Below are 57,671 nucleotides of genomic sequence, written 5' to 3' on the forward strand. Positions count from 1 at the left end.
GGATGACGAGCGCGGTCGGTAGCAGCCCCAGTGCCATCCAGGCCAGCACCGCCGGAACGATGACCGCCACGCGTGCCCGCGCCCGCCACAGATACCAGAGATGGGCAAGGCCGAAGAATGCCCCTTCGACCAGCGGCGTATATTTGATCTGGATCGCGATGCCCGCCAGCAGGCAGGCGATGGCTCCGCTGGCGACGATCGCCGCGACCGCCCGCCGCTCGGCCAGGCGGGGCAGCTCCAGCGTCAGCACGGCTGCGGCGGTCATGACGAGGTTGTAGAAGACCGGCGACTGGCCGCTCCCGCCACTGAGCAGCGGCAACCACAGGATATAGGCAGCCCCCGCCGCCAGCCCGGCCGGAAAGCCCAGGCCCATGCGCCGCGCCGCCAGCCAGACCAGCCAGCCGGTCGCGGCGGTGCAGATCGCCCCCACCAGCTGATACGCGAGGAACCCGTCACCCGGCAGTAGGCGAAATCCCGCGAACAGAAGGAACAGCCCCGGCGGCTTGCGATCCCACAGATCGATATAGAGACGCGCGCCGTGCAGGATGCGGTCGCCGACCAGCAGATAATATTGCTCGTCGACATGCGCGACCGGATTGCCGAAGTCGCGCATCCGGGTCAGCACCGCAAAGGCCAGCAGCACCAGCGCCGCGCCGAGCGGGCGGTTCAGGAACGACCGGAACCCGTTCGGTATCGGGGCGGCGGGGCGGGCGGGCGTCATTTCCGTCATCACGAACCGTTCTGAATGATGGGCGACGGGCGGAGTGCCTGATGCGCATCATGCGCCGTGCGGGCCCGCCCATGTCATCGACCCAGGGCTTTCCGCAAAGGAAATCGACATGGTTCCCGGCGCGTTAAAAAAATTCCATATGTCATGTGCGGTTGGGGGCGGGCCGCACCGTCCTACCCATGAAACACCCCGGTTGTGGCGTTCGCGCCGCCGGGCGGGGGGCTTCGGCAACGGGGTTGTTTTACGATTTTGTGGGCGGGGTAGGGTAATGCTGCTCGATGCGGAAGGCGCGGCCTGGCGGAATGCCAGAGCATGGGCCCAGGCTGGAATGACGGATCGGGCGGCGGCCTATGTCGCGCCGTGCTGGACCGTGGTCGTGCCGTTCTTCAACGAGGAGCGCGATCTGGCGGCAACGCTGGAAAGCCTGGCGGCGCAGACGGTGCGCTTCCGGCTGGTGCTGGTCGACAATGGTTCGCTCGACGCCAGTGTACGGGTGGCGACCGAGACCTGCGAGCGTCTGGGCCTCGACCATATCCTGTTGCACCAGGGTCTGCCGGGCAAGATCAACGCGCTGCATCTGGGCCTCGACCATGTCCACACCCGGTTCGTCGCGACCTGCGACGCGGACACCTATTATCCGACCGACTATCTGGCGCAGGCGCAAGGCTTGCTCGAAAAGCCCGGCTGCGTCGTGGCGGGGGCCTATTTCATCGGTCCGCGTGACGGCGAGGCGCAGCGTCGCCGCGAGTCCGCGGCGATCCGGCTGGCGGGGCGTGTCCTGCCGCGCCAATGCCATGCGGGCGGCGCGGGCCAGGCCTTCCGCACCGAGGCGCTGAAGGCGGCGGGCGGGTTCGATTCGCGCCGCTGGAACTATGTGCTGGAGGATCATGAGGTCATCCACCGCGTGATGCGGCATGGCACCATGGCCTATGCCGATGGCTTATGGTGCGTCCCCTCCGACCGGGAGCGCGACCGGGAGTCGATCCGCTGGACGCTGACCGAGCGGCTGGTCTACAGCGTCGCCGCGCCGTTTGCCGGGGACTGGTTCTTCTACGACTTCCTGGCCAAGCGGTTGCGCGCCCGGCGGCTCACCACCGAGCGGATGCGCGAAAAGGCTTATCAGCATCTGGCGGGAGTGGTGGGTGAACCGGCTTATTCTGTGCGCTGACGATTTCGCCTTTTCGACCCAAGACAGTCTGGTCATCGCCGAGCTGCTGCGCGCCGGGAAATTGAACGCGACCAGTTGCATGACCCTTCGTCCCAACTGGATGGAGGACAGCGTGATGCTGCGCGGGCTGCCCGACACCGCGCTGATCGGGCTGCACCTGACCCTGACCGAGGAAGCGCCGATCCATCCCAACGGCTTTACCCGCGACGGGGTGATGCCGGGAATCGATCCGCTGACAAGGCTGGCGGCGCGCGGGCAACTCGACCCGGCCGAGATCACCCGCGAGGTGGAGGCGCAATTCGACCGGTTCGAGGCGGCGATGGGCCGCCCGCCCGCTTTCGTCGATGGGCACCAGCATTCGCATGCGCTGCCCGGCGTTCGTCCGATCGTGCTGGCGATCACGCGGCGGCGTGCGCCGGGCGCCTGGGTCCGCACCTGCGAGGACCGGGTGAGCGCGCTGCTGGGCCGCCCCTGGCGCGGCAAGGCGATCGGCAGCGCCTATCATTCGCGCGGGCTGACCCGCGCGGCGCAGGCGGTGGGCCTGCATTGCAACCGGGGCTTTGCCGGGCATTATGGTTTTGACGGCCGCTTTGCTGCGGCGCTGCCGCGCTTCCTTGATCATGGCGGTGCGCATCATCTGGTGATGTGCCATCCGGGTGCTGGCCAGCGCGACGGCGACGTCATTGCGGCAGCGCGGCGCGACGAAGCCGATGTCTTGCGCGCGGTTTCGGTTTCGGACATGGCGGCGCAACGCGGGCTGGCCTTCGCCGCCTGATACGAGGGCGGCCTTTTGGGTGATATGGGTCTGGAAGGCCGGTTCATGGAGGCGCGGCCGCTGCTGCGTCGCCTGCTGGCGGCCCGGCTCGGTTCCCCCGAGGAGGCGGAGGATGCGCTTCAGGACCTGTGGCTGCGTGTCGCGGGGCTGGACGCCGCCCAGATCGACCAGCCCATTCCCTTTCTCTGCCGCATGGCGACCAATCTGGCGACGGACCGCCGGATCGCCGCCGCCCGGCGCGGCGCGCGCGATGGAGCATGGGATGCGGTGCAGCCGCAATCGGGCGAATATGCCGATCCCGAACGCATCGTGGCGGGCCGCAGCGAACTCGCTTGGGCCCATGCGCTGATCGTCCGGATGCCCGACCGGATGCGCGAGGCCTTCACCCTGTTCCGCTTCGAGGAGCAGCCGCAACGCGCCATCGCCGAGCGGATGGGGATCACCGTCAGCGCAGTCGAAAAGCTGTTGCGCCGCGCATATCAATTTTTGCACGAAAATCGCGATGCCCAAGGTGCGGATCGGATGCGTTCGTGTCGTCCTGACAGTGGAAGGAGCGGGGACGAGTGACGCGGGAGGAGCAGGCGATCGACTGGCACGTCCGGCAGCGCGATATGAGCGCGGCCGAATGGGATGCCTTTGCGACGTGGCTGGAAGACAGCCCGGCGAATGCACGCGCCTATGATGCGGTTGCCATTGCCGATGCGCTGCTGACCGCGCCGGATGCCGAACCGGCGCTCAATGCGGCGGAGGCGCCGGTCGCCGCCAACGACAATAGGGGGTGGGGTCGTTGGTGGCTGATGACCGGCGTGGCGGCCGCCGTCGCGCTGGTCGCGGGGCCGGTGCTGATGCATGGACGCCCCGACATCCGGATCGAGCAGACCCGGCCGGGCGAGATGCGGGCGATTGCGCTGAATGACGGCACGCGGGTCGAGCTGGCGGGGGGATCGCGGCTGCGGCTGGATCGCAACGACCCGCGTGTCGCGACGCTGGAATCCGGGCAGGCGCTGTTCCATGTCCGCCACGATCCGTCCGCGCCGTTCGAATTGCGCTCCGGCGATGTCGCCATTCGCGACATGGGCACCGTCTTCAACGTCCGGCGCGAAGGGGCGCGGCTGGATGTGGCGGTGGCCGAGGGATCGGTCGCGCTGGCGCCGCAGGGGCAGGACATCCGGTTGACCGCCGGTCAGGGCGCCAAGCTGGACGAGACCCAACGCACGCTGCGCCGGGTGAGCGTCGATCCGGCGATGGTCGGCGGCTGGCGCGAAGGATTGCTCGATCTGGACGGCGAGACGGTCGGGGTGATTGCTGCACGATTGCAATCCGCCTATGGCGTGCGGATCGCAGTGGAGGGGCCGCTGGCGAAACGCAGCGTCACCGGCCTGGTCCGGATGACGGGCGACGCCGGTCGGGACGTTCCGCGTCTTGCGAAGCTGATCGGAGCGGAGTGGCGCCAGAGCGGTGGGGACTGGATTTTGCGGGCGTCGGACTAAGCTATCCGCACGCGGCCTGTCGGCCGTGGCCGCCCTTGCCATGCCCGCGATCGGGCTGGCCCGGATACCCGCATCGTCCCATGCCCGCCGCATCGCCCTGGCGCCTGCGACGTTGGACTTCGCCTTGCGCGAACTGGCGCGGCAGGCGGGCATTACCGTCGTGGCGACCGATGCCCGGTTGCGGACGGTCCGCACCCCTGCGCTGAACAGCGATGCGCCGCCCACGCGCGCATTGGGGCAGTTGCTGCGCGGCACCGGTTACCGTGCGATCATGATCGATGCGACGAGCTTCCGCATCGTCGGCGCGCCGCGTCGCCCAGAACGCGATCGGCTGCCTCCCCGACCCTTTGCCACACCCCCGCCCGGCGAGGGCCCCGACGTCATCGTCACCGCCAGCAAACAGGGCACCGAGCTCGCCCGCTATCCGGGCAGCGTGTCGGTCATCGGTCGCGGCGTCGCCCTGCCCAATGGATCGACCGACCTCAGCGATGTCGCGAGCCAGACGCCGATCCTGCAGACCACCGCGCTGGGGCCGGGGCGCAACAAGCTGTTCATTCGCGGCATCGCCGACAGCAGCTTCAACGGCGCGACCGAGTCGACCGCCAGCCTCTATCTGGACGAGGTGCAGATCGCCTTTGCCGGACCCGATCCCGGCCTGAAGCTCTACGATATCGGTCAGGTCGAGATTGCCGAGGGGCCGCAGGGCGCGCTGCACGGGTCGGGGGCGATCGGGGGGATCATCCGGCTGACCTCCAACCCTGTCTCACTGGAACGCGATGGCGGGCGGCTGGAATGGGGCGGCGCGCTGGCGGGTAGCGGCGCGCCGAGCACGGACATGGCGGCGGTCGCCAATATGGTGCTGTTGCCGGGTACGCTGGGTCTGCGGCTGGTCGGCTATCACGCGGTCGATGGCGGCTATATCGACAATATCCGCACCCATCAGGACAATATCAACCGCGTGCTGACCAGCGGGCTGCGCGGCACCTTGCGTTGGGATGTCGGCGATGGCTGGCGCGCCGAGCTGGGCGGCGGCACCCAGTCGATCGTCGCACGCGATGCGCAATATGTGATGCGCGAGGATGTGCTGACCAGCCGCGCCGCCATCCCGCAGCCGTCCTGGAGCGATATGGCGTTCGGGCGGCTGATCCTGTCCAAGAGCTGGGCGAGCGGCCTGCAATTCGTCTCGGCCACCGGGTTGGTCGAGGGGGCATCGTTCGAACAGTTCGATGCCAGCGTCCTGGGCCCCCTGCAATCCTATCAGCTGGACGGCACCAAGAACTTGTTCTCGCACGAAAGCCGTTTGTCGCGGCGCTTGCCGGGCGGTGGGTCCTGGGTGGTCGGTGCCAATCTGGTGTCGGATCAATCCGTGATGGGCCGCTCGCTGACCGTTCGGCAGGGCGTTCGGCCGGTGATCGGCGTGACCAACGTCACGCGCAGTGGCGCGATCTTCGGCGAGGCGACCCATCCGCTGACCCATCGGCTGTGGCTGACGCTCGGCGGGCGCCTGACCGCCGCGCGGGTCGACGGCGAACCCTCAATCACGCCGCGCGCGTCGCATTTCGTGCGCGGCCGCTCGACGACCCGGATCGATCCGACGCTTGGCTTTTCCTGGATGCTGGGCGGCGCGTGGACGGCGTTCGGCCGCTATCAGTCGGGTTTCCGGACAGGCGGCCTGGCGGTGGCAGCAGGGGTCGGGCGGGTCGCGAACTTCGAATCCGACTCGATCCAGATGGTCGAGCTGGGCCTGCGGCGGGTGCGGCGGGGCGAGACCGGTCTGTCCGCGTCGATCAGCCTGTCGCATGCGCATTGGAGCGCGATCCAGGCGGATCTGCTCAACCGGGCGGGCCAGCCGGTGACGAGCAACATCGGCGACGCACGGGTCGACGCGCTGGAGGGCTGGATCGAGTGGGTGCCGCAGCGCGACTGGCACCTGACCAGCGCGGTCTTTGCCACCGACAATGAGGTCACCGGCTCGACCGCCGCGCTGAGCCGGGCACGCAACCGTCGTCTGCCCGAGACGCCCAGCATCTCGGCGCGGCTGGGGTTGGTGCGCGATATCCGGGTGACGCCCGACCTGACCCTGTCGGCGCGGGGCGAAGCGGCCTTTGTCGGCCCCTCGGTGCTGGGCGTCGGCGACATGTTCGACGTGCGGCAGGGCGGCTATGGCCTCGTCAATCTGGGGCTGGCGGCGCGGCGGGGGCGCTATACGCTGGGCCTGACGCTCGACAATCTGCTCGACGAGCGGGGCAATCGCTTCGCCTATGGCAATCCCTTCCTGCTGACCCGGCGTAACGTGTCCACCCCGCTGCGGCCGCGCACGGTCGGCCTCAGGTTGAGTGCGGACTTCTGAGGGCGGCGCGGGCATAGGCGGCAAAGCCCGCCAGCACATGGCGCAGGCGAAAGGCATGGAAATGCCGGATCGCGGGGACCGGGCCGACAAAGCGGTTGCCCAGATTGCGCAGATCGGTCGCCAGCCAGCGGGCGACGCGACGATCTCCGAGGACATGTTTGGCGTACAGCGCCCCGTCGCCAAAGCCATAGCCCGCCAGCAATGCGAGGGCGTCTTGTTCGCGGCGGCGGCCATGATGATGATCGACGATAAAGCCGGGATCGTAAAGGATCGGGATGCCCAGCGCTTGGGCGCGCAGCAGGAAGTCGGTGTCCTCCGCCGCTCGGAACGGCGCGCCTGCCCCGAACCGGGTGTCGAACGGCCCGACCAGCCTGCGGACATCGGCGGTGAAGGCCAGGTTCGCGCCCATGACGAACCCGCCCGGAAAGGCGGTCGCCGCTGCGACCATCGGATGGTCCTCCAGCTTGACGGTCAGCGTCAGGTCGGCCGGGTCGCCCAACAGGATGCGGCCGCCGATGATGACGGGGGCGGCGCGATCGGCGAAGGCCCGCGCGAGGCGGATGAAATAATCGGGGTGCAGTACACAGTCGTCATCGGTCATCGCGATGACCTGCCCACGTGCGGCACGCAGCGCGGTGTTGCGGGCACGGGACAGGCCGCGGCGCGGCTCGGCCAGCAGGCGCACGGTAAAGGGGCGGTCGGTCGCCCAATGGCGGATGACGGCGGAGGTGGCGTCGGTCGAGCCATTGTCGACCAGGATCAACTCGATCCGGCCGCCCGACCATTGCCGTGCGGCGGTCTCGATCGACGCAAGTGTGGCGGACAGGCTGCGGCTGCGATTGCGGGTGCAGATCAGCAGGCTGACGTCGATCATCCTGCCACCATCGCCGCCGCCTCCACCGGGGACGCGGCCTGTCGGACGAGCGGGCCGTCGCCGGTCCAGGCGGCGATATAGGCCGCGACTTTCCCATAATCATTGTCGAGCACGACATGCGGGATGCCCAGCAACAGGCTGAGGATATGACCATGCAGCCGGTCGGTGACGACCTGCTCACCACGCGCCAACAGCCGCAATCCGCGTTCGACGCGGGCCTGAGCGCGGGCTTGAGGGGAGGTGGCGCTCACCAGCGCTTCGTCCAGCCAGTCGAGCGCCACCGCACCCGGCAAGCCTGTCAGCGGCGCATCGTCGCGCATCACCCGTTCGGCGTCCGAACGGAGCAGCATCAGATAGCGGCAATCCGCCGCCACCGGCCGCGCCAGGCTGCCCAGCCCGAAGGCGGAATCCGGGGCGAGCATGGTCGGGCCGTCGAAATGCCTGCTCGCTATCTCCAGGCTGCGTTCGTCGCGGACGAGGAGGTGAAAATCGGGATGGTCGCCTGTGATGCGCGCAAATTGGTCGCGGTTCGCGGCATCGCGGAAATGGATCGACTGGGGGAGTTGCACGATCCGGCGATCGCGAAAACGGGTCAGTAGCTGCTCGCGGAAATGCTGATGATGCGGCCAGATATCGCCCAGATTGCCGCCACCATGGATCAGGATCGGGCCGCTCGGGCAGGCCGCGCGGAAGGCGGCCTCGTCGAAATCGTCCCAGCGCGCGATATAGGCCGGATCGCCCGCCCCGATGTCGCGCAGCAGCGCGATCTCACCCAGCCAGATGGCGCTGTCGCCGACATTGGCATGGTCGGGGAAATCGACCAGCGCATAGGGCTGTCCGGGCGTGACGTGGCGGCGGTACAGGTCGAGAAGGGCCGTTCGCTGCCCAGCGATAACGTCGCTGCTCACGCCGCGATGGCACTCGGCACGGCCGCGCGCACCCTGGCATAAAGCGCCTCGCAGCGGTCGAGCCACAGGTCGCGCGCGAAATGCGTCTCCACGCGGCGCCGGGCCAGCGCGCGGGGGATATGCATGGCGCGCCCGATCGCCTCGGCCAGTGCGTCGACATCGGCGGCAGGCGCGATACACCCGGCCTCGCCCACCACTTCGCGTGCGGCACCGGCATCGAAGGCGGCGACGGGCAGGCCGCACGCCATCGCCTCGATCGCCACCAAGCCGAAGGGTTCGTCCCAACAGGGGGTGAACAGGAAGACCGAGGCGCGCCCCAATTCGCGTGCGAGCGCCGCGCCGTCCAGATGCCCGCCATAACGGACGCCGCCGCCCAGCCGGGACTCGACCTCGGCCGCGAAATAGTCGGGGTCCTCGACCGCGCCGAACAGGGTCAGCGCCACCCCCGCCGCTTGTGCCGCCTGGACAGCGAGGTGGGGACCCTTGTTCGGAGTGATCCGGCCGCACCACACCGCCTCGCCATTGCCGTGTTCGACGAACGGCCAGGCGGCGGGATCGATCGCATTGTGCAGCACAGAGGCCTCGGGTGGTGCGCCGCTGGGCCACCATGCCTTCATCTGGCTGGCCGAGGTGACGGTCAGGCGATGGGTCGGGCCGGGGCTGACCGTCACGAAATGGTGGAGTGCATCATAGGGCGGCACGTGCAGCGAGGTGACGGTGGGCACCTGGGCGGTCCGGCGCGGCTCCAGTGGGAAGCGGTGCAGGCTGTTATTGTGCACCACGTCGAACCCGCCCCGCGCGATCCGGTCGCAGGCGGCGGCATAGCCCGCATCGACATGCGCGATCAGCGCGGGCTTGCCGCGATGCTCGGCCCAGGGAAAGACGGCTTCGTAGTGCACCGGCAGGACCGGATCGATGGTGAAGCGCGGGTCGCTGTCGCCACTGGCGAACAGCACCACGTCATGCCCCCGCGCGGCCAGCCCCTCGGCCAGATACCAGCCATGCGCCTCCATGCCGCCGAGAAAGGGCTGGCGGATGGGTTGGCGGACATGGGCGAGCAGCGCGATCCTCATGCCGCGACGCGGGCCCCGGCCGCGCGTTCCTCCAGCAGGCGGATGACGCTGGCGGTGTTGGCATAGGGCTGGTGGCTCTGCTGTCCGGTCAGCGCCAGGTCGTCTTCGTCGGGGCGGCGCAGGATGCGGATCGGGCGACCGGGCGTGTCGTCGATCAGGCCCATCAGGCGAAAGGCGTGCAGCCAGTGCCCCATGGTGCGGTATCCCCATTTCGCTTCGAACAGCTCGGCATTGCGCACCACGCTGTCGATATGATGGACCGGCGGCATGTGGTGCGGATGATATTGGTGATAGGCGAGCCCGCCCTTGATCCAGGCGATCGGCACGCCCGCCTTGTCCACCACCTTGCCGAAATCGGTGTCCTCGCCGCCATAGCCCGCATAGCGCTCGTCGAACCCGCCGGTCGCCAGAAAGGTCGCGCGGCGCATCGCGAAATTGAGTGACCAGAAGCAGCGATAATCCGCGCACCGCTCGATCCCCTCCGACGGCGGGCCACGCCGGTCGGAGTGGCGGACGGCGACCTCGGCAAAGTCCTGATACCGCCAGTCGCCCGCCGTCGCGCCGCCGGGCAGATACATGACTTCGCCCATCAACAGCCCGTCTTCCTGATCCAGAAAGCGGTCGTAATCGGCCAGCAGTTCGGGCGTCGGGATGCAGTCCATGTCGAGAAAGACCAGCTTGTCGCCGATCGCCGCCTGTGCCGCCGCATTGCGCGCGGTGGCGAGCGGTAGGCGCGGGCCCGACACCATCATCTGGCGGATGGGGAAGGGCGCCTCCGGCAGGTCATAGGGCTTGTCCTGCATGACCGCGACGATCAGCTCGGCGGGCAACATCGTCTGGCGGCTGAGGCCCAGCACGACATTGCGCAGGTGATCGGGGCGGCCCCCGGCGAGCGTGACGACCGAGATCATGAATGGGCTCCGGTGGGATGGGAAACAGGGGACAGTTCGAGGTCGATCGGCCAGAGCCGCGCCGACAGCGCCTCCAGCCAGTCGGCGGCGGTCTGGGCGGGGGCGTCGGCGATCATCGCACGCTGTATGGCGGGGCGATGCTGGCTGCGGGTTTCGGCCAGCGCCTCGTTCCAGGCTTGTGCCGAGGAGGGCAGATGCGGGCGGACACAGGCGACCCCAGCGGCGGCCAGCGCCTCGGCCTTGCGGTGCTGCTCGTCGAAATAGCGCCATTCGGGGATGGCAAGCCAGGGGCGGGCAGCGGCCAATATCTGCTGGCAGGTGGTGTTGCCGGTCGAGGCGATGACGAGATCGGCCGCGGCGACATGGTCGGCCGGATTGTCGACCCAGCCGCGATGCTCGATATTGCCGGGCTCGGTCGCATGCCAGTCGCGCGCGACCGGGCCGATGGTGATCCAGCGGGCACCGGGGCGGCTGCGCGCACCGACGCCCAGCGGGGCCTGGGCAAAGCCGCCACCGCCGCCGCCCGACAGGACGAGGATCAGTTCCTCGTCGGCGCCTACGCCGATGCGCTGGCGCGCCAGTTCGCGCTCGGGGATGCGGGTGTCGACGCCCAGCCCGCCGACGAAACAGGTTTTCGCGCGCATGGGGGCGTCCCATTCGGGCTGGGCCAGTGCCTCGTCGAAGGCGGCGAGCAGCCCGGCGGCGCCGTCATAGGCGGCGCGGTGTCCGGCATCGCTGCGGTCGCCATGTTGCAGGATCTTCACATGCGGGACCGAGCAGATGCGCGCCAGCTGCGCGATTTCGGCCGACACGTCGCAGATCATCAGCGCGGGGTCGGCGCGATCGAACCAACCCGCGATCACCGCCATGGCGTGACGGATGCCGGGCCAGCCGAGCGGCGCGCAGTGCAGTGTCTCGGGCGTCGGCACCGCGTCCATCGTCCCTGCTTCCAACCCGGTCGGTTCGAAGAGCGAGGGGATGGTGACGATCTCGACCTGCGGCGGCAGGGCTGGGAAGATGTCGTCGCGCGCGCAGAAGATGGTAACGGGCCGCTCGGGCGGCAGCGCGTTCAGGATCGCGGCGCAGCGTTCGGCATGGCCGCGCCCGTGATGATGGACGAAATAACCGAAGGGGCGTTTCATGCCGCCGTTGCCTGGGACGGCATCGGCGTAGTCAGGCCAAGCCGCTCCAGCCCCTCCAGCACGCCATTGGCATGGTGGGCGGTGACGCGCATCAGCCCGTCACGCTCGGATAGGTCGGCCAGTTCCTGCCCGGCATTGCCGACGACGATCGCATGGCCGCAGGCATCCAGCATGTCGACATCATTGCCGCTGTCGCCTGCCGCGATGCACGCACCCATCGGCAGGTCGAGCCGCCGGGCATAGGCGGCCACCGCCGCCGCCTTGCCGCCCAGCGGGGCCAGCACGTCGATCAGCCGCCCGTGCGAGAAGACGGTCTTGGCGGAAAGCCCCTGCTCGGCTAGCGTTTCGCGGACGCGCGCGGCGTCCTCGGCGGTGCCGAAATAGCTGACCTTATGTGGGCCCGCCGTATCGCGTGGTTGGGGGCGCAGGCGAAGGGGTTTGAGTGCGGCAACTACCGCCTTGCGGTCCCATCCTTCATTCAGTCGCGCGGCGAAGTCGGGACATTCCTGCCAGCCGCGCTGGCTCTTCAGCATGATGCGCGTGCCGACATCGGTGATGAAGGCGTCGGGTTCGGGCAGGCCCCATTGCGACAGGATGATCCGCGCCATTGCGAAGGACCGGCCGGTCGCGACGACGAAAGGCAGATCGCTGGCCTGACGCCACTGGGCGAAGTCATGCGCGCCGACGCGACACCCGGTCAGCGTATGATCGATATCGCTGGCAAGAAGGCTGGGGCTGCGCGGCAGGCGGGCATAAAGCGCGGTCGATTCCATGGCGTAGCGGTCCCAGGCATAAAGGGTGGAGCCCGAACGACCATTGGCGCTCATCCGCGCATGGGTTTCGGGGGCGGATAGAAGGGTGAGGCAGGCTTGGGCGATCGCCGTCTCGTCGCGCGGCTCGACCAGCAGGCCGTGGTCCAGCGCGGCGACGATCTCGCTGGGGCCGCCATGCCGGGTCGCGACGACGGGAACGCCCGCCGCCGCCGCCTCGATCAGGGTCAGGCCGAAGGGTTCGTGGAGCGCGGGGTTGACGAAGACACCGCCCTGCGCCGCCAGGTCATAGAGGGATGCGACGTCATGCCCGTCATGGCGCGGGGGCAGCGCGAAACGGCCCCGAAGGTCGGGGCTGTCGGCCAACCCCTGAAGTTCGGTCAGGACGGCGCGTTCCTCGGGCGATCCGGGGCCGTCATGCTGCCCTGCCAGGATGACCAGATTGGCGGCATCGCGTAGCGAGGGCGACGCGGCATAGGCGCGGGCGAGCGCCCCCAAATTCTTCTTGGCGACCGGGCGCGCGATGGCGAGCAGGATCGGCTTGGCCGGGTCGGCGAGGAACGCACCGAGGCGATCGGCAAGCGTCGCGCCGCGCCGCGCCCCGGCATCACGGCTGGGCACGCCGGGAGCGATGCGGTGAACACGGCCGCCAGCGGGTACGCCATAGGCCTGGACCTGCCGCTCGGCCTCGTCCTGGGTCGACACGATCAGCGCATCGGCGGCGGCGATGGCGGCACGTTCGGCGGCGATCCGGCCGTCGAGCGCAGGCGAGGGGCCATTATGACGGCGCTTGTCGATCCCCAGCGCATGGGGCGTATAGACGAAGGGAATGGCAAAACGACGCCGCGCCTCGGCCGCGACGGCGGCGGCGTCGGAGAAATGCGCGTGGATCACATCGGGGCGGCGCGGTAACCGGGCGAGGTGCGCGCAGAACGCCTCGGTAAAGGCGGCAAGATCGTCGGCCAGCGCTTCCTTTTCCAGATAGCGGCGGTCGCCGGTGGCGATCCGGTCGATGGTCAGCTTGGGCGAAAGCCGCTCGGTCGGCCGGGCATGGTCCAGCGACAAGCCGGGTTCTTCGAAGAGCCGGGTGACAATCGAAACTTGATCCGTGTCAATATTCTTCGCCTGCGCGGTGGCAGCGTCCAGGATATAGGCGATGTGACCGCCGGTGTCGGCGGTGATGCCATAATGGACAGGCGGCGATTTCAGGCAACCACCAAGTGCCAGATGCAGGATGAACAATCGCGCCCCTTTCGTTATGGAACGACAACGTTAAAAATATTGATTGGCTCCCAAGCAGATGGCCGAAATATTTCAGAAGACGTATCGGTGTCTGTTGGCAGGATGCGTACATATTGATGCGCATCAATATGGTCGTCGCAGCGGCTGAAAGGCGACGGGCCGCATCACAAAGCGGATGTCAGTCGCGTCTCGCCTCTTCGGGCAATCCCTCGAACGAGGAATCACGGCCCAGCACATCGTGATGGGTCGACAACCAATGTTCGGCCTGTGCCCGACCCGTCTGGCGAAGGTCCTGAAGCACCGACCAGCGGGTGTCGACCTTGCTCGTTCCCGACCGCCCCGCCAGTTCGTCCGGCGGCGATAGCAGGTGCAGGTTGACCCGCGCGATCGCCCGCATCCGCACATCGCGCGAGCGTTCGGCGCGGGCGATGTCCTGAACCTCGGACAAGGCGCGCAGGTCGCGGCGCAGACAGGCGTTGAAGCTGATGTCGCTGACCCGCCGCATGACGTCGCCCACCGACCCGCCGACATTCTCGACGGTAAAGGGGGTGATCTGGACGACGATCATGTCGGTCGCGCCGATCGCCTCGGACAGCAACGGCTCGAGGGCGGGGTTGGCGGTGAAGCCGCCGTCCCAATATTGTTCGCCGTCGATTTCCACCGCCGCGAACAGTTCGGGCAGGCAGGCCGAAGCCATCAGCGCGTCGAGCGTCACGGCCTCGCCGGTGAACAGCCGTGCCGATCCGCTCGCGATATGCGTGGCGGCGACGAACAGCGGCACCCGCGTCTGGCGAGTGAGCAGGTCCAGGTCGACGCTCCCCTCGACCGCGCGGCGCAGTGCGCTCATATCGCGGACATTGGGCAGGAACGGCGCGACATAGCGGCTGGAGAGTTTGGCCATATCCAGCGACCGGCGCAGCAGCGTTTCGTAAAATGGCCCGCCCAGCGCCCCGACATCGAGCGGGGCGAGCGGCGAGGCATCGGCGACATGATGCCACAGCCGCTCCAGAACGGTTCGCGCACCGTCTGCGCCATCGGCGGCATAGCCCGAGACGAGCGCCGCGCCGTTGATCGCCCCGGCGCTGGCCCCGCTGACACCGACCAGGTCGATATCCTCCTCCAGCAACCGCTCGATGACGCCCCAGCCATAGGCGCCGTGCGCGCCGCCGCCCTGTAAGGCCAGTGCGACGCGGGGACGGCGCGGGGGCTTGCGCGACGTCGACGTCGGATCGTGACGGTCGGTCATGCCACCCTCCTTATGCGTTGATCCATGTTGCAACGCACAAGAAAGGGATTCCACCCCATCGCGGCAGCTTTTCCACCGCGACGGGGTGGATGGATCAGCGCTTGGTGAAGCCGCCGATCCCGGCGATCGCCAGCTTCTGCGCGGGCTTGGACATTTCCGCGAAGGTCAGCCGCAGATAGCGGACCGGCCGGACGCTGGTGAAGGGCAGGCGCTGAGTCGACAACGCATAGGCGATGTTGGAGAATTCGCCCGCGCCCGCCGGGGTCCAGCTCTTGCCGTCGAGGCTCGTCTCCGCGACATAGCCGCGCGGCGGGGCGGCATCGATCATCACCTGGCGCGAAGGGGTCAGGCTGAAGCCCGCGACATCCTGGGTCTTGCCCATGTCGATCGTCACGCTGGCCGGCTTGCCGGGCGTGGGGGCGGGCTGGACCCAGATGGTCTTGGCGTCATTGTCGAGCAGCTTGTCCGCGCCCGGCGCGGTGGCCGAGACGATGGTCCAGCCGCGCGTGTCCATCACCGTCGGGTCGCTCGACACGATGGCGGGGACGGGCACCGGCGCGACGCTCTGGAACAGCGCGACCTCACTGATTGCCGGGCATACGGGGGCCTCGATGATGCGCAGGCGAACGCGCCGCGCGGTGATGGGCGCGGGCAGCCGGATGATCCGCTGCGCGCTGATGCACTCATGCTCGGCAAGCTGGCTCCACTGACCATTTGATTCCGCATCGACCGCAAAGCGCGTGACGCGCACGCCGAGCGGCAGATATTCGCGAATGCGGATCAGGTCGAAGCTGCGTCCCGGCGGCAGGTCGAGCGTCAGGCTGGGCGTCGTCACGCCGTCCGGCGCGGACCAATAGGTGTCACGTTGGCCGTCGAGCACCTTGGCGGCCTCAAACCCCTTGCCGCGCACATGGCTGGCGCTCGCCACTGCGCCCTGCGCCAGGTCGGTCGCGAAGCTGGCGCGGATCGCGTCGCCGAAGCTCTTTAGGATCTTCACGTCCTGATCGGGAATGCGCCCGCGCCGGTCGGGCGGCAGGTTGAGGTTCATATTGGTGCCGCGCGCGACCGAGGTGTCGAAATAGCCGACGAGGTTTTCGGGGCTGCGGACCTTGGAGTCCTCGTCGGCGTGATAGAACCAGCCGGGCCGGATCGAGGTGTTGGTCTCGGCGGGCCACCACAACGCGCCTCCGCGCACGCCCGAATTGCCCTCCGACTGGACATACGGATGGTCGGGCATGGTCGGCCAGCAGGGATCGCCGGCAATGCCGTCCTCATTGCCGACCCAGCGAATGTCCGCGCCCAGCGGATCGAAGGTGCAGGCCATGGGCTGATACTGATGAACCAGCGCGATGATCGAGGGCCAGTTATAATATTTGGGCGCATCGATCTGCCGCGTCTCGCGCGCGCCGCCATAATAGCCGTCGCCGCCATTGGCACCGTCGAACCAGAATTCGAACAGCTCGCCATAGCCGGTGCACAGCTCGACCACCTGCTTGCGATAATAGTCGACATAGGAGGGGTGGCCGTAATCGGCGCGGTTGCGATCCCAGGGCGACAGATAGATGCCGAACGCGATCCCGCCCCGCTTGCAGGCGTCCGACATCTCGCGGACGATATCGCCCTTGCCGTCCTTATAGGGCGAGTTGCGGATGCAGTGTTCGGTCAGCTTGGTCGGCCATAGGCAGAAGCCGTCATGATGCTTCGCCGTCAGGATGATGCCCTTGAGGTTTCCCGCCTTGGCCGCCGCGACGATCTGATCCGCGCTGAAGTCGCTGGGATTGAACATCTTGGGGTCTTCGTCGCCATATCCCCATTCCTTGTCGGTGAAGGTGTTCATGGCGAAGTGGACAAAGGCATATTGCTCGCGCTGATGCCAGCGCCACTGCCGCGCTGAGGGCACCGCACCATAGGGCGCGGGCGCACCCGCCCCCTTTTGCGCGAAGGCGGGCGCGGCGGAGGCGACGAGCCCGGAGGCAAGGACGGCGCGGCGGGAGAAATCGGTCATCTGCAATGCGGCTCCGGGAGGGATCAGGCGGGCTGGTGGTCGAAGGAGGGCGGGCGGTCCTTGGGATCGCGTCCAAAGGCGGGATTGGGCCTGGCCCCCATGGTGAAGGACAGGGTGCCGCCCTTCGACAGGGTGGCATGGTCGATCCAGCTCTTCGTCCAGGGGCGACCGTTCCAGGTCACCGACTGGACGTACGGCGCGTCCGGGCCGTTGCCCTTGGCCTCGACGACCAGGGTCTTGCCACCGCCCATCGCCACCTGCGCGCGGTCGAACAGCGGGCCGCCGAAGACATAGGCTCCGCTGACCGGATCGACCGGATAGAAGCCGAGCGACGAGAACAGGAACCACGCGCTCATCTGGCCGCAATCGTCATTGCCGATGATGCCGTCGGGCGCGTTCTTGTACATCTCGGTCAGCAGGCGGCGGACCATGGCTTGGGTTTTCCAGGGTGCGCCGACATAGGCGTACATATAGGCCGCATGCTGGTCCGGCTCGTTGCCATGGGCATATTGGCCGACCAGACCCGAAATGTCGGGCGGCGCATTCTTGGGCAGGGTCGAGGGCGCACTGAACAGCTCGTCCAGCTTGGCCTCGAACTTCGTATCGCCGCCCATGTGGCGGATCAGGCCGTAAATGTCGTGCTGGTTCAGGAAGGTCGCCTGCCAGCCATTCGCCTCGGTATAGTCGCGCCACCAGGGCTTGGGCATATGGCCGAGCTGGACGGGGTCGTAATCCTTCCACCAGCTGCCGTCGTTGAAGCGGGGGCGGGCGAAGCCGATCGAGCCATCGATAACGTTGCGCCAGTTGCCCGAACGCTTGAGCAGGCGATCGGCCTGCGCCGTCTGGCCGACGCGACGCGCGATGTGTGACGCGGCCCAATCGTCATAGGCATATTCCTGCGTCCGACTGACGCTTTCCCACCAGATATCGGCGGGGACATAGCCCTTGGCGTCGTACAGGTCGCGGCCCTTGCTATTGTCCAGATCGGGCGCGGAGAAGTCGAAGCTGCGCTTGGCGATGCCGGGCCAGGCGGCGGCGTAATCGGCGGGAATGCCCTTCACCATCGCCTCGGCCATGATCGGCGTGCCGTGCCAGCCGATCATGATGCCCGTCTCCTTGCCCTGCAGCGTCCAGACCGGCGGGCCATAGGCGCTTTGCTGGGTCTGGCGGATCATGTCGTCGATCAGCTTCTTGGCCTGGGCGGGCTGGGTCAGGATCAGCCAGGGATGCAGCGCCCGGTACGTGTCCCAGGTGGAGAAGGTGCTGTAGGCGAACTGCCCGGCGGGCGCCTTGTGCACCTGTCCGTCCAGCCCGGCATAACGCCCGTCCACGTCCGAGAAGAGCGTGGGCGCGATCAGCGTGTGGTAATTGGCCGAGGCCAGGATCGTGCGCTGATCCTCGGTCCCGCCCTCGACCCGGACGCCGCCCAGCGTCTCGGCCCAGCGGGTCATCGCGGCGCGGCGGGTACGGTCGAAGTCCCAGTGCTTCGCTTCGGCGGCAAGGTTCGCCTTGGCCCCCGCCACATCGACCGCCGAGATGCCGCAGCGGATCAGCAATGGGGCATCGCCCAGTTCGTCGAAGAATAAGGCAGCCTTCAGCCGGTTGCCCTTGACGGCGGTGCCGTTCGCAGGCGCATCGCCGTCGCCATAAAGCTGGATGCGGCTGGGCTTTTTCGACAGCTGCATCGCAAAGAAGATGCGTCGCCCCTTGGCCCAGCGGAACACGCGGCGGGTGCCGGTGATCGTGCCGTCCGGCTCAACCGTGATTTCGGCATCGGTGATGAGCGGCTTGGCGTCGCTCTTGTCGAGGACGAGGTGCGACAGGTCGACCAGCACATGGCCCGGCCCCTTGGGATAGGTGTAGCGATGCCAGCCGGTCCGCTCGGTCACGGTGAGTTCGGCCAGCACACCGGATTCCAGCTTCACCCGGTAGTAACCTGGCTCTGCCTGCTCGTCGGAGTAACGCTGGCGATAGCCTTCATCGGGGTTGGAGAGGGGCCCCGCGACCAGCTTCAACGCACCGCGCGTCGGCACGACCAGTACGTCCAGCATGTCGCCGATGCCGGTGCCCGACAAATGGGTATGGCTGAACCCCATGATCGAGCTGTCACCGTGATGATAGCCCGAGCAGGTGTCCCAGCGCTCGACATCGGTATCGGGGCTCAACTGCACCATGCCGAAGGGCAGGACGGCGCCCGGATAGGTATGCCCGTCACCGCCGGTGCCGACGAACAGGTTCGGCCTAGCGGGCAGCGGCGGCAGCGTGGCCATCACGCCGCGAATGGGAAGGGCGGCAAGCGCGGTCCCGGCGAGGAGCGAGCGGCGGGTCAAAATCATGCAAATGTCTCCCGCAGAACCTGCGGCCGGGTGGCTGCGATATGCACGATCAGCTCGCCGAACAGGCCATTGGCCCAGGCGAACCAGTCGCGCGTGAACTTGGTGGGATCGTTGATATCGACCCCTTCGTGAATGAAGCCCGTACCGCCCTGCGATCCGCGCAGCATCGATAGGCTGGCGCGGAGCAGCGCCGGGTCGGTCGAGGTCAGCGCGCGGACGATCACCGACATCGGCCAGACCTGGCCCGGCCCGGTGTGCGGGCCGCCGATGCCGCTGATCGCCTTGCCCTCGAAATACCAGGGATTGTCTTTGCCCCAGCACGCCGCGAGCGTCCGCTGCCACAGCGGATCGGCCGGATCGACGCACCCCAGATAGGCCATGCCCGACAGCGACGGCACATTGGCGTCGTCCATGAAGACGGCATTGCCATAGCCGTCGACCTCGAACGCCCAGACCCGCTCGCCGTTCGGCAGCGTCATCGTGCCATGCTGCTTGAGCGCGGCCTCGACCTCGGCGGCGAGCGCAGTCGCCTCCTGCGCCAGCGCCGGTTCGCTGACCGCGTTCGACAGCGCGGCGAGTTCGCGCAACGTCGTCATTGCGAACAGGTTGGCGGGCACGAACTGGCTGTAGAGGCAGGCATCGTCCGAGGGGCGGAAGCCCGAATGGATCATGCCGTTGGGTCGCGTGGGCAGGCCGATGCCGCGATAGAGCGTTTCGGTCGGCTCGGGCGCGGAGCGGCGGAAGCGGTAAGGGCCGGGGCCTTCTTTGCGCTGCTGTTCGCGGAAGGTCTTCACGATCAGGCGCGCCGAGGCTTTCCATTCCGCGTCGAACGGCGTGGTGTCGCCCGTCTCTCGCCAATAGCCGTAGGCCAGCCGGATCGCGTAGCAGAGAGAGTCGATCTCCCACTTCCGCTCGGCGACGCCCGGTTTCATCTCGGTATCGTCGTGCAGCGCCCAGCTCAGGTTGGTCTTGGCGGTCGGGTCCTGCATGAAGGCGTTGGCGTACGGATCGATCAGGATTGACCGCGCCTGCCGCCCGATCAGCCCGCGGAACAGCCGCCCCAGCGCCGGGTCGCGCTTTACCAGATGCAGATAGGGCCGCAGCTGCGCCGCCGAATCCCGCAGCCACAGGCATGGAATGTCGCCGGTGATGACGAAGGCGTCCGGCTTGCCGTTCACCTCGCCCAGCGACAGGACAGTGGTGTCGAGGGTGTTGGGATAGCAGTTGCCGAACATCCAGCGCAGCGTCGGATCGGCGATCAGCTTGGAGACACGCGTGATCTCCGCCTCGACCGCCTTGGACACGAAACGGCGGTCGGCGACCGGCGGACGCTTGCTGACCAGCGAGGGCGTGGCGGCAAAGGCCGGGGTGGCGGCGAATGCAGCCGCCCCGGCGATCAGTTCACGACGGTTCGGCGTCACTTGGGCAAGTCCTGCGCCTGGCCGGTCACGGTGAACTGGGTCCACTGGCCCGCGCCGTCACCCGGCTGGCCACCGCCGATATAGAGCTTGTAGGTGCCCGGCAGGATGCGGCGGGTGCCGTCGCGCCAGACCTGGCTCATCATGCGCGGGTCGATGGTGAAGCGCGCCGTGCCCGCCTGACCCGGCTTGAGCGCGACACGGGTGAAGCCGACCAGCTGGCGTTGCAGCACGGGGTCGGTCAGTACCAGCTTCTCGTCGGTCGCGGGCGGGACCAGATAGGCTTGCGTCACTTCTTCGCCCGCACGCTGGCCGATATTGCGCAGCTGCACCGCGACATCGACCGGCTGGCCGACCGCGACGCTGGTGGTGACGGTCGGCTGGCCATAGTCGAACTTGGTATAGCTCAGGCCGTGCCCAAAGCCCCAGGCGGGCTTGCCGGTGAAGTAGCGATAAGTCCGCTCCTTCATCCCATAATCGGCAAAGGCGGGCAGGTCGGCGGTCGAGTGATAGATGGTGACGGGCAGGCGGCCCGACGGGTTCACGTCACCGGCCAAGATCTCGGCCAGCGCGGTGCCGCCCTCGGTGCCTGGATAGAAGGCCGCCAGCGTCGCGGCGGGCTTGAAGTCGCCCAGGGAGACGGCCGAGCCCGACATGACGACCGCGACCACTGGCTTGCCGGTCGCCTGAAGCGCGGCGAGCAGATTGCGCTGCGGCTCGGGCAGGACGACTTCGGTTCTGTCGCCTCCTGCGAAACCGGGGACCGAGACACCCAGCGCCTCTCCCTCCAGATCGGGGGACAGGCCGACGACCGCGATCAGCACGTCGGCGGTCCCGGCGACCTTCAACGCTTCGGCGGTCAGCGCCTCGGCGGGCGGCAGCCATTGTAGGCGCAGGCCCTCGTCACCGCCCTTGTGATCGATCTCGACCCGGATGCGGCGCGGCGCGGAGCCGTCAATCGTGGTTTCCAGCTTCTTGCCGCCGATCACATCGTCCACGACCAGCTGGTCGTCGATATAGAGCTTCACCGTGTCATGCGCGGGGCAGGCATGCCAGCAGGCGGGGCCGTCGAGCCGCAGCTTGTATTGGCCCGGACCCGGCGGGGTCAGCGTGCCGGTCCAGCGACGCTGGAAGGGCGCGGTCTTGGTATAGTTGAAGTCGATGCGGCGATCCCGACCGGCGGCGGTCCACTGGCCGTTCGCGCCCATCGTCTCGACCGTCAGGCCGGGCTTGCCGTCCGCCGACAGCGCGGTTTCGGGCACGCCGACGAACGCGCTCTCGGCCAGCACCGAGCCTTGCGCATAGTGGACATCGCGGCCGAACTTGGCACGGATGCCGTCGAGCGGGGTGACGGGGTTGATCGCGGTGCCGTGGTAATTGCCCTCCAGCACGCCCAGGTCATCGGCATCCGCGCCGAACACCGCGAGTTTCTTGCCCTTGAGCGGCAACAGGTCGCTGGGATTGTCCAGCAGGATGATGCCCTTGCGCGCCGTCTCCAGCGCCAGCGCGCGGTGGGCGGCGGTGCCGACCTCGCTCGGCTTGATCCGGTTCCACGGGGAATCCACGGTCAGCATCCGCCGCACCGCCAGCGCGCGAGCAAGCGCGGTGTCGATCTCGCCCTCGGTAATCAGGCCGCGCTTCAGAGCCTCCGGCAGCGAACGATAGGTGTTGCCGCAGTTGAGGTCGGTTCCGGCGCGCAAAGCTGCCGCTGCTGCTGCGGGTGCATCGGGCTGCGCATGATGGAACATCCAGATATTGCCGACCGCATCGCAATCCGACACGACGAGCCCGTTAAAGCCCCAGTCGGTGCGCAGCCGCTGGGTCAGCATCGTCGGATTGGCGCATAGCGGCGTGCCGTGGATGGCGTTGTATGCGCACATCAGCGACAGCGCCTTGCCCTCGGTCACCGTCGCGCGGAAGGCGGGGAGGTAGGTCGCCTCCAGATCGCGCGGGGATACCATCACGTCGAAGCTGTCGCGCCCGCCCTCGGGGCCGGAATGGACTGCCATATGCTTGACGGTGGCGATGACCTTGGGGTGCTTCAGGTCCGGGCCTTGCAGGCCGCGCACGAAGGCGATGCCGATGCGGCTGGTGAGGAAGGGGTCTTCGCCATAGGTTTCCTGACCCCGGCCCCAGCGCGGATCGCGGAAGATGTTGATGTTGGGCGACCAGATGGTCAGCCCCTGATAGAGGCCGCGATCGGCGTTCAGCGGCTTGGAATTGAACTTCGCGCGTGCCTCGACCGCGACGACATCGCCGACCTTCTGGATCAGATCGGTGTCCCAGGTCGCGGCCATGCCCATCGCCTGCGGGAACACGGTCGAAGGCCCGTTGCGCGCGATGCCGTGCAGTCCCTCGCTCCACCAGTCATAGGCGGGCAGGTTCAGCGCGGGCTCGGCGGGCGCTTCGTTGACCAGCTGTGCCGCCTTCTGTTCGACGGTCAGCTTCTGCGCCTCAGGCGGCAGGGCGGGGGTGGCGGCCTGACCGGCGGCGGCGAGGAGGAGGAAGGGGATCACTGGGCGTCCTTCGGACCGAGGGTGTAGATGGCAAGCGTGCGCGCCAGCGTGGCGGCGTCGGCGTCGCTTTGAATGGTGAGCGTGATGCTCTCGCCGGGCAACAGGTCGAACCCGTCGTCGGAGGGCTCGGCGGGAATAATGCCGAAGCTGACCTGCACCTGCCGCGCGAGATTGCGCGCGGTCAACGTCAGCTGCTTGCCCGCCCAGCGGGCGGTGATACCGGGCGCGGGGTAGAGCATGTCGCGCGGCACCTTCCGCTCGACGATCTGACGTGCGATGACCGTGTCGCCGTCGAACAGTTCGGCAACGGCATAGCTGCTCTCCGGTGCGGCGTCGGTGAACAGGGTGGCGTCGGGGATCATCGCGACATCGCTGGCAGAGGCGGCGGCCATGGTCACGCTACCCGATTGGGCGCCCAGCTTGCGGCCGTCCATCGTATAGCCGGTGACGCGCCAGCCGAGCGGCTTGGGTGTCGTCGCATCAGAGACGAGCGCGATCCGGGTCGCGCCGGGCCTGGTTTCCGCCACGATGGTCTGCGGCGCGAAGAAGCGGCGGACCTCATGCTGGAGCATCTTGTCATGCCCGGTCCAGTCGATGCTCGACCAACTGATCGCGGGCCAGCTGTCGTTGAGCTGCCAGTAGAGCGAACCCAGCGTCACCGGGCGACAGGCGCGGTGATGGCGTGCGGCGAGGCCGATGGCGCGCGCCTGCATCGCCTGGGACAGATAGACCAGATCGGCGAAGTCGCGCGGGGTCCGGTAATATTGCTTCAGATAGAAGGTGATGCGCTCATTGCCTTCTCCGCTGAGGAACTTCTGGTGCGCCTTCATGACCGGGCTGTCGATGCGGAAGTCCGCCGGATCGGCGAAGGTCGCGATGGTCGACAGGTCGGGAAAGGCCTGGAAGCCATATTCGGACATGAAGCGCGGGCAGCTGTCGGTATAGCGCTCGATCGGCTTGGAGCCCGACCAGACATCCCAGAAATGGCGGTCGCCATCCTTGTCGGTGTCGGTCGGCCCTTCATAATCGGTCGAGGGTGAGCCGGGCCAATAGGGGATGCCGGGCGAGTATTTGATGACGGCATCGCGCAGCACGCGATCGAACAGCACGGCCATGCCGGTGCCGATCCGCTCCTGCTCGTCCGGGCCGACCGCCTTCTTGAACGCCTTGCGATCCGACCAGTTTTCCCAGCCCGACAATACTTCGTTATTGCCCGCCCAGATGACCAGCGACGGATGCGATTGCAGGCGCGCGACCTGTTCCTCGGCCTCGATACGGACATTCTCGCGGAACTTCGCATCGGGGGGCGTCACCGCGCCCCCGAACATGAAGTCCTGCCAGACCATCAGGCCCAGTTCGTCGGCGGCATTGTAGAAGCTGTCTTCGGGATAATAGCCGCCACCCCAGATGCGGACCATGTTCATGTTCGCAGCGGCCGCCTTTTCGAGCAGCGCGCGTTCGGTCGCGGCGTGGACGCGGGCGGGGAAGGCGTCGAACGGGATGACGTTGGTGCCCTTGGCGAAGATCACATTGCCGTTGATCTTCAGCCCGAAGCTGCCGTCCTTGCGGACCAGTTCGACCGTGCGCAGGCCGGTGCGTTTCTGCGTCGAGTCCGCCCCCGCCAGCGTGGCGTCGACCGTATAGAGCGGATGCGCGCCGAAACCGATCGGCTGCCAGCGCTGTGGGCGGGTGATCGAAACGGGGACGACCACGTCATTCTCGCCCGCCTGCAATGCCACATCGCGCTTTACCCGGATGCGGCGGCCGTCGGGGCCGGTGACGGTCACGTCCATGCGCCCGGTCTGCGCGCGGTCGGCGACCACCGAGGCTCGGGCGAGGATGCGCGCCTCGGCATCGGTCAGCGCTTCCTGCTCGATGCGGAGGTTGTCGATGCGCGCGGCGTCCCAGGCCTCCAGCCGGGCGGGGCGCCAGATGCCGATATCGACGATGCGCGGCGCCCAGTCCCACCCGTACTGGTACTTCGGCTTGCGGATATAGGGCGAGGTCTGCTTGCCCTTCGGCTCGTCGCCATAGGGCGAGTCATATTCGCCAGGCAGCGGGTTCTTCTCGGCCAGCACCATGGGCTGGAGCGTCTTGATCGGCGAGGCGAAGGTGACGACGATCTCGTTCGCCCCGGCCTTGAGCAGCGGCTTGGCATCCGCGCGCCAGCGGCGATGGGCATTGTCGGCGGAGAGCAGGGGCTGGCCGTTCACCGTGACGGTGGCAAAAGTGTCCAGCCCGTCGAACACCAGGTCCAGGTGATCGCGACGCAGCATCTCCGGCGTCACGTCCAGATTGGTGCGATACTGCCAGCCGGTCAGACCCGCCCATTGGATCGCGGCCTCGTTGGCGCCCTTATAGGGGTCGGGGACGATGTTGGCGGCGATCAGGTCCTGCTGCACACTGCCCGGCACGGTGGCGGCCAGCCAGTTCGCCGCCTGGGGATGCGCGCGTGCGGCGGCGGCGTCCTTCGGGTCGATCCGCACCTGCCAGCGGTCCAGCGTCGCCACCGTTTTGGGCGCGGCCAGCGCGGGCATGGGAAGGGCGAGCGCGGCCAGGAGCAGGCCGAGGCGATGTTTCACAGCGATTTCCCCGAAAGCGGCATCGCTGCGCCGGGCCGGAGCGGCCGCGCGCAGGATGCCAGACTATGGCTTTGATCAGAACGGGGCATACGGCGCGGACGCGCGATGATAGCGGGACATGCCCCCGATCGCGCCAGGCTCTTTCTCGCCATCCGTCACCCCCGTCATCCACCGGCTTGTCGTGCGCCGGTATTCTCATGGTATGTTTTGGTATCATGACGGGGTGAAACGGGGGCGTCCACCCATTTTCTGGGGCGATCGACTATCGCGGCGCGACTGCAATGGATTGGCGCGTCAATGCGCCATGCCAAGCGCGAGCAAGCCGATGATCCAGATCAACAATACCACCGCCGCCATGACGCCGACGACCAGCGTCATCAGCAGCGCGGACAGCCAACCCAGACCATAGGCGCCCCGAATCTGAAGGAAGAGATGCACCGGAAAGGCGAGCATCAGCAGCCCCAGGCCGGGTAGATGCGCCAGCTTCGTCCACAGGATCATCACGACCATCAGCAGGCTGACGAAGCTCAGCGAATAGGTGACGAACACCGCATGGTCGAACATGGCCAGCCCGCGCTTCCACAGGAAGAACAATCGCATGAACGGCATCGACAACAGGATCAGCGCCCAGGAGAATTTGTAACCGTTCGCCTCCATCTTGAAGAGGAGGAACTCGGGGTCGCGAATGGCATGGACGATCTTGGCGTCGAGCGATTTCCAGCCGGTGATGACCCGTTCCTGATGCGCACCATGGCCGGAGTCCGTTTCCTCGCCGCCCCCCAGCGCCATGGCGGTGGCGGTGAAGTCCATGCCCCGCTTTTGCTCGATCAGATCCGCCCGCTCTGCATCCAGCTTGGTGGTATCGCTTTTGGCAGCGACGGCGGCGGCACGCTGGCGGTCGATCGCCGCGATACGCTGGTCGACCTTGGCGACTTCGGCGCGCAGTTCGACCGCGGCGTCCTGCGTGCCGGCGGGACGGAAGGTGCCGAAGCCGCCCAGCACCGAATAGGCGACGTAGAGCAGGAAGACGCTGAACAGATACAGCGCCAGCGGCGACAGGAATCGCCGCCGCTCGCCCGCGATGTAACGGCGGGTCAGCGCACCGGGCTTGGTGACGAGCATCGCCATGGTTCGCCACACCTGCCCCTCGATATGCAGGACGCCGTGGCTGAAATCATGCCACCATGCGCCCAGCGTGCGGTGGATATGCGTCGACTGGCCACAGGCATGGCAATAGGGCCCGACGAGCGACGTGCCGCAATTCAGGCAATGTTGTCCGACGTCTTCGTGCATCCCACCCCCTTGATGCCGCCCCGTTCGCCTTCAGAAGACACGATATTCCTGGCCCCGCGCAAGGCCAAAAACAGGGCGGCGTTACTTCAGTCCGGCGGACAGGCGGGTGTCGACCAGGTCAAGCTCGCGGCCCAGCCGTTGCGCCGTGTCCGATCCGATGGTGCGCGCGTTGAGCAGGTCGAACACCACCCGCCGCTCGGCCCGGATCGCCGCCAGTCGCATGGTCCGCTCGATCTCCTCGAACCGCCGGGCATCGGAGTCGATATCCCCCTCCAGCGTGTCGATCCGGCTGCGATAGCCGTCCATCAGGCGCGAGGCGATCTCGACATATTGGTCGGCATCGTCGCGCCCCTCGGCCATTTCGTGCTGAAGCCGCTCCAGTTCGGCGATGGCGGCCTTGGCGGCGGCGACGCGGGTACGGTCGAGCTCGCTGACAGCATCCTCGGCAGGCAAGGCCAGCCCGCGCAGTAGCAGCGGCAGGGTCAGGCTGGCGATGACCAGCGAGGACAGGATGACGCCGCACGCCAGGAAGATCACCAGATCGCGCGCCGGAAAGGGCGTGCCGTCGCCCAGCGTCAGCGGCAGGGTGAGCGCACCGGCCAGCGTGATCGCGCCGCGTGCACCCGCCACCGACATGGCGGTGATGACCCGGCGTGGCGGGCTGGTCCGCTGTGGGCTATGGCGCTGGCGGAACAGGGTCAGACGCAGCGCGACCCAGGTCCAGGCGAAGCGCAATGCTCCCAGTCCGGCCACGATCGCCACGATATAAAGGCCCAGCCACCACAGGCTGTCATGCCCGGTCAGCATCACCGTGTCGCGCGCGCCCGCGAACACCTGCGGCAGTTGCTCGCCCAGCAGCACGAAGATGATGCCGTTCAGCGTGAATTGCAGCATGTCCCACACTGCCTGGCGCCGGATGCGGGTGGCGGCCTTCACCCCCGACGAGACATTGGTGAAGGACATGGCGATGCCCGCCGCCGCTGCCGCCAATACGCCCGAGCTTTCGACATGCTCGGCGACCATATAGGCGGCAAAGGGGATCAGCAGGCTGACCAGGATGTTCGATCCGCTATCGTCGCCGAAGCGGCGGGCAAATATGCTCTTGGCGGTGATCGTGCCCCAGGCGATGGCGACGCCCAGGCCGACGCCCGACACCGCCATCCATGCAAAGGTCAGCCCGGCCTCGGCCAGCGAGAAGGTGCCGGTCAGCGCCGCCGCCACCGCAAAGCGCAGGCAGACCAGGCCCGACGCGTCGTTGAGCAGCGACTCCCCCTCCAGGATATGCATCATCCGCTTGGGGATCGGCACCTTCTGCGCGATGGCGGACACCGCGATCGGGTCGGTCGGCGACACCACGGCGGCCAGCGCGAAGGCGACCGCATAGGGCATGGCCGGGATCATCCAGTGGATGAACAGCCCCATGCCCAGCACCGTCAGGAACACCAGCCCCAGCGCGAGCCCCAGGATCGCCCCCGCGTCGCGGAACAGCTCGTCCTTCGGAATGCGCCAGCCGTCGAGGAAGAGCAGCGGCGGCACGAACAGGAGGAAGAAGATTTCGGGCTCCAGTTCGACGCGGATTTGCGCGATCCCGCCGATCACCGCACCCAGGGCGATCTGCACCAGCGGACGCGGCAGGGCGGAGGGCAGTAGGCGCGAGACGAGCCCGCTCAACACCACCGACAGGAGGAGGATAAGGCTGAGCGTGATGACGTCCAATCGGGGACCTTTCGGGTGCAGCGGTTGGAGTGGCCATGGCGACGGGCGGCACGACCGGCAGACCAGCGACAGGGCAGCGGCACCGCCACGAATCGCGCGAACCCCTGCATGACATGCCGGGCATGGGGCGTTCAACCCGTTAAACGTGTTTCATGGGTTGATCTGGGTGAACATCTAAATCCTCCCCGGTATGGGGAGGAGCCGCCGCGCAGCGGTGGTGGAGGGGGCGTGCCGCAAGGGTATCCCGTGGGGAAGCCCCCCTCCGTCAGGCCTTTCGCCTGCCACCTCTCCGTGCCGGAGAGGATTTTATGCCGCCGCTCTCAGGGGCCGGTCGATCGGGGCGAGCGCGGCCAGGAACTGCTCTGCGCTGGCCCGCCAGGAAAAACCCTGCCCATAAGCGGCGCATGTCTGGCGATCGCGCGTCAGGGCGGCCGCGATCGCTTGGTCCAGCGCGTCGTCCATCACCCCGACCTCGGGGACCAGCACGTCGAGCGGGCCCTGCACCGGCAGGGCGGCGACCGGCGTGCCGCAGGCGAGCGCCTCGATCATCACCAGCCCGAAGGTGTCGGTGCGGCTGGGGAAGACGAAGACATCGGCCGCGCGGTAGATGGCGGCCAGGTCCTCGCCGAACTTCGCGCCCAGGAAGTGGACCTCGGGATAATGTTCGGCCAGCGCTGCACGGGCGGGGCCATCGCCGACCACGACCTTGGTGCCGGGCGTCCGGGTTTCCAGAAAGGCGGCGATATTCTTCTCGACCGCGACACGGCCCGCATAGAGCTGTACCGGGCCGGGCAGCGCCGCGACTGTCGCATCGCGCAGGCCATCGGGGCGGAACAGCATGGTATCGACGCCGCGTCCCCAATGCCGGTTCTGCGGCAGGCCATGCGCGGCCAGCGTCGCCGCCACGCTGGGCGTCGAGGCCAGGATCGCGGCGGAGGGCGCATGGAACCAGCGGACATAGCGCCAGACGAATTCGGGGCTGACCGCTTTCACCCGCGCCGCGACATAGTCGGGGAATTGCGTGTGATAGGCGGTGGTGAAGGGCAGGCCCCGGCTCAGGCACCAGCGACGCGCGAGCAGGCCCAGCGGCCCCTCTGTGGCGATATGCACGGCATCGGGCCCGAACCCGCTCAGCGCCCGCCCGATCGCACCGGGGCCCGGCAAGGCGAGGCGGATTTCGGGATAGGTGGGGCAGGGGACCGACGCGAACAGATCGGGCGACAGGACGCTGACCGCATGGCCCATCGCACGGAGTTCGGCGGTCACCGATTGCAGGGTGCGGACCACGCCGTTGACCTGCGGGGACCAGGCATCGGTGACGATCGCGATCCGCATCCAGCCTACTCCTTTCCTGTCAAGCGGCGATGGCGGCGACGACTGGCTTGCTTCGCCGGGCCTCCATCTCGTCGCCCCAGTTCAGGATTTCCATCGTGCCGTCGAAATGCTCGACCAGCGCGGTGCAGCCCTCCACCCAGTCGCCGTCATTATAATAGGTGACGCCGTTGATGTCGCGGATTTCGGCGGTGTGGATATGGCCGCATACCACCCCGTCGACGCCGCGCGCGCCCGCCGCATGGGCGACGACTTCCTCGAAATGCGAGATGAAGGCGACGGCGTTCTTCACCTTGGCCTTGGCGTGCTTGGACAGCGACCAATAGGGGCGCTTCATCCACCGCCGGACGATATTGACCCAGCGGTTCACCTCCATCAGCGCGGTATAGGCGAAGTCGCCGACATGGGCGAGCCAGCGATGCGCCAGCGTGATCGCGTCGAACTCGTCGCCATGCAGGACCAGCAGGCGGCGGCCGTCCGCCGTCTCGTGGATCGCCTTGCGACAGATGGCGATGCCGCCGAAATCCATGCCGGTGAACTGGCGGAAAATCTCGTCGTGATTGCCCGGGATATAGACGACGCGCGTGCCCCGCTTGGCGCGCTTCAGCAGGCGCCAGACCACGTCGTTGTGCGCGGCGGGCCAGTAGAATTTCTTCTTCAGCCGCCAGCCGTCGATCATGTCGCCGACCAGGTACATGGTCTCGCTGTCGACATGGTCGAGAAAGTCGATCAGCATCTCGGCATTGCAGCCGCGGGTGCCGAGATGGACGTCCGAAATCCAGATGGTGCGGTAACGGCGGCGCTCATTGCCCTCCGGCTCCGGTGTCACCGGCGCGCGGGGAATGAAGTCGAGAATAGCGGCGTCTTCGTGCAGCGAGCCCTCGATCGGAATGCTGGTCATCGGCATCGTCGGTACCCCACGCTTGGCGTTCCGAATGTCATAGGCGTCATCTGTTACGCCCGCGTCGCAGATCGGTGACAGGTGCGCAGCAGTTTCGTGACGGACCCAAGTCAGGCCATAAGAAAAGCCCGCCGATCCAAGGGATCGACGGGCTGGAAGGTGTCCGGCGGCTCTCCGCTACACGGAAAGCCGCACGGGGCAGGAAATTTAGAAACGCACCGCGACCGAGGCGGCATAGGTCCGGCCGTTCTTGTAGAAGGCGGTCGGACGGTCCGGCGTTGCGTTATACTGGTAATAGGTTTCGTCGAGCAGGTTCTGCGCGTTGACCGTCAGGGTGATCTGCTTGGTCAGCTCCACGCCCGCCGAGAAGTCGAGCTGGCTGTACGGTGCGACCATTTCACGCGAACCCAGGCGACCGATCGTGCGGAAATAGCTCGAACGATAGTTGTAGCTCAGACGCGCCTGGAACGGGCCCTTTTCGAAATAGGGGATCACGTTGACCGTATGGCGCGACAGGTACGGCAGGTTCAGCGCCGCACCGGTCGTGTCGACCGACGAGGTCGAGCTGTCCTGGTACGAATAGTTCGCCTGGATGCCGAAGCCCCCCCAGATTTCGGTCTGACCCGACACCAGCGCACCGTTGACCGTCGCCTTGCCGCCGTTGATCGGCTGGTTGACGTTATAGGTCGTGATCGCGTTCTGCAGCGTGTTGAAATACTGAATATTCGTACGGGTGTTGATGATGTAGTTCGAGATGTCGCGACGGAACAGCTCGACCGCCAGCAGCGTGCCCGCGCGCGGATACCATTCCGCGGTCAGTTCATAGTTGGTCGACTCGTACGGCTTCAGGTTCGGGTTGCCGCCGCCGCCGTCGAGCGTGACGTTGTTGAGCGACAGCGACGCCGCCAGATCCTCATAGCGCGGACGCGAGATCACCCGTGCCACCGCACCGCGCACGATCACCTGCGGGTTGATCGAATAGGCAACGTTCACGCTGGGCAGGAACTTCAGATAATCGGTCGTGGTGGTGGTGGGGACCGGCACCGGATTGGCCAGGTTGCTCTGCGTCACCGCATAGCTGGACTGGTCGCGGGTATAGACCAGACGACCACCGATGTTGCCGCGCAGGCCGCCCTGGTCGAAATTCGCCTGGATGTACGAGGCCATCACGGTTTCGCGCACGCGGGTCGAGGCGCCGATCTTGTTGACCAGCGGGCTGTTGATCGCCTTGGCCAGGATGTCGATCACCGCCTGGTCGGGCAGGTTCAGATACTGGGTCGCATTGCCCGAACCGCCGGTGCCGTCGAACACGCCCGCCGGGGTGACCAGCGTGGGCACGCCCAGCTGGTTCACCGTCATCGACGTGGTCATATAGGTGTTGATGCCACGCGCATCGAGCCGGTTGACGTGGTCGGTCACGCGGCTGCCCAGCAGGATCTGGGTGAAGGGGCCGAACTCGACCGGGATGGTCGCGTCATAGCCGCCATAGATGTCGCGATCGGTCGTGACGCTATAGTCGAGACCACCGATCTGCGCGGCGTTCAGCTGCTGCCCGTTGATGATGACCGGGCGGCCCTCGATCGTGGCGGGGTTGTTGTTCGGGTTGGTGAAATAATTGGCCGGATTGGTCAGGTCGCCGACATAGTTGACCGTCGCCGACTTCGGACCGAAGGAATAGCTGAACGGCAGCTTGGTCTGCACGTTGAACAGATATTCGGGATTGCGGCCGCCGGTCGCGCGCGACCAGCCGCCCGCGAAGCTGACCTTCGCGCCGTCATCGCCGTCCCAGTCGGCGAAGAAGTTGAGGTTGTCGGTCTTCAGCTTGGACTTGCGGACCAGCGTGTCGAGCTGCGACGACTGGTTGGTCGCGGCCCCGAAGCTGGCCGCGTTGACCACGCCGTTGCTGACATTGGCGGTCTGCAGCACATTGCCGGTCCAGGCGACCGGGATGGTGTACATCGACTGGCTGTAATTGTTGTAATTGCCGTCGATGTGCAGCCCGTTCAGGGTCAGCGTCAGATTGTCGGCCGGGCGATACTGCACCGTGCCCGACACGCTGGCGCGCTCGCGGGTTTGCTGGAAATAGGCATAGTTGATGCCGAACGGAGCGACCGCGTTGATCAGGTCGTTCTTCGTGCCGCCGGTGATCGTGGCGTTCGGGCTCTTCAAGATGCCCTGGCCGCTGGCGTCGCGCAGCACGTTGCCGTTGGCGTCCTTCTGGAAGAAGTCGGCGCCGCTCTGATAGCCGAAGAACTCGACACCGGCGCGGGTGAGCTTCTGCTTGTCATAGGTGGCAGCGACCAGGAAGCCGAAATTGTCGGCCTTGTTGTGCCAGCTATACAGGCCCGAACCGCGGATATTGCCCTTGTCGGACCGGTCATTGTACGAATAGCCGCCCGAGGCGAAGACCGAATTGGCCTTCAGGTCGAGCGGGCGACGGGTGCGCACGATCACCGTGCCGCCCAGGCTGCCTTCCTCGATGCGCGGTTCCGGCGACTTGTAGACTTCCAGCCGGTCGACCAGCTCGGGCGCGAGCAGCGAATAGTTGAAGGTGCGGCTGGACGGGTCATTGTCGTTGCCACCCCAATCGGCCGAGGCGAGCGCATGGCCGTCGAGCAGCATGCGGTTCAGCGCGGGGTCGGTGCCGAGGATCGCGACCTTCTCACCCTCGCCGAAGCGGCGGTCGATGCTGACGCCCGGAATATGCGACAGCGATTCCGCGACGTTGCGGTCGGGGAACTTGCCCACGTCCTCGGCGGTGATCACGTCGACCACGGCATTGGCCTGGCGCTTGACGTTGATGGCGTTGCGCAGGCTCTGGCGGATGCCGGTGACGACCACGTCGCCGCTGGTATCGGTCTGGTCGCTGCTCGGCGCGGTCTGAGTCGGTGTGGTCTGGGTTGCGGCGTCGCCGGTCTGGGCGAAGGCGGTGCCCTGAAGCCCGGCGAGCGCGGTCGCCGTCAGGATCAAGCTGCGATAGCTCAACATGTTGAAATCCCCCAAAATCTTATCGCCGCGCCACCGCGCGTACTCTTATCGTTACGACAGGGGGGATTGGTGGCGTCCTCCCCGGTAAGCATTTTATACCATATGCTTTGACTACCAACTTGTAACCAAACTGACATTGGTCCGTAAACGGAAAAAATGTGACGTTTGCTTCATGGGACCATTGGACTGGCGTATTGTCCGGCGTGCTGCTTAAATGCCACGCCTGTCAGGGGCAGCGCGGGCGTCACCGCGTCGCGCAGGGCATAGGTGCCGGGGGATGTTCAAGATGGTCATATCACCGGTCCGACGTGGCGCCGCGCTGCTGGAAATCTGTGTCGATGATGCGGATGGCGTGGCAGCGGTCGTTGCGGCGGGGGCCGATCGGATCGAACTATGCGGGGCGCTTGGGCTGGGCGGGCTGACGCCATCGGCCGCGCTTGTCGCGCATGCGGTGGCATCGGGGGTGCCGGTCCATGCGATGGTCCGGCCGCGTGACGGCGACTTCCGCTTCGATGACGCCGATATCGCACTGGCAACGGACGAGATTCGACGAATGGTGGATATGGGTGTGGCTGGTGTCGTGGTCGGTGCGATGGCCGATGACGACCGGCTCGACCTGGACGTTCTGGCGCGCTGGCGCGATGCAGCGGCGGGGTTGGCGATCGTGCTGCACCGCGCGGTCGACCTGGTCGCGGACCCCGTCGCGGCGGTCGAGGCGGTGGCCGGGCTCGGTTATGACCATGTCCTGACCTCGGGCGGTGCAGCGACCGCCGAACAGGGCGCGGCGGTGATCGCCGAGATGGTCGAGGCGGCGCGCGGGCGGTTGTCGATCATCGCGGGCTCGGGCGTTTCGGCCGAGAATGTGGCGGCGCTGATCGCCCGGACCGGAGTCGATGCGGTGCACGCCTCGGCCAGCGTGCGCGAGGATTGGGTGGATTCGCGAGTGCCCGCGATGGGCTTTGCGGTGGGGCCGAGGCGTCGGACTAGTGCCGATCGCATCGCCGCGATCCGGCGTGAAATAGGGGAAGGATAAAAGCCAATGTATGCCAAATATAATACCTATTGCTCGCTTGGGGTGGCTGCGATAAGCCTGATGGCGAAGCGAGGCGCGGCATGAGCGACGGGCCCGCAAAGGGGGATGGCGCGGCCATGACATTCTCGGCGCAGGTCGGCTCCTTCCGAAAGGGGAACCCCGCGCCTTTGTACCTCCAGCTTCAGCAACTGTTGCGCGATGCGATCACCAACAATGTGCTGGCCGAGGACGATGCGATCCCCGCCGAGCGCGATCTGGCGATCGAATATGACGTATCGCGGATCACGGTGCGCAAGGCGATCGGTGGCCTGGTCGAAGAGGGGTTGCTGACCCGCCGTCGCGGGGCAGGCACCTTCGTTGCGGGCCGTGTCGAAAAGAGCTTCTCCAAGCTCTCCTCCTTTTCCGAGGACATGATCGCGCGCGGCCGCACGCCGAGCAGCCAGTGGGTCAGCCGTGCACCGGGTACGGTGACGCCCGAGGAGGCGCTGTCGCTGGGCCTGTCGCCGGGCGCGCCGGTCTATCGTTTCCAGCGTGTGCGCTTTGCCGACGAGGTGCCGATGGCGATCGAGATTTCGACGATCGCGGGCTTTGCGCTGCCGTCGATCGAGGCGGTCGACCGCTCGCTCTATGCCGCGCTGGAGCGGTCCGGGCATCGGCCGGTGCGCGCGCTTCAGCGGCTGCGCGCGGTGCCGTTCGGCGCGGACCATGCCAAGATGCTGAATGTCGATCCGGGCCATGCGGGCCTGTTGATCGAGCGGCGCGGATTTCTACGCGATGGACGGGCGGTGGAATATACCCAGTCCTTCTATCGCGGCGATGCCTATGATTTCGTCGCGGAGTTAACCGATGTCTGAAGTGATGACCGCCGGTCGTGCGGGGACCAGCACCCTGATGGGAGCGGAAGCGGGGGAGGCGCCGGAGGCGATCGCCCGGCTGCTCGCGCGCAATGCGCCGACCGTCAAGGCGCTGGCGGAGCGGCTGCGTGCCGCCCCGCCGCCGGTGATCGTCACCATCGCCCGTGGGTCGTCGGATCACGCCGCGACCTATGGGAAGTATATCCTGGAGACCAAGACCGGCGTGCCGGTCTCGTCGGCGGCCCCCTCGGTGGCGTCGATCTTCGAGACGCCGATGAAGGTGCAAGGCGCCCTGGTCATCGCCATCTCGCAGTCGGGGCGCAGCCCGGACCTGCTGGCGACGGTCGAGGCGTATCGGGCGGGCGGCGCGCATATCGTCGCGCTCGTGAACGATGAAGAGTCGCCGCTGGCGACCGGCGCGGACACCTTCCTACCGCTGTCGGCCGGGCCGGAAAAGGCCGTTGCCGCGACCAAGTCCTGCCTGACCGCGCTGGCAGGTCTGGCGCAGCTCGCTGCCGCCTGGGCCGGAGACGAGGCGTTGGAAACGGCGCTCGCCGATCTGCCGGGGCAGGTCGAACAGGCTCTGGGCCTCGACTGGTCGCCTGCGGTCGAGGGGCTTCGCGACCTCAGCCAGATGTTCGTGCTGGGTCGCGGTTATGGCTATGGCGTGGCGCAGGAAGCCGCGCTCAAGCTCAAGGAAACCTGCTCGATCCAGGCCGAGCCGTTCAGCGCCGCCGAAGTGCGCCACGGCCCGATGCGCATCGTCGAGCCGGGCTATTCGGTGCTGGGCTTCGCCACCTCCGACGTGGCGGGCGAGGATGTGAAGGCGGTGGCCGACCAGTTCGCGCAGCGCGGCGCCAAGCCGTTCGTGGCGGGGCAGGGCGGTGCGCTGCCCATGGTCGCCGGGCACCCCGCGCTGGAGCCCATCGCGATGCTCGCCAGCTTCTACCGCATGGTCGAGGCGCTGGCGCTCGCCCGTGGCATGGACCCTGACTCGCCGCCGCATCTTCAGAAAGTGACCCGCACGCTATGACCCGTTTCCGTTTCGTCAACGGCCATGTCGCGACCCAGGGCGGCGTCCTGCCGGGTGCGGAGATCATCGTCGACGGCGATCGTATCGCTTCGATTGGTGCCGTCGAGGGTTCGTCGGACGCGATCGACCTGAACGGCGGCTGGGTCGTTCCGGGCTATATCGACACGCAGGTCAATGGCGGCGGCGGCGTGCTGTTCAACGATCGCCTCGACGTGGACGGCATCGCCACCATGGCGGCGGCGCATGCGGCCTATGGCACCACCGCGATGCTGCCGACCCTGGTCAGCGAGACGCCCGACCGGATCGCCCGTGCGCTCGACGCGATCGATGAGGCGATCGAGGCCAAGGTGCCCGGCATCGTCGGCATCCATGTCGAAGGGCCGGTGCTGAACCCCGCCCGCAAGGGTATCCACGATCCGACGCGCTTCCGCGATCTGGACGAGGAGATGGTCGCCGTCCTGACCCGCCCGCGCAAGGGCAAGGTCATGCTGACCATCGCACCCGAGCGGGTGCCGGTCGAGACGATCCGCCGTCTGGTCGAAGCGGGCGTGCTGGTCAGCGCCGGGCATAGCGAGGCGAGCTACGAACAGGCGATGGCGGTGTTCGATGCCGGGCTGTCCGGCATCACCCATCTCTACAACGCGATGCCCGCCATGCAGCAGCGCGTTCCGGGGCTGGCGGGCGCGACGCTCGACGATCCGCGTCCCTATAGCGGCCTCATCATCGACGGCTTCCACGTCTCCGCGCCGATGCTGCGGCTGGCGCTGAAGGCGCGGCCGTTCGACAGGCTGATGCTCGTCACCGATGCCATGTCCTCGGTCGGCGCGGTGGAGAAGGACTTCGTGCTGCACGGCCGTCATATCGATGTGTCGGGCGGCAAGTGCACCTATACCGACGGCACGCTGGCGGGATCGGACCTTGATATGGGCTCGGCGGTCGCCAATGCGGTCGCGCAGCTGCGCATCACCGTCGATCAGGCGGCGGTGCTGGCGGCGACCAATCCGGCGGCGTTCCTGGGCCTTTCGCATGAGCGCGGGGCGCTGGCCAAGGGTCTGCGCGCCGACTGGGTCATGCTCGACGCCGCGCTGAAGCCGGTCGAGACGCGCATCGCCTCGGCGGAGCCGGTCGCGGCATGACGGTCGCGCGCCGCGACCTGCTGCTGGGCAGCGCGGTGGTCGGGCTGGCGGGTGGCATCGCGCCGGTCCCGGCCTTCGCCGCCAGTCGTCGCCCGGCGGACGGCGCGGGCGCGCTCCCCATGCCCGAGCCGGTCGACCAGCTTCCCCCTGCGCTGCCGGTGCAGGATGCCGCGCGCGTCCTGATGGATCGCGGCTGGCTGTTCCATGAAGGCGATATCGAGCCTGCGCCGCTCGACACGCACAATGCCACCTATCTCTCGGTCAAGGCCGGTAACGCGCGCGGCGCGGCGGCGGTCGATTATGACGACAGTGACTGGCAGGCGGTCGACCTGCCGCATGACTGGGCGTCGTTTCAGCCCTTCGTAAAGACCGCCAATGTCGCGCAAGGCTATCGCCCGCGCGGGATCGGCTGGTATCGCCGCAGCTTCCGGCTGGACCCTGCTTTGCGCGGTCGTCGGATCGAGCTGGAGTTCGGCGGCATCGCGACCTTCGCGACGATCTGGGTCAATGGCAGCGTCGTTTCGCACAATTTCTCCGGCTATAACGCCGTCCGCATCGACCTGACCCCGTTCGCGCGGTTCGGGGACGAGGCCAATGTCGTTGCTGTCCGTGTCGATGCGGATGCGATGGAGGGCTGGTGGTATGAAGGCGCTGGCCTCTACCGCCATGTCTGGCTGGGCGATTATGCGCCGGTGTCGATCGCGACCGACGGCGTGCATTGCGATCCGCGCAAGACCGATGGTCGCTGGCATGTCCCCGTCACCATCACACTGACCAGCATCGCACCGAGCGACAGCGCGGTGACGGTCGAAGCGCGGCTGCTCGACCCGCAGGGCAAGGTCGTCGCGCAAGGGCAGGCCCAGGCGACCGTGCCGACCTTCGACGAAGCCACCGCGACGCTCGATCTGCCCGTGACCGATCCGACGCTGTGGTCGGTCGAGCGGCCGACGCTCTACACGCTCGACGTGCGGCTGCTCCGCGACGGGCAGGTGGCGGACGAGCGGCGAGTGCCGATCGGCTTCCGCACCATCCGCTTCGACGCCGCGCAGGGTTTCTTCCTCAACGACCGGTCTGTGAAGCTGAAGGGCGTCTGTCTGCATCAGGATCATGCGGGCGTCGGCACCGCCATCCCCGATGCGTTGCTCGGCTGGCGGCTGGAGCGGCTGAAGGCGATGGGCTGCAACGCCATTCGGTCCAGCCATAATGCGCCGACGCCGGAACTGCTCGACTGGTGCGACCGGCTGGGCCTGCTGGTGATGAACGAGAACCGGCAGTTCAATCCGGCGCCCGAATATCGCGCGCAGCTGGAATGGCTGGTCCGGCGCGACCGCAATCACCCCAGCGTCATCCTGTGGTCGGTCTTCAACGAGGAACCGATGCAGGGCACGCCCGCAGGCGTGGCGATGGTCCAGCGCATGGCGCACTGGGTCCGCGCGCTCGACGACAGCCGCCCGGTGACGGCGGCGATGAACGGCGCGTTCTTCAATCCGATCAACGTCGCGCAGGTCGTCGATGTGACCGGGTTCAATTACTATCAGGGCGATTACGACCGCTATCACCAGTTGAACCCGGCCAAGCCGATGACCAGCTCGGAAGATACCAGCGCCTTCATGACGCGCGGCGCGTTCGAGAGCGATCCGGCGCGCCATATCGCATCGAGTTACGATGTGGAGGCCGCAAGCTGGGGCGACACGCATCGCGGCGCATGGAAGAAGATTGCCGAGCGGGCGTACGTCGCGGGCGGGTTCGTGTGGACCGGCTTCGACTATCATGGCGAGCCGACGCCCTATGAATGGCCGACCATCGCCAGCTTCTTCGGCATTCTGGACCTGTGCGGCTTTCCCAAGACCGCCTTCGACATCCACCGTGCCGCCTGGGTCGACGACCAGCCCGTCGTTGCGATCGCGCCGCACTGGAGCTGGCCGGGGCGCGAGGGCAAGCCGACCAAGGTCATGGTCCTGTCTAATGCCGAGCGGATCGTGCTGCGCCTGAACGGCAAGACGGTGGGCGAGGCGGCGGTCGACCGGCTGATGGGCAATGAGTGGACCGTGCCTTATGCGCCGGGCCGGATCGAGGCGATCGCCTATCGCGGCGGTCGCGAAGTCGCGCGCGCCGCGCATGAGACGGTCGGTGTGCCAGTCGCCCTTCGGTTGACCCCGGCGCGCACCGTGATGGCGGGCGATACCGAGGATGCGCAGGCGATCACCATCGATGCGGTCGATGCCAAGGGACGGCATGTCCCGTCCGCCAATCTGATGACCCGCTTCACCATCGAGGGCGGGGCGATCATCGGCGTCGGCAATGGCGATCCCAACAGCCACGAATCCGAGAAGGGCAACCAACGCTCGCTGTTCAACGGCCTCGCCCAGATGATCGTGCGGCCGGATACCGGGCGCGGGCGGATCACGATCCGCGCGACCGCCGCGGGTTTGAAACCGGCGACGTTGAAGCTCGACCGGCTCGGCGTGACCCCGCGTGCGCAGGTCGCGGTAATGAGCGGCGACATGGATGTGCGGGAATGGCGGCGCTCGCCGCTGCTCGCGACCAAGCCGTCGCCCGATCTCGCGCCCGCCGCCAGCGACAATAATGGCTGGGCCTTTGTCCAGGCGGGCACGCCGACCCCGGCGGAAGGGGCGGGCTGGCGCGTCTATCGCGCGGTCGTCACGCCCCGGCGGGCCGTGGCGGCGCGCGGGGGCGAGCTGACCTTCGCCTCGGTCGGCGGCATGGCGAGCCTGTGGATCGATGGCCAGCTGGTCGCCGAGAAGCGCGATCCCAAGCCCGGCCCGATGACCGCGACGCTGCCGTCGGGCGCGGGCAAGCGGGTGATCGCGCTGATCGTCGCGGGGATGGGCAATATCGATAGCGGCCTGCTGGGCCGGGTGACGATCCGGCCGCGCTGACCGCGCGCGGGATCGCTCACGGGGAAGGAATGCAGTTTGGCGAAAGTGACGTGCGATGAGTGACCTGACCGTTTTTGCGCCGCTGGCCGGCTGGGTGACGCCGCTTGCCGACGTGCCGGACCCTGTCTTCGCCGAAAAGATGCTGGGCGACGGCGTGGCGATCGATCCGGTCAACGACGCGCTGTGCGCCCCCTGCGATGCGACCGTGCTGACCGTGCACGAGGCGGGCCATGCGGTGACGCTACGCAGCACCGATGGCTATGAACTGATCTGCCATATCGGCATCGACACCGTGTCGCTGGGCGGCAAGGGGCTGACCCCGCAGGTGCAGGCGGGCGCGAAGGTGCTGGCGGGGCAGCCGCTGATCCGCTTCGACCTCGACTATCTGGTCCAGAACGCGCCCGCCGTCGTCACGCCGATCATCGTCGCTGACGCCACCCGCTATGCCGTCGAGCCGATCGCCAAGGGGCTGGTCGCGGTCGGCGATCCGCTGCTGCGCGTCGTGCCGTTGGGCGGTGAGGCGGTCGAGGCCGATACCGGCGGCGAGACGCTGATCGAGGAAACGGTCGTGGCGCTGTCGCACGGCCTGCACGCCCGTCCCGCCGCGCGGCTGGTCGAGGCCGTCCGCAAGCATGATGCGCGCGTCACACTCTATCATGGCGACCGCCACGCCTCGGCGCTGAGCGCGGTCGGCCTGCTGGGGCTTGGCCTGGGCCATGGAACGACGGTACGGATCGAGGCGAGCGGGGCACAGGCCGCCGCCGCCATGGCCGAGGTCATCGCCTTCCTGAACGACGCCACGCCCGAGGAAATGCCGGTCGACGCGCCCGAGCCGGTTCGCGGCGAAGGGCCGGGGCTGGGCGGGGTTCCTGCCGCGCCGGGCCTCGCGGTCGGGCCGATCCACCGCCTGACCCGTGCGACCATTCCGGTCGAAACGCTGGCCGGGACGGTCGAGGAGGAACGCGTGCGTCTGACGCACGCGCTCGACACGATTCGCGCCAGTCTCGCGCAGGCCGCTACCGCCGGTGGCGCGCGGGGCGGGGTGATGGCCGCGCATGGCGCGATGCTCGCCGACCCGACGCTGACCGACGCCGCTCTGGCCGCGATCGGCCGGGGGCTGAGCGCGGGCGTCGCGTGGCAGGAAGCGATCACCGAACAGGTCGCCGTCCTGCTGTCGAGCGGCGACCGCCGCATCGCCGAGCGCGCCGACGATCTGCGCGATCTGGAGCGCCATGTGCTCGCAGCACTTGCGGGATTGCCGATCGAGGGGCCGAGCGTGCCGACGGGCGCGATCCTGGTCGCCGAGGATCTGCTACCCAGCCAGGTCGCCGCACTCGATGCCGCCGTCGTGGCGGGCATCGCGCTGGTCAAGGGCGGGCCGACCTCGCACGCCGCGATCCTGGCGGCGGGCATGGGCCTGCCCATGGCGGTGGCGTTCGGCGAGCCGCTGGCGGCGCTGGAGGATGGCCGGGTCATCGTGCTGGACGCCGATCGCGGCCTGATCGATCCCGAACCCGATGCCGAGGCGCAAAGCGCGGCACGCGACACCATTGCCCGCCGCAAGGCCGAGATGGAAGCCGCCCGCGCCGCGCAAGGGCCCTGCCGTATGGCGGACGGCGTGCGGATCGAGATGTTCGCTAATCTCGGCTCGGTCGCGGATGCCGAGGCGGCGGTGGCGGAGGGCGCGGAGGGCTGTGGCCTGTTGCGCACCGAATTCCTGTTCCTGGAGCGGGCGACCGCGCCGACCCGCGAGGAACAGGCGCGCGACTATCAGGCGATCGCCGATGCGCTGGGCGACCGGCCGATGATCGTCCGGCTGCTCGATGTCGGTGGCGACAAGCCCGCGCCCTATATGGACCTGCCCGTCGAGGAAAACCCGGCGCTGGGCCTGCGCGGCATCCGCGTGTCGCTGGCCGATCCGCAATTGCTGGAGGATCAGGTCGCCGCGATTCTGGCGGTGCGCCAGCCGTGCCGGATCATGGCGCCGATGGTTGCCAGCCTGTCTGAGCTGGAGGCGGTTCGGGCCGTCGTCGAGCGGCAAGGCGGAAAGGCCGAGGTCGGCGTGATGATCGAGACCCCGGCGGCCGCGATTTCCGCCGATATCCTCGCGCGCAAGGCCGACTTCTTCTCGATCGGCACCAACGACCTGACCCAGTACACGCTGGCCATGGATCGCGGCAACGCGGCGGTGGCGGCGGGCGTCGACGGGCTTCATCCGGCGGTGCTGCGCCTGATCGGCACGACCTGCGACGGCGCGGCCAAGCATGACACGCCGGTCGGCGTCTGCGGCTCTCTTGCCGCCGATCGCCTGGCGGTGCCGATCCTGCTCGGCTTGGGCGTGACCGAATTGTCGGTGCCCCCGGCGCGGGTGGCGGCGATCAAGGCGCTGGTCGGCAAGCTCGATATGGTCCGCTGCCGCGCCGCCGCGATTGCCGCGCTGGCGCTCCCCTCGGCGGCGGCGGTCCGCGCGCACATCACGACTATGCTTCAGGAGATCGGCGCATGAGCTCGCCCATGGCCTCGCTTCAATCGCTCGGGCGGGCGCTGATGCTGCCCATCGCGGTCCTGCCCGTGGCGGGGCTGCTGCTCCGGCTGGGCCAGCCCGATATGCTGAACATCGCCTTCATGGCGAATGCGGGCAATGCGATCTTCGACAATCTGGGGCTGCTATTCGCGGTCGGTGTCGCCACCGCCTTTGCCCGTGACGGCAATGGCGCGGCGGCGCTGGCGGGCATCACCTGCTACCTCGTCACCATCAAGGGGGCCGAGACGCTGGTCGTGCCCCCGGCGGGAACCGGGGCAGGGCTGGCCAAGGATATTGCCGGCATCGTCGATGCCGCCTGGCGGACCAAGGCGGTGCACCGCTTCGACGTGCCGGTCGGCATCGTCGCCGGGTTGATCGGGGGGAGCTTCTACAACCGTTTCGCTACGATCAAGATGCCGGAATATCTCGCCTTTTTTGGTGGTCGTCGCTTCGTGCCGATTATCTCCGGGATAGTGGGCCTGGGTCTGGCGGCGCTGCTCGGCGTGGCGTTCGGGCCGGTCAATGCGGGCATCGATGCGATGAGCCAGGGCATCGTCCAGGCGGGCGGGCTGGGGCTGTTCGCCTTTGGCGTCCTGAACCGATTGCTGATCGTCACCGGCCTGCACCACATTCTGAACACCGTCGCCTATTTCGTGGTCGGCGACTATCACGGCAAGACGGGCGACCTGACCCGCTTCTTCGCGGGCGATCCGACGGCGGGCGCGTTCATGAGCGGGTTCTTCCCCGTGATGATGTTCGGCCTGCCCGCCGCGTGCCTGGCCATGTATCATGAGGCGCTGCCGGAGCGGAAAAAGGCGGTCGGCGGCATGCTCTTCAGTCTGGCGCTGATGTCGTTCCTGACCGGCGTGACCGAGCCGATCGAGTTCAGCTTCATGTTCCTGGCGCCGGTCCTCTACGCCTTCCATGCGATCCTGACGGGTCTGTCGGAAGCGCTGATGAATGCGCTGGGCGTGCGGTTGGGCTATACCTTCTCGGCCGGTCTGTTCGACTATGTCATCAATTTCGGCAAGGCGACCAAGCCGCTGCTGCTGATCCCGATCGGCGCGGTCTATGCGCTGCTCTATTACAGCGTGTTCCGCTTCGCCATTCGCCGCTGGAACCTGCAGACGCCGGGCCGCGAGGCGGATGCCGCCGTCGAGACCGACCAGCCCGAGGGCAATGCGGTCGCAGGGGGGCGGGGCGCGTCCTTCGTCGCGGCGATGGGCGGCAGCACCAACCTCAGCGAAGTTGCCGCCTGCACCACGCGTCTGCGCCTGATCGTCGTCGATCCGGCGCAGGTCGACGAACCGGCGCTCAAGCGGCTGGGCGCACGCGGTATCCTGCGCCCCTCGCCCAGCGGCGTCCAGGTCGTGCTGGGGCCGGTCGCCGACACCGTCGCGATGGAAATGCGCGCGGCGATGGAGGCAGGCCCGGTCGCGGCGACCACCCGCACGGCGGCGGTGCCGGCGGTGGCTGCTCCGGCGCCGGAGAAAGCGAGCAGCACGCAGGCCAGTCTGCCTGACAGGTTGGTCCGGGCGATGGGGGGGACGGACAATATCGTCTCGTCCAGCCATCATGCCGGACGCTGGCGCGTTGTCCTGGCCGATCCAGCCAGGCAGGCGGCGGTTCCCCCCGATCAGGTGCGGACGATCGTCCAGGTCGCGCCCGGCATAGTTCACATCCTGATCGATTAAATTACTGTCATGCAGTCGTTAATCATATTGCCGCTGCAAGAGCAGACGATATAGCCGCGCATGTCGGACACGCATAAGGAGGCGGTCATCACGCAGCGTGGTCGACCGCGACGGAGGGATTATTGATCACCGAACCGGCGGGAGGATTGGACGATAAGCGACTCTACCGCGCTCCGGCTCTGGAGAAGGGGTTGGATATCCTGGAACTCTTGGCGGCGGAGGAACATCCGCTGACGATGAGCGCCATCGTCACCCGGCTCGGCCGCTCGACCGGCGAGCTGTTCCGGATGATCCAGGTGCTGGAACATCGGGGTTATGTCGCACAAGGTCCCGATGGCTATGTCATGACCCCGCGGCTGTTCCACCTGGGGCTGAAGCGGCCGCCGGTGCGCAGCCTGATGGAACAGGCGCTGCCCGAAATGCGGCTGCTGGCCGACCAGATCGGTCAGTCCTGTTATCTTGCCATCCCCTCGGGTGCGGCATCCTCGGTCATCGCGCGGATGGAGGCCAACACCTCGGTCGGCTTTTCGGTGCGGGTCGGCTATCGACGGCTGCTGCACGAGACGTCGTCAGGCCTGATCCTCTACGCCTTCCAACCCGACGACACGCGCCGCGAATGGGAAGGTCTGTTCGATCCGCCCCTGTCCGACCAGATGCGCGATACGCTGATCGCCAAGGCCGATACGCTTCGCGCCCAGGGTTTCGCGCGGACGGACAGTCCCGAGCTGACGGGCATGGTCGAACTGGCGGTGCCGGTCATGCGGGCGGGGCGCGCCTGCGCGGTCCTGACGGTGCCGTTCATCCGGATCACCGACGCACTGGTTGACGACGAGGAAGCGCTGGCCCAGTTGCGCGCCACCGCCACGCGGATATCCGAACAGCTGATCGGCAACGACGCGCGCATCTGATAACCGCCGGGTCTTGTCCGATCCCGGCCGCTGATCCCGACTTGTCGTGTCTCGGCTTCGCGGCGATAGAGCCGGTTTCCGATTGAACAAATCCGACCAACCGGGCTTTACGTCCCGGTCGTCGGATCGCCGCGCACGCGGCCGGTCGGACAGCTACGGGGGACCAGGCGAGTGCTGCTGAAATATTATAAGGGATCGTTTCTGTTCACGGCGCTCTGCCTGGCGATTGCCGCCTGGCTGGGCTTTGAGAGCACGGGGACGTTGCCCGGCACGCTCGGCATCTTGTGGATCGTGCTGGTGCTCGGCGTGTTGGAAGTGTCGTTGTCCTTCGACAATGCGGTGGTCAATGCGACCGTGCTGCGCGACATGGACGACAAATGGCGTCGCCGCTTCCTGACCTGGGGCATTCTGATCGCGGTGTTCGGGATGCGCATCATCTTCCCGCTCGCCATCGTCGCCATCGCCGCGCATATGGGCCCGATCGAGGCGATCAAGCTCGCCGCGGGTGATCCCGTCCGCTACGAACAGATCATCACATCGGCGCATGTCGGCATTTCGGGCTTTGGCGGCAGCTTCCTGGCGATGGTCGGCCTGAACTTCTTTCTCGATGACGAGAAGGATGAGCATTGGCTGCCGGTGATCGAGCGGCCGCTGGCGGCGCTGCGGGACATTTCGGGGCTGGCGACGGGCATCGTCCTGCTGGCGCTCTATGTCATTGCGCAGTTTATTCCGGCCGAAGAGGCGATGACCTTCATCACCTCGGGCATCTTCGGCCTGCTCACCTATATCGCGGTCCATGCCATCGGCGTCCTGCTGGAGGGTGACGGCGACGCCGCGACCGGGGCTGCGGCGCGATCGGGTTTTGCCGCCTTCCTCTATCTTGAAGTGCTCGACGCCAGCTTCTCGTTCGACGGGGTGATTGGGGCGTTCGCCTTGTCGAACAACCTGTTCATCATCGCGCTGGGGCTGGGTATCGGTGCGATGTTCGTCCGTTCGATGACGATCATGCTGGTCGATCATGGCACGCTCGCCCAATATCGCTATCTGGAGCACGGTGCCTTCTATGCCATCGTCGCGCTGGCCGCGATCATGCTGCTGTCGGTCCGGTTCCATATCCCCGAGACGATTACCGGCCTGATCGGCGCGACGCTGATCGGTTTGTCCTTCTGGGCGTCGGTGCGCAGCAACCGCAAGGCACCGGAAGGCCTTTCGCATGGCGGCGATCCGGTGCGGGCGGCGGGCAAGCCGATCGGCGACTGACCCGCCGATCGTGTCGCTTGCGGAACACTTTGCCCATGCGAGGGATTTCCCCTTCGAACACTGGGCGAGGGATATGTCATGTCCGTTTCCGCGATCGACAGGCTACGCGACCAAAGGCGCGATGACGATCAGTCGCGCCTGACCCATCTGTTCCTGAAGGGGCGCGGCCGCGACGCGATGACGCCCGACGACGCCGCGATACTGGAAGACAGCATCGACGAGGTGCGCAGCATCCCGGCGCGAACGATCGTCATCCGGCGCGACGAGCGGGTGCGGCATAGCAGCCTGCTGCTCGAAGGCGTGATGTGCCGATACATGGACGATCGGCATGGCAATCGCCAGATCGTCGCCTTCCACGTCCCCGGCGATTTCGTCGACCTGCACGGCTTCGCGATGCGCCATCTCGACCATGACGTGGCGACGCTGACCCCGGTTCGCGTCGCACTGGCGGGCCATGATCGGCTGGAGGAGATTGTCGCGCATCGGCCTCGGTTGACGCGGTTGCTCTGGTTCTCGACGCTGCTCGATGCTGCGATGCATCGCGAATGGGTGTTCCGCCTGGGGCGGCTGGAGGCGGACGGGCGGGTCGCGCATCTGTTCTGCGAGCTTCATGCGCGCCTTTCGATGGTCGATCTGGTGCATGACGGCGCGTTCCGCTTCCCGGTGACGCAGATCGATCTGGCCGAGGCGGTGGGGATCACTCCCGTCCATCTCAACCGTGTGCTCCGGTCGCTGCGCGAGCGCGGGCTGATGACCTTTCGTACCGGTGAGGCGCGCATCCTCGACCTCGACACGCTGGCGGCGCTGGCGGATTTCGATCCCGGCTATCTCTATGGCGGCGGCCCGACACTGGAGCGCCATGGGGGATGAGGCCCCGAGCGGCGGATGACGACGGTGGTGGGCGCAAGACTTTACCCGCCGAAACATGGGTTTATGGTGATGACGCGCGTTTCATGACCGGGAGTTCACATTGCGTCATCTGTCCCTCGCCGCCGCTCTGGCGGCCTTTTTGAGTACGTCCGCCATGGCGTCTCCACCCCAGGCGGCCCAGGCCCCCGCCGCCAATCCGTTGATCGCCCCCTGGACCGGCCCCTATGGCGGGGTGCCGCCCTGGGACAAGGTGAAGCCCGAACTGTTCCCCGCGGCGTTCGAGGCGGCGCTGGCTGAGCGTCAGCAAGACTATGACCGGATCGCCAACAATCCGGCCAAGCCGACCTTCGCCAATACCTTCGTGCCGATGCAGAATGCCGGGCAGACGCTGAACCGCGTGATGACGCTGTTCGGGGTGATGACCGGCAATATGAACACGCCCGCCTATCAGGCGCTCGACCGCGAATGGTCGCCCAAGCTGTCCAAGGCGTCGGACGCCATCACCTTCAACCCCAAGCTGTTCGCCCGGATCGAGGCGATCTACAAGGCCCGCGATACCTCGGGCCTCGACGCGCAGCAGAAGCGGCTGGTCACACGAACTTATGACAGCTTCGTGCGGCAGGGTGCCAAGCTGACGCCGGCACAGAAGGAGGAACTGTCCGCCTTCAACCAGAACCTCGCGATCAACTTCAGCGAGTTTTCGCAGCGGCTGCTGGCCGATGAAGGCACCGCGATCATCGTAACCGACGAGGGGCGGCTGGCAGGCCTGCCCGACAGCGTGAAGGCGGTGGCGAAAGCGGCGGCGGCCGAGCGCGGGCAACAGGGCTGGGCGATCGTCAACACGCGGTCAGCGGTCGATCCCGTGCTGACCTTCGCCACCGACCGGGGCTTGCGCGAGCAGGTATGGCGCGCCTTTACCAAGCGCGGCGACAATGGCGATATCAACGATACCAAGGCGACCATCGCCCGCATCGTCCGCCTGCGCGCCAACCGCGCGCATCTGCTGGGCTTCAAGACCCATGCCGACTGGCGGATGCAGGACACCATGGCCAAGACCCCGGCCGCCGCGATGGACCTGATGATGCGCGTCTGGCCCGCCGCCAAGGCGCGCGTCGCCGAGGAAGTCCGCGACATGCAGGCGATTGCGGATAAGGATGGCGCGAAGATCACCATCGAGCCCTGGGACTATCGCTTCTATCAGGAGAAGGTCCGCAAGAGCCGCTACGACCTCGATCAGGCCGAGTTGAAGCCCTATTTCGAGCTGAACAACATCATCCAGGGTTCGCTCTATGCCGCGAACCGGCTCTATGGGCTGGAGTTCAAGGAGATCACCGGCACGGTTCCGGTGTTCGAGCCGAACATGCGCGTCTGGCATGTGACCCGCAACGGCAAGGAAGTGGGCCTGTTCTACCGCGACGATTTCGCGCGGACCGGCAAGCGTTCGGGCGCCTGGGCCAACACCTATCGCGGCCAGCGCAACCTGCCGCCGGTGCAGAATGTCCTGTCGTCGAACAACAACAACTTCGCCAAGGGTGCGAAGGGCGAGCCGGTGCTCATCAGCCTGGACGATGCCGAGACGCTGTTCCACGAATTCGGCCACGCGATACACGCGATGCTCCAGAACGTCACCTATCCGGGGCTCGCGGGCACGCCGCGCGACTTCGTGGAATATCCCAGCCAGGTGAACGAGCATTGGCTGCTGACCCGCGACGTGCTCGACAAATATGCGCGCCACTACAAGACCGGCCAGCCCATGCCGCAGGCGCTGCTCGACAAGATCAAGGCGTCGGAGACCTTCAACCAGGGCTTTGCGACGACCGAATATCTGTCCTCGGCGATCGTCGACATGAAGCTGCACACCATTGCTGATGGCGTGGTCGATCCGGCGGCATTCGAGGCGGCGACCCTAAAGGAGATCGGGATGCCGAAGGAGCTGGTGATGCGGCACCGCCTGCCGCAGTTCAATCACCTGTTCTCGTCGGACAGCTATTCGGCCGGGTATTACAGCTATCTCTGGTCGGAGACGATGGACGCCGACACCTTCGCCGCGTTCGAGGAAGCGGGCAGTCCGTGGGACAAGGCGACAGCGGATCGCTTCGCGCGTATTCTGTTGTCGACGGGGAATGAGACCGACCGGGCGGAAGCGTACCGCGCGTTCCGGGGGCGTGATCCGGATGTGAACGCGTTGTTGAAGCAGCGCGGTTTCCCGACGAAGTAACCGCTTAAATCCTCCCCAAGCAGAGCTTGGGGAGGATTTTTTGCGTTACAGAGCCTTCAACCGGATCGCTTGGCCGCCGCCGGGGGCCAGCGACAGGGTCAGCGTATCGCCCTTCTTCACCCGCTTGGTCTCGAACGCGATGGAATGGCGCGCCTCGGTCGCATAGGTCGCGCCGGGACCGTCCTTGTAGACCTGCGCCTCATAGGTCTTGCCCGGCTCCAGGAAGTCCAGCGTCACGGTCAAGTCCCGCGCATTCTCGTCGGTGATCGAGCCGATATACCAGTCGCGGCTCTTTCGGTCCCGCCGCGCGAAGGTGACATAATCGCCAACCTCGCCGTTCAGCACCCGGCTATCCTCCCAATCGACCGGCACATCCGCGATGAAGCGGAAGGCTTCTGGATATTTTGCGTAATTCTCCGGCGTGTCCGCCGCCATCTGCACCGGCGAATAGAGCACGACATACAGCGCCAGTTGCTTGGCGATGGTCGACTGGATCGGACTGTTGTCGGTGCCGGTCAGGCTGAGCACGCCCGGCGTGAAGTCCATCGGGCCTTCGAGCATCCGGGTGAAGGTCAGGTTCGCCTCATGCTCGGGCGGGTTCTTTCCGGCCCAGGCGTTATACTCCATCCCCCGCGAGCCCTCGCGCGCCAGCCAGTTGGGATAGGTGCGGCGCAGGCCGGTGTCCTTGACCGGCTCGTGGGCATCGATCGACACCTTGTACTTGGCGGCGGCCTCCAGCACGCGCAGATGGTGGTTCACCATCCACTGGCCCTCATGCCACTCGCGCGACACCGAGCCGTCCGCGTTCACCCGCTCGATCTGCCCGGCATCGGCGACATAGCCGGTCTTGACGACATGCTCGCCATGATCGGCGGCGAACTTGAAGGCCGGGTCGAACTGGCTCTCATAGTGGCTGACCGCGCCGCCCGTCTCATGATGGCCGATCAGCGAGACGCCTTTTGACTTGGCGTATTTCGCCAGCGCATCGGCGTCGAAATCCTCCGCCGGGGTGGCGAACTGCATCGCCGAGCCATTGCCCGCCCAGTCGCCGTCCCAGCCGATATTCCACCCCTCGACCAGCACGCCGGGGATGCCGTATTTCGCGGCGAAGTTGATATAGGTCTTCACGTTCGCGGTGGTCGCGCCGTGGCGGGGGCCGCGTGCCCAGCTCCATTCGCCCTTGATCATCTTCCACCAGACGCCGACGAACTTGCCCGGCTTCACCCAGGATACGTCGCCCAGCTTGTTGGGCTCGTTCAGGTTGAGCATCAGATGGCTCATATACAGCCCGCCCGCGTCGGGGGCGATCAGGATGGTCCGCCACGGCGTTTCCCACGCGCCGGTCTTCATGACCTTGGGCGCGCCCGAGCCGGGGGTGAGCACCGCCTTGAAGCTGTTGCCCTCGGTCTTCATCAGCCCCATGCTGGCATAGTCGACCAGCGCCGCCTCATGGATGGCGATATGGGTGCCGTCGTCCAGCTTCATGGTGATCGGCGTCGCCGCCGTGCCGACCGCGTTGATGGGGGTGCGGTTGTAGAGATACTCTTCGCGGTTCCACAGGAAAGCGGGCTTCCACCACGCCGTGCCGTCTTGCGCGATGTTGAACTCGGTCAGTTCCTCAGCGATGTTCGCGTGTGGAAGCCCCTGTTGCTCGGGAAACTCGTAGCGGAAGCCGACGCCGTCGTCCTGCACCCGGAACACCACGTCATAGCGGCGATGGAGCGCGCTCGATTCCATCAGGCGGACGCGCATCTCGCGGTGATTGTCGCGGATGGTGCGCCACTCGCCCCAAGGCTGGGTCCAGCTGGTGTCGGACTTGGCGTGGGCGACGGACTCGATTTTCATCCCTCGCTCGATCTTGGGCGCGTCAGCGAACATCATGCCCAGGCGAGACGGCGCGACGATCGCCTTGCCGTTCCGTGCGATCATATAAACGGCGCGACCGTCATTGTCGGTCGAGACCTGTACTGTGATCTTGCCATTGGGCGAGGTTTCCACCGCGTCGGGCTGGCCGACGGGCTTGGCGAATTTGAACGTCTCATTGACCGCCGGATCGGCGGGGCCGTTCTGGGCATGGGCGGCGCTGGCGATCAGGCCCAGTCCCAAGGCAATGGTCGTCTTCATACAGTCATCTCCCGGATCGCCGCCCCGAACGCGCCCAGGCGTTCATCGGTGGCGCTATTGATCTGGACCAGAACCCGCCCACCACGCGGCAGGGCAGGGGGCAGGGTCATGGGCGTGTCGCCCAGATTGAACAGGCAGAGCAGCCGCTGGTCGCCCTCGCGCCGCTCGAACGCGAGCAGCTGGTCGTCGGCATGGAGCAGCGTCAGGTCGCCGACCGCCAGCGCTGGCGTTTCCGCGCGCAGGCGAACGAGGCGACGGGTGAGGTTCAGGAGCGAGTCCGGGTCGCCGTCCTGCCGGTTGACTGCCAGTGCGGCATGATCCGGCCCGACGGGCAGCCACGGCTCGGCGTCCGAAAAACCACCGTTAATGGCATTGCTGCTCCACGGCATCGGCGTGCGCACCCCGTCGCGCGACAGGGTCAGCGGCCAGTTTGCGATCGCCTCCGGGTCGACCAGCCGCTCGAACGGTACATCGACCTGCGTCAGCCCCAGCTCCTCGCCTTGATAGAGAAACGCATTGCCGCGCAGCGACAGGAGCAGCAGCATCTTCATCCGCGCGAACGGCTCGCGATGCTCCGGCGTGGTCCAGCGCGACACGGCGCGCGGCGCGTCGTGATTCTCGAACGCCCAGCTCGGCCAGCCCGTACCAGGCTCGGCGGGCCATTTCGCCAGCGCCTCGGCGACGATGCGCGGGGTCAGCCGGTCGGCATAGAGGAAGTCGAAGCCGTACGCGGTGTTGAGCCGGTGATCGCCCGCCGTGAACAGCTTCATCTCGCGGTCGGCCTCGTCGCCGCCGACCTCGGCTACGGTGAAGCGGTCGCCATACTCGTCCAGCGTGGCGCGGATGCGTTCCAGGAACGGCACGATGTCGGAATGGCTCTGATTATAGAGCTTCAGCTGGAAGTCGAACGGCCGGGTGCGCGTCTTGCCGGTGTCGGGGGCGGGCGGGTTATCGCGGAAAGTCGGCTCGTGCATCATGAAGTTGATCGCATCGAGGCGGAAGCCGTCCACTCCCCGGTCGAGCCAGAAGCGCGCCGTCGCCAGCAACTCGGCCTGCACGTCCGGGTGATGGACGTGAAGCTGCGGCTGCTCCTTCAGGAAATTGTGGAGGTAATATTGCCCGCGCCGGGCGTCCCAGGTCCAGGCGGGGCCGCCGAATACCGACTGCCAGTTGGACGGCGGCGAGCCGTCGGGCTTGGCATCGGCCCAGACATACCAGTCGGCGCGGGCATTGGTGCGGCTCGACCGGCTCTCGGTAAACCAGGGATGTTCGTCGGAGGTGTGGCTGTACACCTGATCGATGACGACCTTCAGACCCAGTTCGTGGGCTCGGGCGACCAGCGCGTCGAAATCCTTGAGCGTGCCGAAGATCGGATCGACGTCGCGGTAATCCGCCACGTCATAGCCGAAATCCTTCATCGGCGAGGTGAAGAAGGGCGACAGCCAGATCGCATCCACCCCCAGGCTGGCGACATGATCGAGGCGCGCGGTGATGCCCGGCAGGTCGCCGATGCCGTCGCCATTGCTGTCGGCGAAGCTACGCGGGTAGATTTGATAGATCACCGCGCCCTTCCACCAGGGGCGTGCGGCGTGGGGGATGGTCTTGGTCATCAACGGCTCTCCGCCGCGCAGACGGCATAGCCGAAGGCGGGCAATTCCAACATCAGGCTCCCCGGCGCGGCGGCGCTCGGGGCGCAGGCACCCGCCATGGCGGTGAAACGCTGCGAGCCGGTTTCGACCTGAACGGCCTGGGTGATCGGTTTGCCCGAGGTGTTGAACGCGATCACATATTCGCGTCCCGTGGCGGGGTCGAAACGGGACACCGCGAACAGCCCCGGCGCATCGCCCCGCGCGCGGATCACCTGCCGCCCGCGCGTGAGGGCGGGGTTGGCGACGCGCAGGCGGGCGAGCGCCGCGATCTCGCGATAAAGCGGGTGGCTGGTCACGAAGCTGTCGGTCGCGGTCGTCTTCGTCGTGCCGACGAGCGTGTTGTTGTTATAGCTTGCGACCTTGCTGGCGAACATGTCCTCGCGTGCGTCCTGGTCATTGCCGTCGCCCGCAAAGCCCTGTTCGTCGCCCGAATAGATGGTCGGTACGCCGCGCAAGGTCAGCAGCATGGCATGACCGAGTTCGACGCGCTTCAGGATTTCCGCGTCCGAGGCGTTGGGGTTGGCCTGCCTCACGTCACGGGCGAAGCGGCCATGGTCGTGATTGCCGAGGAAGGTCGGCAATATGTCCGCCGTCGCTTCCTCCTTGGCGTAGAGCACGTCACCCTCGAACAGGTTGGAGAGGATACGCGTCGGCTTGTTCTCGGCGACGGTCTGGATCACCGCGTTCATGAAGGCGAAGTCGAGGACCGCCGGATAGTCGGCAATCTTGGTCCAGCGGGCAAGGGCGCCTGGCTCCATCCCCGCCGTCACCTCGCCGAAGATGTGGAAGTTGGGGATGCCCTTCGCCTTGGCCCGCGCCAGCATCGCAGGCACGAAGCGGCGCCAGAATGCCGGGTCCACATGCTTGGCGGTATCGATACGAAAGCCGTCGATCCCGAACCGGTCGATCCAGCCGCCGTATATGTCGATCATCCCCGCGATCACGCGCGGGTTTTCGGTGAACAGATCGTCGAGTCCCGAAAAATCGCCCATGGTCGAACTCTCGTCCTCGAAGGTCGAGTTGCCGCGATTGTGGTAATAGATCGGGTCGTTGAGCCAGGCGGGGGTCTTGGCGTTCTTTTCACCCGCCGGGACGTACGGCGTATAGGCGTAGTTCGGGTCGATCAGCGTCGCGAAGTTGGCGGGGGTCTGCACATCGTCGCCCGCAAAGCCCGGATTGATCGCCCGGCCGTTCACGCCGCCGCGCCGTTGATAGGGATAGGTCGCGCGGTCGCGGTACGGGCAGGGCGAGCCCTCCGCGCATTCGCGATACTGGATCACGTCGGCGGTGTGGTTGACGATGATGTCCATATAGACCTTCATCCCCCGCGCATGGGCGGCGGCGATAAAGGCATGCAGGTCCGCTTCGCTGCCCAGATGCGGGTCGACCGTGGTGAAGTCGGTGATCCAGTAACCGTGATAGCCCGCGCTCTCCTGCCCCTTGGCGCCCTGAACCGGCTTGTTCTTGAAGATCGGCCCCAGCCAGATCGCGGTCGCGCCCAGCCCCTGAATATAGTCGAGCCGCTTGGTCAGCCCCTTCAGGTCGCCGCCATGGTAGAAGCCCTTGTGCGTCGGATCGAAACCCGTGATCAGCGGTCCGCCCTTCAGGCCGCCGCGGTCGTTGGACGGGTCGCCATTCTCGAACCGGTCGGGCAGGACGAAATAGATCACCTCGTCCTGCGGCAGGCGCTGGCGGTAATCCTGCGCGGCCAAGGGCGTTGCGGTGGCGAGCAGGGCGAGCAGCAGCGACTTCATGCGGGAACCTTCGAAACGGGCGCGGCGCAATGCGCGGTCAGAAAAGCGTCGTGCGTCGGTAGCCGCGCGGCCACCTGCGCGGCGTGACGCCGGGTGAGGGTGAGGAATTCGTCGAGTTCGTCCGGCGACACCGCATCGGCCAGTGCGTGATGCCCGGCGGGCAAGATGCCCTGACCGATCATCACCTGCGCCCAAGCGGGCTCGGCAAAGAGTTCGTCGCCATCGCGCTGGATGCGGCCGTTCGCGCGGAACAGGGCGATCCGGGCCGCGAGGCTATCGGGCAGCGGCACCGCGCGTCGCTCGACCCAGAAGGGCTCGGGGCGCGCATTGGCATGGTAATGCAGGATCAGGAAGTCCCGTACACCCAGCCACTCGGCCTCGGTCAGACGATTATAGGCGTCGATCTCGACCGGCTGGAGCATCGGCCCCGGCCAATAGTCCAGCAGCCGGGCGATAGCCGACTGGATCAGGTGAATGCTGGTCGACTCCAGCGGCTCCAGGAACCCGGCCGCCAGCCCCAGCGCGACGCAATTGCCGACCCAGGCGCGCCGCCGCCGCCCCGTGGTGAAGCGCAGCAGGCGCGGCGCGCCCGTCGCCTCTCCCCCCAAAGCCGGGAGCAGCCGGTCGGTCGCTTCATCCTCGGACAGGTGGCGGCTGTCATAGACAAGGCCGTTGCCGGTGCGATGCTGAAGCGGAATGCGCCAGCGCCACCCCGCTTCGTGCGCGATCGCGCGGGTATAGGGAGGCAGGGGGCTGGCCCGCTCGCCCGCCACGGCCAGCGCGCGGTCGCAGGGGAGCAGGTCGGACCAGTCGTCATACGGCTCGGCCAGCGTCTCGCCGATCAGCAGCCCGCGAAAGCCCGAGCAGTCGATGAACAGGTCGCCCGGTTCGCGATGTCCCCCCTCCAGCGCGACATGATCGATCCGCCCGGCCATGTCGCGCGCGACCGAGGCGATCCTGCCCTCCACCCGCACCACACCTGCCGCCTCGGCATGGCGACGCAGTAGCGCGGCATAGAGGCTGGCGTCGAAATGATAGGCCCAGGCCAGCCCGCTCGGCAGGTCCGGGCGGCCCGGATCGGGGGCAAAGCGCCCGGCCATCGCGGCCTGGGCGCTCGCCATATGCCCCCAGAGCGAGGCGGGGTTCGCCGCCCCGCCGCCGCGCAGCCAATAATGGTGGAACGGCACCAGACCCAGTCCGCGCCCGATACTGCCAAAGGCGTGGAGATAGCCGCTGCCGTCGCCCGACCAGCCCTCGAACCTGATGCCCAGCTTGAAGCTGCCATGGGTGGCGCGGAGGAACGCGGCCTCGTCCAGCCCCAGCATCTGGTTGAACAGGCGGATGCCAGGGATGGTCGCCTCGCCAACCCCGACGGTGCCGATCGCGTCGGACTCGATCAGGGTGATGCGGGTGGAGGCGGGGACGAACCGCGCGAGTGCCGCCGCCGCCATCCATCCGGCGGTGCCGCCGCCGACGATCACCACGCGCTGTGTAACGGCCGGGCGCGCGATACGGTCTGGGGAGGGGGCGGCGTCCATAAGGCGTCTCACAATGCCCCGCGCCAGCCGATCGACCGGCGCGGGGGTATGGTCATCAGAAGCGATAGGTAAACCCGGCCAGGAACCGGCGGCCATAGCTTTGATAGTCGATCACCTCGTCACGGCGACCGGCATTGGTGGTGACGAACGGCGTATCGGTCAGGTTCTGGCCTTGCAGGAAGATCGACAGGCCCTTGAATGCGCCCTCCTGGAAGTCATAGCCGATCTGGCCGTCGACGATCGTCTCGTCGATCGCGCGGCGGCGGACACGATTGGCGCCGAAGCCCGACAACTCACCCACGAAGGTCGAGCGGTAGCGGACCGAGCCGCGAATATTCAGGCCCCATTTCTCGAAAAAGGCCGTGCCATTCGCCACCCAGCGCGAATAGCCGGGAATGTCCTCCGGATCG

General features: G+C 67.1%; 39 protein-coding genes (2 of these 39 running past the window's edge). 16 read left to right on the forward strand and 23 right to left on the reverse strand.

Annotated features, from left to right (window positions below; translation table 11 throughout):
- Window positions 1-730 carry the 5' portion of an ArnT family glycosyltransferase gene (locus tag U1H82_RS02785; RefSeq protein ID WP_322963413.1) on the reverse strand. 785 nt of this gene lie to the left of the window's left edge, so only the first 730 of its 1,515 coding nucleotides appear in the window; the start codon lies at window positions 728-730; the stop codon falls past the left edge of the window.
- 328 nt (window positions 731-1,058) lie between these two features.
- On the opposite strand from U1H82_RS02785, the gene U1H82_RS02790 reads away from it, so the two are divergent.
- Genes U1H82_RS02790 through U1H82_RS02810 form a run of 5 tightly spaced genes read left to right on the forward strand, consistent with a single transcriptional unit; the run spans window position 1,059 to window position 6,513 of the window.
- Window positions 1,059-1,898 carry a glycosyltransferase family 2 protein gene (locus tag U1H82_RS02790; RefSeq protein WP_322963414.1) on the forward strand — a complete coding sequence of 280 codons (840 nt, stop codon included), beginning with the start codon at window positions 1,059-1,061 and terminating at the stop codon, window positions 1,896-1,898.
- Entirely contained in the window at window positions 1,873-2,673 is an 801-nt protein-coding gene (locus U1H82_RS02795) for a ChbG/HpnK family deacetylase (protein ID WP_322963415.1), read from the forward strand. The genes U1H82_RS02790 and U1H82_RS02795 overlap by 26 nt, the downstream gene beginning before the upstream one ends.
- 24 nt (window positions 2,674-2,697) lie before the next feature.
- A complete protein-coding gene (locus U1H82_RS02800) occupies window positions 2,698-3,240 on the forward strand; it encodes an RNA polymerase sigma factor (RefSeq protein ID WP_322963770.1) in 543 nt (180 codons plus the stop codon).
- Complete coding sequence (locus tag U1H82_RS02805) at window positions 3,237-4,163, forward strand: FecR family protein (protein WP_322963416.1); 927 nt, start codon at window positions 3,237-3,239, stop codon at window positions 4,161-4,163. The genes U1H82_RS02800 and U1H82_RS02805 overlap by 4 nt, the downstream gene beginning before the upstream one ends.
- 25 nt (window positions 4,164-4,188) lie before the next feature.
- Complete coding sequence (locus U1H82_RS02810; RefSeq protein WP_322963417.1) at window positions 4,189-6,513, forward strand: TonB-dependent receptor; 2,325 nt, start codon at window positions 4,189-4,191, stop codon at window positions 6,511-6,513.
- Here the strand turns inward: U1H82_RS02810 and U1H82_RS02815 are convergent.
- The 17 genes from U1H82_RS02815 to U1H82_RS02895 form a co-directional block, all read right to left on the reverse strand.
- On the reverse strand, window positions 6,491-7,387 hold the full coding sequence (locus U1H82_RS02815; RefSeq protein ID WP_322963418.1) for a glycosyltransferase family 2 protein: 897 nt from the start codon (window positions 7,385-7,387) through the stop codon (window positions 6,491-6,493). The two genes, U1H82_RS02810 and U1H82_RS02815, sit on opposite strands and share 23 nt — an antisense overlap.
- Complete coding sequence (locus tag U1H82_RS02820; RefSeq protein ID WP_322963419.1) at window positions 7,384-8,295, reverse strand: polysaccharide pyruvyl transferase family protein; 912 nt, start codon at window positions 8,293-8,295, stop codon at window positions 7,384-7,386. Before U1H82_RS02820 ends, U1H82_RS02815 begins: the two co-directional genes overlap by 4 nt.
- Window positions 8,292-9,368 (reverse strand): glycosyltransferase, encoded by a 1,077-nt coding sequence (locus U1H82_RS02825; RefSeq protein WP_322963420.1) that lies wholly within the window; start codon window positions 9,366-9,368, stop codon window positions 8,292-8,294. Before U1H82_RS02825 ends, U1H82_RS02820 begins: the two co-directional genes overlap by 4 nt.
- Window positions 9,365-10,279, reverse strand: a complete 915-nt coding sequence (locus U1H82_RS02830; protein ID WP_322963421.1) for a galactosyltransferase-related protein — start codon at window positions 10,277-10,279, stop codon at window positions 9,365-9,367. The genes U1H82_RS02825 and U1H82_RS02830 overlap by 4 nt, the downstream gene beginning before the upstream one ends.
- Complete coding sequence (locus U1H82_RS02835; RefSeq protein ID WP_322963422.1) at window positions 10,276-11,421, reverse strand: hypothetical protein; 1,146 nt, start codon at window positions 11,419-11,421, stop codon at window positions 10,276-10,278. The genes U1H82_RS02830 and U1H82_RS02835 overlap by 4 nt, the downstream gene beginning before the upstream one ends.
- A complete protein-coding gene (locus tag U1H82_RS02840) occupies window positions 11,418-13,433 on the reverse strand; it encodes an HAD-IIB family hydrolase (protein ID WP_322963423.1) in 2,016 nt (671 codons plus the stop codon). The genes U1H82_RS02835 and U1H82_RS02840 overlap by 4 nt, the downstream gene beginning before the upstream one ends.
- Window positions 13,434-13,611: 178 nt before the next feature.
- The gene (locus U1H82_RS02845; RefSeq protein ID WP_322963424.1) at window positions 13,612-14,679 is read right to left on the reverse strand and encodes a patatin-like phospholipase family protein; all 1,068 of its coding nucleotides are present in this window, start codon (window positions 14,677-14,679) and stop codon (window positions 13,612-13,614) included.
- A gap of 94 nt (window positions 14,680-14,773) precedes the next feature.
- Entirely contained in the window at window positions 14,774-16,684 is a 1,911-nt protein-coding gene (locus tag U1H82_RS02850) for an alpha-L-fucosidase (protein ID WP_322963425.1), read from the reverse strand.
- A 23-nt stretch (window positions 16,685-16,707) separates the two neighbouring features.
- A complete protein-coding gene (locus U1H82_RS02855) occupies window positions 16,708-19,020 on the reverse strand; it encodes a GH92 family glycosyl hydrolase (protein ID WP_322963426.1) in 2,313 nt (770 codons plus the stop codon).
- Window positions 19,017-20,441 (reverse strand): glycoside hydrolase family 125 protein, encoded by a 1,425-nt coding sequence (locus U1H82_RS02860; RefSeq protein ID WP_322963427.1) that lies wholly within the window; start codon window positions 20,439-20,441, stop codon window positions 19,017-19,019. Before U1H82_RS02860 ends, U1H82_RS02855 begins: the two co-directional genes overlap by 4 nt.
- Complete coding sequence (locus U1H82_RS02865) at window positions 20,438-22,954, reverse strand: glycoside hydrolase family 3 C-terminal domain-containing protein (protein WP_322963428.1); 2,517 nt, start codon at window positions 22,952-22,954, stop codon at window positions 20,438-20,440. The genes U1H82_RS02860 and U1H82_RS02865 overlap by 4 nt, the downstream gene beginning before the upstream one ends.
- Window positions 22,951-25,536 carry a beta-mannosidase gene (locus U1H82_RS02870; protein ID WP_322963429.1) on the reverse strand — a complete coding sequence of 862 codons (2,586 nt, stop codon included), beginning with the start codon at window positions 25,534-25,536 and terminating at the stop codon, window positions 22,951-22,953. Before U1H82_RS02870 ends, U1H82_RS02865 begins: the two co-directional genes overlap by 4 nt.
- Window positions 25,537-25,830: 294 nt before the next feature.
- Entirely contained in the window at window positions 25,831-26,829 is a 999-nt protein-coding gene (locus U1H82_RS02875) for a DUF3667 domain-containing protein (RefSeq protein WP_322963430.1), read from the reverse strand.
- Between the two features lie 81 nt (window positions 26,830-26,910).
- Window positions 26,911-28,545, reverse strand: coding sequence for a Na+/H+ antiporter (locus U1H82_RS02880; RefSeq protein WP_322963431.1), 1,635 nt, complete (start codon window positions 28,543-28,545; stop codon window positions 26,911-26,913).
- Between the two features lie 306 nt (window positions 28,546-28,851).
- Window positions 28,852-29,880, reverse strand: a complete 1,029-nt coding sequence (locus U1H82_RS02885) for a glycosyltransferase family 4 protein (RefSeq protein ID WP_322963432.1) — start codon at window positions 29,878-29,880, stop codon at window positions 28,852-28,854.
- A 19-nt stretch (window positions 29,881-29,899) separates the two neighbouring features.
- Window positions 29,900-30,784 (reverse strand): UDP-2,3-diacylglucosamine diphosphatase, encoded by an 885-nt coding sequence (locus U1H82_RS02890; RefSeq protein WP_322963433.1) that lies wholly within the window; start codon window positions 30,782-30,784, stop codon window positions 29,900-29,902.
- A 201-nt stretch (window positions 30,785-30,985) separates the two neighbouring features.
- Window positions 30,986-33,766, reverse strand: a complete 2,781-nt coding sequence (locus U1H82_RS02895; protein ID WP_322963434.1) for a TonB-dependent receptor — start codon at window positions 33,764-33,766, stop codon at window positions 30,986-30,988.
- Between the two features lie 277 nt (window positions 33,767-34,043).
- Here U1H82_RS02895 and U1H82_RS02900 point away from each other — a divergent pair, with 277 nt between their 5' ends.
- The 11 genes from U1H82_RS02900 (at window position 34,044) to U1H82_RS02950 (ending at window position 50,196) form a co-directional block, all read left to right on the forward strand.
- Complete coding sequence (locus U1H82_RS02900; RefSeq protein ID WP_322963435.1) at window positions 34,044-34,799, forward strand: copper homeostasis protein CutC; 756 nt, start codon at window positions 34,044-34,046, stop codon at window positions 34,797-34,799.
- A 116-nt stretch (window positions 34,800-34,915) separates the two neighbouring features.
- Entirely contained in the window at window positions 34,916-35,653 is a 738-nt protein-coding gene (locus U1H82_RS02905; RefSeq protein WP_322963771.1) for a GntR family transcriptional regulator, read from the forward strand.
- Window positions 35,646-36,686: an SIS domain-containing protein gene (locus U1H82_RS02910; protein ID WP_322963436.1), complete on the forward strand. Its 1,041-nt coding sequence runs from the start codon at window positions 35,646-35,648 to the stop codon at window positions 36,684-36,686. The genes U1H82_RS02905 and U1H82_RS02910 overlap by 8 nt, the downstream gene beginning before the upstream one ends.
- Complete coding sequence (gene nagA / locus U1H82_RS02915; RefSeq protein WP_322963437.1) at window positions 36,683-37,822, forward strand: N-acetylglucosamine-6-phosphate deacetylase; 1,140 nt, start codon at window positions 36,683-36,685, stop codon at window positions 37,820-37,822. Before U1H82_RS02910 ends, nagA begins: the two co-directional genes overlap by 4 nt.
- Window positions 37,819-40,722, forward strand: a complete 2,904-nt coding sequence (gene galA, locus U1H82_RS02920; protein WP_322963438.1) for a beta-galactosidase GalA — start codon at window positions 37,819-37,821, stop codon at window positions 40,720-40,722. The genes nagA and galA overlap by 4 nt, the downstream gene beginning before the upstream one ends.
- A 55-nt stretch (window positions 40,723-40,777) precedes the next feature.
- Window positions 40,778-43,228 (forward strand): phosphoenolpyruvate--protein phosphotransferase, encoded by a 2,451-nt coding sequence (gene ptsP / locus U1H82_RS02925; RefSeq protein WP_322963439.1) that lies wholly within the window; start codon window positions 40,778-40,780, stop codon window positions 43,226-43,228.
- Window positions 43,225-44,940 carry an N-acetylglucosamine-specific PTS transporter subunit IIBC gene (nagE, locus tag U1H82_RS02930; protein ID WP_322963440.1) on the forward strand — a complete coding sequence of 572 codons (1,716 nt, stop codon included), beginning with the start codon at window positions 43,225-43,227 and terminating at the stop codon, window positions 44,938-44,940. Before ptsP ends, nagE begins: the two co-directional genes overlap by 4 nt.
- A gap of 122 nt (window positions 44,941-45,062) precedes the next feature.
- Window positions 45,063-45,848, forward strand: coding sequence for an IclR family transcriptional regulator (locus U1H82_RS02935; protein ID WP_322963441.1), 786 nt, complete (start codon window positions 45,063-45,065; stop codon window positions 45,846-45,848).
- Window positions 45,849-46,022: 174 nt separating this feature from the next.
- A complete protein-coding gene (locus tag U1H82_RS02940; RefSeq protein WP_322963772.1) occupies window positions 46,023-47,108 on the forward strand; it encodes a DUF475 domain-containing protein in 1,086 nt (361 codons plus the stop codon).
- Between the two features lie 78 nt (window positions 47,109-47,186).
- Window positions 47,187-47,978, forward strand: a complete 792-nt coding sequence (locus U1H82_RS02945; protein WP_322963442.1) for a Crp/Fnr family transcriptional regulator — start codon at window positions 47,187-47,189, stop codon at window positions 47,976-47,978.
- 100 nt (window positions 47,979-48,078) lie between these two features.
- Entirely contained in the window at window positions 48,079-50,196 is a 2,118-nt protein-coding gene (locus tag U1H82_RS02950) for a M3 family metallopeptidase (RefSeq protein WP_322963443.1), read from the forward strand.
- A gap of 45 nt (window positions 50,197-50,241) precedes the next feature.
- Here U1H82_RS02950 and U1H82_RS02955 read toward each other — a convergent pair whose 3' ends face one another.
- The 5 genes in view from U1H82_RS02955 to U1H82_RS02975 are tightly spaced (at most 55 nt apart) and all read right to left on the reverse strand, a layout consistent with a single transcriptional unit that may run on beyond the window.
- A complete protein-coding gene (locus tag U1H82_RS02955; protein WP_322963444.1) occupies window positions 50,242-52,320 on the reverse strand; it encodes a glycoside hydrolase family 97 protein in 2,079 nt (692 codons plus the stop codon).
- The gene (locus tag U1H82_RS02960) at window positions 52,317-53,930 is read right to left on the reverse strand and encodes an alpha-amylase family glycosyl hydrolase (protein ID WP_322963445.1); all 1,614 of its coding nucleotides are present in this window, start codon (window positions 53,928-53,930) and stop codon (window positions 52,317-52,319) included. Before U1H82_RS02960 ends, U1H82_RS02955 begins: the two co-directional genes overlap by 4 nt.
- Entirely contained in the window at window positions 53,930-55,723 is a 1,794-nt protein-coding gene (locus U1H82_RS02965) for an alpha-amylase family glycosyl hydrolase (protein WP_322963446.1), read from the reverse strand. Before U1H82_RS02965 ends, U1H82_RS02960 begins: the two co-directional genes overlap by 1 nt.
- Window positions 55,720-57,261 (reverse strand): tryptophan halogenase family protein, encoded by a 1,542-nt coding sequence (locus tag U1H82_RS02970; protein WP_322963447.1) that lies wholly within the window; start codon window positions 57,259-57,261, stop codon window positions 55,720-55,722. Before U1H82_RS02970 ends, U1H82_RS02965 begins: the two co-directional genes overlap by 4 nt.
- Before the next feature lie 55 nt (window positions 57,262-57,316).
- Window positions 57,317-57,671 carry the end of a TonB-dependent receptor gene (locus U1H82_RS02975; RefSeq protein WP_322963448.1) on the reverse strand. Its footprint extends 2,390 nt past the window's final position, so only the last 355 of its 2,745 coding nucleotides appear in the window; the start codon falls outside the window, past its right edge; the stop codon is at window positions 57,317-57,319.

This window comes from Sphingomonas fuzhouensis (genome assembly GCF_034659795.1).
In the GTDB taxonomy this organism is placed as follows: Bacteria; Pseudomonadota; Alphaproteobacteria; order Sphingomonadales; family Sphingomonadaceae; genus Sphingomonas; species Sphingomonas fuzhouensis.

Bases quoted from the DNA above. Each gene is read 5' to 3' on its own strand.
- U1H82_RS02790 (WP_322963414.1), top strand. From the start codon at position 1,059: ATGACGGATCGGGCGGCGGCCTATGTCGCGCCGTGCTGGACCGTGGTC.
- U1H82_RS02800 (WP_322963770.1), top strand. From the start codon at position 2,698: ATGGGTCTGGAAGGCCGGTTCATGGAGGCGCGGCCGCTGCTGCGTCGC.
- U1H82_RS02815 (WP_322963418.1), bottom strand. From the start codon at position 7,387: ATGATCGACGTCAGCCTGCTGATCTGCACCCGCAATCGCAGCCGCAGC.
- U1H82_RS02825 (WP_322963420.1), bottom strand. From the start codon at position 9,368: ATGAGGATCGCGCTGCTCGCCCATGTCCGCCAACCCATCCGCCAGCCC.
- U1H82_RS02830 (WP_322963421.1), bottom strand. From the start codon at position 10,279: ATGATCTCGGTCGTCACGCTCGCCGGGGGCCGCCCCGATCACCTGCGC.
- U1H82_RS02835 (WP_322963422.1), bottom strand. From the start codon at position 11,421: ATGAAACGCCCCTTCGGTTATTTCGTCCATCATCACGGGCGCGGCCAT.
- U1H82_RS02845 (WP_322963424.1), bottom strand. From the start codon at position 14,679: ATGACCGACCGTCACGATCCGACGTCGACGTCGCGCAAGCCCCCGCGC.
- U1H82_RS02850 (WP_322963425.1), bottom strand. From the start codon at position 16,684: ATGACCGATTTCTCCCGCCGCGCCGTCCTTGCCTCCGGGCTCGTCGCC.
- U1H82_RS02855 (WP_322963426.1), bottom strand. From the start codon at position 19,020: ATGATTTTGACCCGCCGCTCGCTCCTCGCCGGGACCGCGCTTGCCGCC.
- U1H82_RS02875 (WP_322963430.1), bottom strand. From the start codon at position 26,829: ATGCACGAAGACGTCGGACAACATTGCCTGAATTGCGGCACGTCGCTC.
- U1H82_RS02885 (WP_322963432.1), bottom strand. From the start codon at position 29,880: ATGCGGATCGCGATCGTCACCGATGCCTGGTCCCCGCAGGTCAACGGC.
- U1H82_RS02890 (WP_322963433.1), bottom strand. From the start codon at position 30,784: ATGCCGATGACCAGCATTCCGATCGAGGGCTCGCTGCACGAAGACGCC.
- U1H82_RS02895 (WP_322963434.1), bottom strand. From the start codon at position 33,766: ATGTTGAGCTATCGCAGCTTGATCCTGACGGCGACCGCGCTCGCCGGG.
- U1H82_RS02900 (WP_322963435.1), top strand. From the start codon at position 34,044: ATGTTCAAGATGGTCATATCACCGGTCCGACGTGGCGCCGCGCTGCTG.
- U1H82_RS02905 (WP_322963771.1), top strand. From the start codon at position 34,916: ATGACATTCTCGGCGCAGGTCGGCTCCTTCCGAAAGGGGAACCCCGCG.
- U1H82_RS02910 (WP_322963436.1), top strand. From the start codon at position 35,646: ATGTCTGAAGTGATGACCGCCGGTCGTGCGGGGACCAGCACCCTGATG.
- nagA (WP_322963437.1), top strand. From the start codon at position 36,683: ATGACCCGTTTCCGTTTCGTCAACGGCCATGTCGCGACCCAGGGCGGC.
- galA (WP_322963438.1), top strand. From the start codon at position 37,819: ATGACGGTCGCGCGCCGCGACCTGCTGCTGGGCAGCGCGGTGGTCGGG.
- ptsP (WP_322963439.1), top strand. From the start codon at position 40,778: ATGAGTGACCTGACCGTTTTTGCGCCGCTGGCCGGCTGGGTGACGCCG.
- nagE (WP_322963440.1), top strand. From the start codon at position 43,225: ATGAGCTCGCCCATGGCCTCGCTTCAATCGCTCGGGCGGGCGCTGATG.
- U1H82_RS02945 (WP_322963442.1), top strand. From the start codon at position 47,187: ATGTCCGTTTCCGCGATCGACAGGCTACGCGACCAAAGGCGCGATGAC.
- U1H82_RS02955 (WP_322963444.1), bottom strand. From the start codon at position 52,320: ATGAAGACGACCATTGCCTTGGGACTGGGCCTGATCGCCAGCGCCGCC.
- U1H82_RS02960 (WP_322963445.1), bottom strand. From the start codon at position 53,930: ATGACCAAGACCATCCCCCACGCCGCACGCCCCTGGTGGAAGGGCGCG.
- U1H82_RS02965 (WP_322963446.1), bottom strand. From the start codon at position 55,723: ATGAAGTCGCTGCTGCTCGCCCTGCTCGCCACCGCAACGCCCTTGGCC.
- U1H82_RS02970 (WP_322963447.1), bottom strand. From the start codon at position 57,261: ATGGACGCCGCCCCCTCCCCAGACCGTATCGCGCGCCCGGCCGTTACA.